The sequence below is a fragment of the Kibdelosporangium persicum genome (assembly GCF_013280595.1).
Taxonomy (GTDB): domain Bacteria; phylum Actinomycetota; class Actinomycetes; order Mycobacteriales; family Pseudonocardiaceae; genus Kibdelosporangium; species Kibdelosporangium persicum.
Genome location: NZ_JAAATY010000020.1, coordinates 1 through 57671 on the forward strand (window position 1 = coordinate 1; position 57671 = coordinate 57671).

The window sequence follows — 57671 nt, forward strand, 5'->3', positions numbered from 1 at the left end:
TACCGTCCGGGGCGATCCCCAAACCCGTGTGGCTGTGGCATTCCCGCACCGGGCTGGACCCAGCGATGGTCGACCTGCTCTGGCAGGCGTTCCTGCGCCGGTTCGACATCGAGCACACCTTCCGGATGCTCAAACAGACCCTCGGCTGGACCACCCCGAAACTCCGCACACCCGAGCAGGGCGACCGATGGACCTGGCTGCTGATCGCCGCCTACACCCAACTACGGCTGGCCCGCGGCCTCGCGGCCGACCTGCGCCGCCCCTGGGAGAAACCCGTCACAGCCCAACGACTGTCCCCGGCCCGGGTTCGGAGAGGGTTTCGAAACCTGCGCCCGCACCTGGCCTGTCCGGCCGGTGTCCCGAAACCCTCACGACCCGGTCCCGGCCGCCCCGCCGGGATACCCAACCACCAGCCCGCGCCACGCCACGACGTCCACACCATCACCAGCACAGACAAACAGAAACCCAACCACAGCAAGAAAACCAAATCCACCAACCCACGACCCCGCCGAACAGGTTAAAACTCAAGCTAGTCGAAGCAGAAGCGTGGCGCCCGGCACGAACGTGGACGTGCTGACAGCGGCGAAGGGAACCCGACGCCCTGGGCGAACCGCAGGGGAGCCGCGTCCTCCCGCTCGCCGGTCGGCTGGAGCCGCGGCGCGGTGAAGTACTTGTCGATCAATGAAAGGGGTGCGTATGTCAACCCGGCGATCTGTCGCCCGGGCGAGCGATCATGGCCACGGCGCGTTCTGCGGGTCTGCAAGCACACCGGGGCCCGTTCGGGCGGCCCGGCGAGCGCCATCTCTCCCCCGAGGCGGTCGGCTGAGCCGCCCAGGCTCGCCGGACACTGAAAAGCACCCGCCACCGGGAGAGCGGGTGCTTCAGCGACCCAGGTCAGCGGGACTGGGTGAAGGTCCAGGCGTCGTTGACGATCGTGGCGATGTCGGCCCGCTCGGGCTTCCAGCCCAGCTCGGTGCGGGCCTTCTCGCTGGAGGCCACGAGCACCGCCGGGTCGCCCGCGCGGCGGGGCGCCACCTTGGCCGGGATCGGGTGGCCGGTGGCCTGCCGGCAGGCCTCGATCACCTGCAGGACCGAGAAACCGGTGCCGTTGCCCAGGTTGTAGATCGCGTGCTTGCCCTCGGTCGCGCTCTCGATCGCCAGCAGGTGCGCGTCGGCCAGGTCCGTGACGTGGATGTAGTCGCGGATGCAGGTGCCGTCCTCGGTCGGCCAGTCGTCGCCGTAGACCTGGATCTGCTCACGCTGCCCGGTCGCCACCTGCAGCACGAGCGGGATCAGGTGGGTCTCGGTGGTGTGGCGCTCGCCGTACCGGCCGTGGGCGCCCGCCACGTTGAAGTACCGCAGGCTGACCGCGGCCAGGCCGTGGGCCTCGGCGTACGAGGTGATCATGTGGTCGACGGCCAGCTTGGTGGCGCCGTAGGTGTTCGTCGGGCGGGTCGGGGCCGACTCGGGGATCGGGACCTCGTCCGGCTCGCCGTAGACCGCGGCGGTCGAGGAGAAGACCAGGCGCGGAGTGCCGTGCTCACGCATGGCGTCCAGCAGGCGCAGCGAGGTCACCAGGTTGCCGTGCCAGTACTTGGCCGGGTCCTGCATCGACTCGCCGACCAGGGACTTGGCCGCGAAGTGCAGCACGCCGTCGAAGCCCTCGCCCAGCACCGTGCCCGCCACGTCGGCGAAGTCGGCCTGGATCAGCCGGCAGCCCTCGGGCACCGCGTCGGCGTGCCCCGTCGACAGGTCGTCCACCACGACGACCTCATGGCCTGCCTCGACCAGGCGTGCGGAGCAGTTGCTTCCGACGTACCCAGCACCGCCCGTGACGAGCAGCTTCACTCGTTGTCCCCTTCCGAATCGATACTTCAGAGATCCTGGCCGGCGCCCGCCGAGGGCACGCCGGTGAACATCCGTGGCGCGGTGAACGACCGCTTGGCGAAGGCCTCGGTGACCGCGGCCTCGACCGCGGCCCGGGCGTCGCCGCGCACCAGCGCGATCGCCGACCCGCCGAAGCCGCCGCCGATCATCCTGGCACCCAGCGCTCCGGCGGCTTCAGCCGCCTCCGCCGCCACGTCGAGCTCGTCACACGAGACGCGGTAGTCGTCGCGCAGGCTGGCGTGCGAAGCGCTGAGCAACGGGCCGATCTCGGCGTACTTGTCCTGCCGGAGCAGGTCGACGGTCCGCAGCACCCGGTCGTTCTCGGTCACCACGTGCTTCACCAGCGGGCGCAGGTCCTCGGGCAGCTTGCCGAGCGCCTCGTCGAGGGTGTCCGGCGAGATGTCCCGCAGGGCCGGGATGCCCAGGATCTCGGCGGCCTGTTCGCAGCCTCGGCGGCGTGCGCCGTAGCCGGACTCGGTGTGCGAGTGGTTCGCACGGGTGTCGATCACGAGCACTTCCAGCCCGTGCCGTGAGGCGTCGAACGGGACCTGCTCGGCCTCACCGGACCGCACGTCGAGGAACAGCACATGCGCCTCGGTGCAGGTCAGCGACGCCGTCTGGTCCAGCAGACCCGTTGGGGCACCGACGAAGTCGTTCTCCACCTGCTGGATCCACTTGGCGATGTCACTGGTCGACTGCGGTGAGGACGCCAAACCCAGCAGTGCCAACGCCGTCGCGCACTCCAGCGAGTGCGAGGAGGACAGGCCGGCGCCCGCGGGCACGTCGCCCGCGATCACCAGATCGGCACCGGCGCTGATGCCCTGCTGGCGCAGCACCCAGGCCACGCCGTACGGGTACGCGGACCAGCCGGAGACCGTGCCGGGCGCCAGTTCCGAGATCCGGGCCGGTTCGGCGGACTCGGCGCGGCCTCGGTCGTGCAGCGTGGAGACCGTGATGGTGTCGTCGGTGCGGGGGGACGCCGCGACAGCGGTGCGGTACGGGATGGCGAACGGCAGCACAAAACCGTCGTTGTAGTCGGTGTGCTCACCGATGAGGTTCACGCGGCCAGGCGCGGACCACACACCGGCCGGGGACCGGCCGTGCAGTCGTTCGAACGCCTCGGCCGCCCGCGCGGCCTGGTTCACTCCGACCGCGCCAGGACCGCGTGCAGCACCGTCGGCGCCAGCTGGGCGGAGTTGCCCGCGCCGCTGACCTCGATGGTGTTGCCGTCACCCTTGGACGGGCCGACCTTCACGGTCTGCCCGGGCAGCACGCCGACCGCCTTCAGCTCGGACATCAGGTCCGGGTCCATCTGCACGTGCTCGGCGATCCGGCGGATCTCCACCTTGCCGCCGCCGCGGCGGGCCACCTCGTCCACCCGGACCAGGTCGGCCTCGACGGGCGGGGCGGGCTCGCCGTCGCCCAGCTTGTCCAGGCCGGGGATCGGGTTGCCGTACGGCGAAGTCGTCGGGTTGCCCAGCAGCCGGACCAGCTTGCGCTCGACGGCCTCGCTCATCACGTGCTCCCAGCGGCATGCCTCGCTGTGCACGTGCTCCCACTCGAGGCCGATCACGTCGACGAGCAGGCGCTCGGCCAGCCGGTGCTTGCGCATGACGGCGATGGCCAGCTCCCGGCCGTGGTCGGTCAACTCCAGGTGACGGTCGTCGGCGACCACGAGCAGTCCGTCGCGTTCCATCCGGCCGACCGTCTGGCTCACTGTCGGCCCGCTCTGCCCCAGCCGTTCCGCGATCCGCGCGCGGAGCGGCACCACACCTTCTTCTTCGAGTTCGTAGATGGTGCGCAGGTACATCTCTGTGGTGTCGATGAGCTCGTTCACGCCGCTACCCCTTCGTCGGCGTCCATGGTAGTCGCACCCCCCGACCGGCCCAGGTGCCCGTCACATGGCCGTGACCCGGTGCCGCGGGCCAGGATGGAGGGGTGCGCGCACTCGTCTCCACTTCGGAACTCGTTGATCTGCTGAACGATTCCCGGCCGCCGGTGCTGCTGGACGTCCGCTGGGCGCTGGGCGGCCCGCCCGGACGGGAGTCCTACATGGCCGGACACCTGCCGGGTGCGGTGTTCCTCGACCTGGACGCCGATCTGGCGGCGCCGCCGGGAGCGGGCGGCAGGCACCCGTTGCCCAGGCCGGAGGACCTGCGGGAAGTGCTTCGCGCGGCAGGCGTGCGCGGTGATTCCACGGTGGTGGTCTACGACGGTGGCAACGGCTCCGTCGCGGCCCGCGCCTGGTGGCTGCTGCGCTGGGCAGGTCACTCGAACGTGGCCGTCCTGGACGGCGGTTACGCGGCGTGGCAAGAAGAAGGCCGTCCGGTGACCACGGAAGTGCCGCGGCCGCAACGCGGGGACATCGACGTCAGGCCGGGCGGGATGCCCACGGTCGACGCGGACGGCGCCGCCGCGCTGGCCAAGGACGGCGTGCTGCTCGACGCTCGCGCTCCTGAGCGGTATCGCGGGGAGACCGAGCCGATCGACCCGCGCCCGGGGCACATCCCGGGAGCCGTGAACGCGCCGTTCACCGGGCACCTGGATCAGCACGGCCGCTGGCTGCCGCCCGCCGAACTGGCGGAGCGCTTCCGCTCGTTGGGAGTGCACCAGGGTGCCCAGGTCGGGGCCTACTGCGGTTCGGGCGTGACGGCGTCGTCCGTGGTGCTCGCGTTGGAGGTGGCGGGAGTGACCGATCATGAGAACCCGGCCCTGCTCTACCCGGGTTCGTGGTCGGAGTGGAGCTCGGATCCGGCGAGGCCCGCCGCGACCGGGTGATCCCGGCCGATCACTCAGCCGCCGGGAAGCTTGCCGAACACGTGCCTGGCGAGCTTCTCGACGGTGCCGCAGACCGGTTCGCTCGGCCCGGACAGCACCAGGCTGACCCACAGCACCCGGTACTTGACCGACTGGTCGTCGGTCAGCGCGACCCGCAGGTCGCACGTGGTGTCGACGGTGCTGAGCCGGTACGCGCTGTTGCCCTCGAAGGTGGTGGGTTCGGTGTTCTGGGCGTCGAGGGACTCGTTCAGCACGATCAACGCCACGCCCGCGGGCGTGCCGGAGCGGTCGAGGGTGTAGCCGCAGAAGCCTTTGTCCTCGGGTTCGGCGTGGGCGGTCGTGCCGGTCAGCCTGCCGATGTCCGCCGGTGTCACGAAACTGGCGCACGCCGGCGGGGTGGTGATCACCTTGCGGTTGGCGATCGTCAGCGGCGGGCCTGACGTGGTGGTCGTGGGGTAGGAGGTGCTGCTGGGGTACGACGGTTCCGTGGTCGGAAACGGACGTTCCCCGGTTGTTGTGACCGGCGTTGTGCCTGTCGTGGCGTCCAGCACCGCGACAGGCCTGCCGGACGTCGGCCGGGTGCAGGCGGCCGCCAGCATGACGAGTGCTGCACCGCACACGAACCGTCGGATCACCCGGATCAGACTAGTGTTGTCCCATGGGTACGCCAGCCGCCGTCGTGTGGGACCCCGCTCTGCTTGGCTACGACCTGGGTGGGGACCATCCGTTCAACCCCCTCCGGCTCGAACTGACCATCGCCCTGGCCACACAACTCGGTGTCCTGGACGGCGTCGAGCTCCTGCGCCCGGAACACGCGCCGGACTCGGAGATCGAACGTGTCCATGACGCGGAATACATCGCCGCGGTCAAACAGGCCCCGATGGTGGGCTGGGACGTCGGCCATGGCCTGGGCACGGCGGACAACCCGGTGTTCTCCGACATGCACGAGGCCACCTCGCTGGTGGTCGGCGCGTCGTTGCTGGCGGCCCAGAAGATCGCGTCCGGCGCGACGAACCGAGCCATCAACATCGCGGGCGGGTTGCACCACGCGATGCGCGACCGCGCGGCCGGGTTCTGCGTGTACAACGACTGTGCTGTCGCCATTTCGTGGCTGCTGGACAACGGTGCCGAGCGCGTCGCCTACGTCGATGTCGACGTCCATCACGGTGACGGCACCCAGGCGGCGTTCTACGACGACCCTCGCGTGCTGACGATTTCCTTGCACCAGAGCCCGATGACGCTCTTCCCCGGCACCGGGCGGGTGACGGAGCTCGGCGGCCCCAACGCGCAGGGCACCTCGGTCAACATCCCGTTGCCGCCGTTCACGCGCGACCCCGCGTGGCAGCGCGCGTTCCACGCCGTCGTTCCGTCGCTGCTCAAGGAGTTCCGCCCGGACGTGCTGGTCACTCAGTGCGGTGTGGACACTCACGAGGAGGACCCGCTCGCCGAGCTGTACCTCAGCGTGGACGGCCACCGCGAGACCTACCGCATGCTGCGGTCGTTGGCCGATCAGTACGCGGGCGGCAAGTGGCTGTCGATGGGCGGCGGTGGTTACCAGTTGCTGCGGGTGGTGCCCCGGTCCTGGACGCATCTGATGGCCACGGTGCTCGACCGTGACATCGACCCGTCGACCGCACTGCCATACCAGTGGGTGAACGACGTGCTGCGCCGCGCCCCGAACGCCACGCTGCCGCGCACGATGGGAGACGGCATGGACCCGGGCCACGAACCGTGGGACGGGTCCAACACCGAACCGGTCGACGCGGTCATCCGCGATGTCCGGCACGCGGTTTTCCCGTTGCACGGCCTGGACCCGGACGACCCCCGTGACTGAGGAACCCGGCTTCGACCCCTACGACTACCCGCGCCGCTGGGAAGCGGACGTGGTGCTGTCGGACGGCGGAACTGTCCACCTGAGACCCATCACGCCGGACGACGCCGACCGGATCGTCGCGTTCCACGGCCGGTTGTCCGAACGCACGAGGTACTTCCGCTACTTCGGTGCGTACCCGCGGATCCCACCGCGTGACCTGAAACGGTTCATCACGCTCGACCACCACGACCGGGTCGGGTTCGCCGCGATGCTCGGCGACGACATCATCGCGGTCGGCCGCTACGAACGGCTGCACGACCACGGCCGGCCCAGCGACCAGGCCGAGGTCGCGTTCGTGGTCGAGGACGGCCACCAGGGCCGTGGCATCGGCTCGATCCTGCTCGAACACCTCGCCGCGGCGGCGCAGGAAAGCGGGCTGAAGCAGTTCACCGCCGAGGTGCTCGGCGAGAACAGCCAGATGGTCCGGGTCTTCAGGGACGCCGGCTACCAGATCAGCCGTGCGCTCGAAGAAGGCGTGATCCACCTCGAGTTCGCCATCGACCCCACCGAGGAGTCCGTGGCGGTCGCGCGGTCCCGCGAGCAGGCGGCCGAGGCCCGCAGTGTCCACAATGTCCTGCACCCCAAGTCGGTCGCGGTGATCGGCGCGTCCACCGACCCGACGAAGGTCGGCTACGCGGTGCTGACGAACCTGCTCACGGCGGACTTCGCCGGACCGGTGTTCCCGGTGAACGCCGAACACCCGGCGGTGCGGGGCGTCCGGGCGTACCGCCGGGTCCTGGACATCCCCGACCCGGTCGACCTCGCCGTGGTGGCGGTGCCCGCGACGAGCATCAACGAGGTCATGGACGACTGCCTGGCCAAGGGCGTGAAGGCACTGGTCGTGGTCACGTCCGGGTTCAGTGAGATCGGCGACGAGGGCCGCGGCGCCGAGCAGAGACTCGCCGAGGAGGCCCGGGCGCACGGGATGCGCGTGGTGGGCCCGAACGCGCTCGGTGTGGTGAACATGGACCGGTCCGTCCGGCTGAACGCGAGCCTGGCGCCGAAACTGCCCGGCCTCGGCCGGACGGGGTTCTTCTGCCAGTCGGGTGCGCTGGGCACGGCGATCCTGGCCGACGCGGCGGCACGGGGCCTGGGGCTGTCGACGTTCGTCTCGGCGGGCAACCGTGCCGACGTCTCCGGTAACGACATGTTGCAGTACTGGATGACCGATCCGGCCACCGACTTCGTGCTGCTGTACCTGGAGTCGTTCGGTAACCCGAGGAAGTTCGCGCGGCTGGCGCGCCGGCTCGGCCGGACGAAGCCGATCGTCGCGGTGAAGTCCGGGCGCAACGCGGTGTCGCCCGCCCTCGCGGCCACGTCGGTCCAGGTCGACGAGCCGAGTGTGCAGGCGGTGTTCGAGCAGGCCGGCGTGATCAGGGTCGAGTCGCTGGCGCAGCTGTTCGACACGGCGCTGCTGCTCGCCCACCAGCCGTTGCCGGAGGGCAGCCGGGTCGCCGTGGTCGGCAACTCCACCGCGATCGGCGTGCTCGCCGCGGACACGGCGCTGGCGCAGGGCCTGGAGCTGGCCGGAACGCCGGTCGACGTCGGGCCGCAGGCGACCCCGGAGCAGTTCGCCGGTGCGGTCCGGGAAGCCCTGTTGCGCGAGGACGTGGACGCGTTGGTCGTGGTGTTCGTGCCGCCGTTGGCCGTGCCGGGCACCGCCTACGCCCGTGAGCTCAGGGAGGCCGTCGCCGGACTGGCCGAGGGACAGGGAAAGCCGATCGTCTCGACGTTCCTGGCGGCCGAGGGCGTGCCCGCCGAACTGGCCGTGCCAGGGCCGGACGGCTCGCCGGGGCGCGGCTCGATCCCGTCCTACCCGAGCCCGGAGCGGGCGGTGCTGGCGCTGGCCAGGGTGACGAGGTACGCCCGGTGGCGGTCGGCGCCCCGCGGCACGCTCGTCCGCCCGGACGGCATCAGGCCGGAGCCGGCGCGCGAACTGGTCCAGTCGGTGATGGACGACGGCACCGAGTGGCTGACCGACACCCAGGTGGTGCGGTTGCTGAGCTTCTACGGCATCGAAGTGACGCCGTTCCGGATCGTCCGCAGCGCGGACGAAGCGGCGGACGCGGCCGGGATGCTGGGTTTCCCGGTCGCGGCGAAGGCGTCGAACTCGTTGCTGAAGCACCGCTCCGACCTCGTCGGGGTCCGGCTGGACATCAGCGGCCCGGAAACGATGCGCGCGGCGTACACCGATCTGCGTCAGGTGTCCGGAGTGGACACGGTGTACGTGCAGCGGATGGTCGCCAAGGGCACGTCGTGCGTGATCGGCCTGCAGGACGACCCGTCGTTCGGCACGCTGGTCTCGTTCGGATTGTCCGGTGTGGTCAACGATCTGCTGGGCGACCGGGCGTACCGGTCGATCCCGATGACCGACGTGGACGCGGCCGGTCTGGTGCGTGCCCCCAAGGCCGCGCCACTGCTCGCCGGGTACGGCGGCAGCCCGATGGCGGACCTCGGCGCGCTGGAGGACCTCGTCCTGCGGGTCGCCGCGCTGGCTGAGGACGTGCCCGAAGTGCGCAGGCTGGAACTGGAACCCGTGGTGGCGTCGGAATCCGGGGCGAGCGTCGTGTACGCGAGAGTCGCGGTCGGACGGCCGCCGTCCCGGCACGACACCGGCCCGCGGCGGCTGCGAACCATGAACTAGGTCGTGTTTCGAATGTCCCGGTCGATGAGAGTCGGGATCGGGGCGGTTCCTGGCGTCGCCGCGGGATCGCCGCGAATACTGGTTGTCTTTGGGCGGTCCCGCGGTGGCGTCAGGGGCCGCATCCGGCCCGGCTATCGCGATCGGGCATTTGAAACACGGCCTAGACCACCCTGGGGTGGACGGCGATCGCAGGGTGTTCACCATGTGGGTGGGGGCTCGCTCCCGCCGCCAGACTGAACGAGCCCCCGTCTGTGGAGGGAACCGGCCGTGCGCCGATTCCCAGCCCGGCGCCCAGGCCGGTCCTCGTGACGTGTGGTGCGGCAAATGCCCTGAATCCCGTGACCAGTGCCAAAACGGCGCTGATCACGAGCACGGCCCGCACGCGTGGCTCGCCGAAGGCAGGAACTCCCGCGATGACGACCATCGCTGGGGCGACACGCTCGCTGGTGCGCATCTGGCTCCTCCTCGTCGAGGACCGTGGCGGCAGGGTGAATGAAAGTTAAGGCACCAAACCAGGTCTGGTCAAGGATGTGATTTGGGTTCATATATGTGAACCCGACGGCTCTCAGCTTCCTTTGAGCTCACGTACAGGGCGCTCGCGGTTACGCCCGGCATACCTGTAGTCATGACTGGCACCCAAGCCTCGGCCAGGCCACCAGAGCTCCACCGGACGGTGCGAACCGTGACGGTCGACGTGGTCGTCCCGGTCCACAACGAGGAACGAGCGCTGCGCGGCTGTGTCGACGTCCTGAAGGCCTATCTGGGCGAACGGTTCCCGTTCGAGTGGACCATCACCATCGTCGACAACGCCAGCACCGACGGGACTCTGTCGATCGCGGGCGATCTCGCGGAAACCGACGACCGGGTCCGCGTGCTGCACCTGGACGAGAAAGGCCGCGGGCGGGCGTTACGCACCGCGTGGCGATGGAGTGACGCCGATGTGGTCGCCTACATGGACGTCGACCTGTCCACAGGGCTGGATGCCTTGCTGCCGTTGGTCGCCCCGTTGGTCAACGGTCACTCCGACATCTCGATCGGCTCCCGCCTGGCGCCGGGCGCGCGGACCGTGCGCGGGCCCAAACGGGAGCTGATCTCCCGCTGCTACAACGCACTCATCCGGCTCAGCCACGGCGCGAGGTTCTCCGACGCCCAATGTGGATTCAAGGCCGCGCGCACCGATGTCATCCGGCCGTTGCTCGACCACGTCAAGGACGACAACTGGTTCTTCGACACCGAGCTGCTGCTTCTGGCCGAGCACAACGGGTTGCGCGTGCACGAGGTCCCGGTCGACTGGGTGGAGGACGTCGACACCCGGGTCAAGATCGGTTCGACGGCGTGGGAGGACATCCGCGGCCTGGTTCGCGTCGCCCGCGCCAAGGCGGGCGGAACCGCCCGCGTGGCCGGCCTGCCGCGGCGGCCGGAACCCAGCCCGGCCCATCCGGACGCCGTGGTGTCCAGAAGGGACACCGGCCTGGTCTGGCAGCTGTTGTCGTTCGGCACGATCGGCGCGGTGTCCACAGCGGTCACGCTCCTGCTGTACGCGATGTTCCGGTCGGTGATGGATCCGTTGGCCGCCAACCTGCTGGCGCTGATCGTCACCACGATGGTCAACACCGAGGCCAACCGGAGGTTCACGTTCCTCGGTGGCCGCGGCTCGTCCGGCCGGGTGCACTTCCAAGGCCTGATCATCTTCGGGCTGTACTACGCCTTCACGTCGACCGCCTTGCTGGCCTTGCATTCCGTGGTGGCCGAGCCCAGCCGCACGCTGGAGCTCACCGTGCTGCTCGGCGCGTCATTGCTGGGCACGGCCGGCCGTTTCCTGCTGTTGCGTGGATGGGTTTTCAAACAGGGAAAGGGAAAGATATGACCGCCGCGACCGTGGGGCACGCGGAGAACATCGAGGTGCCCGGTCCGGAGCGAAAGACCCGGCGCCGGCACCGTTACGCCCTCGCGGCCATCCTGGTGGCCGGTGGAGCCCTCTACGCGTCGGTGTTGTTCACGGGCAACTGGGGCAACACGTACTACACCGCCGCGATCAAGTCGATGTCGTCGAGCTTCACCAACTTCCTGTTCGGCTCGTTCGACCCGGCCGGTGTGGTGACCGTGGACAAACCGCCGTTGGCGTTGTGGCCGCAGGTGGTGTCCGTCTGGATTTTCGGGTACCACAATTGGTCCGTGCTGCTGCCGCAGGTGATCGAAGGCATCGCGGCGATCTTCCTGCTGCACCGGACAGTCCGGATGTGGGCGGGGGAGAACGCGGCCCTGATCGCCGCGTTGGTCCTCGCGGTCACGCCGATCACGGTGGTCACCAACCGGACCAACAACACCGACACCATGCTCGTGCTGACGCTCGTGGCCGCGGCCTACGCCTTCACCCGCGCGATGAAGACCGTGGAACCCCGAAGCCGGACGAAGTGGTTGTGGTTCGCGGCCTTCCTGATCGGGTGCGGGTTCCTGGCCAAGATGCTGGCCGCGTGGATCGTGGTCCCGGCCTTCGTCGCCGCGTATCTGGCGGGCAGCAAGGCGAACTGGCGGCGCAAGCTGTTCGACGTCGCCGGCGCGGCTGTGGTGCTGCTGGCCAGTTCACTGTGGTGGGTGGCCGTCGTGGACTTGTGGCCGGGCGAGAAGCCGTACATCGGCGGCAGTTCGGACGGCACAGCACTGGACCTGGTGCTCGGCTACAACGGACTCGGCCGTGTCTTCGGCGGGGGAGGGCCCGGCGGTGGGGTGCGCACTATGGGCACCCCACCGCCCGGGGGCGGCGATGGCGGCGACGGCGGAATGGTGGCCGGTGGTCCCGGTGGTGCGGCGGCGTTCGGCGGGGAGTCCGGTCCCGGCCGGATGTTCGGTGAAGCGGTGGGCGGGCAGATCAGCTGGCTGCTGCCGTTGGCCCTGATCGCGCTTGTCGTCGCCGCCGTTCTGGGCTTCCGGCGGTTCCGCCGGTTCGCCCCGGCCGACACGGCCGGGCGTGCGGGCTGGGTGCTGTGGGGCGGCTGGCTGGTCGTCAACGCACTGGTCTTCAGCCTCCAGGAAGGCATCTTCCACCCGTACTACACGACCGTGATGGCGCCCGCGATCGGTGCCCTGATAGGCGCGGGCGCGGTGTGGGCGGTGCGGATGTACCGGGAGCCAAAGAGAATCGGCTGGCTCGTGCTGCCCGCGAGCATCGCTGTCACAGCCGCGTGGGCATGGGTGCTCACCTCGCGGGACACCGCGTGGCACGGCTGGCTGCGGTGGGCAGTCCTCGGTGTCGCCGTGGCCGCGATCCTGGTTCTTGTGCTGCGTAAGGCACAACGAGTGGCCATTGTGCTCGGTCTGGTCGCGGTGTTGCTCGCACCGGGTGTGTGGTCCGGCGTCGGCGCGTTCGCGTCCGCGGGCAACGCCGGGATTCCGATGGCAGGGCCGGCGGCGTCGCAGGGCGGTGACGGATTCGTGCTCCGGCTGCCGCCTGGCGTGACGACACCGCCCGCGAACATGGTGCCGCCGCAGGGGCCGATGGGCGGCCGGCCGAACGGCACACTCAACGCGGACCAGCGCAAGATCCTGGACTACGCCAAGGCACACTCGGCAGGTGCCGAGATCACCATGGCGGTCGAGGGCGGCGCGCAGGCCGCGTCGCCGTACATCATCGCGACCGGCGAGACGGTGGTCGGCATCGGCGGCTTCAGCGGCCGTGACCCGGCACCGACCATGGACCAACTGTCCACATGGGTGCGTGAGGGCAAGCTGAGGTTCATTCTCTCCGGCGGCCGGGGCGGTCCAGGCGGCGGGCCCCGGATGATGGGCGAGTCGGCCGAGCGTACGGAGTGGATCCAGCAGCATTGCGAGTCCGTGCTCACCGCGGGCAACCAGCAGCTCTACGAGTGCACTGCTTAACAACTCGGCGGATGACTCACAGAGTGTTCCCAGGTTGTTCCCAGGTTCGTCGTTGACGCTGGTCAGGTGGACTCCCAGCAGGCGACCGTACTCGTGGTCGACGACGAACCGAACATCCTGGAGCTGCTGTCGGCCGCGCTTCGGCTCAGCGGGTTCGTCGTGCACGCGGCGGACTGCGGAGCCGAGGCGATGGCCGCGGCCCGGCGGGTACGGCCGGACATCGTCGTGCTGGACGTGATGCTGCCGGACACCGACGGCTTCGCTCTCGCCCGCAGCCTGCGCACGGCACAGGAGCGTCTGCCGGTGCTCTTCCTGACCGCACGCGACGCGGTGGAGGACCGGATCGCCGGGCTGACCGCGGGCGGCGACGACTACGTGACCAAGCCGTTCAGCCTGGAGGAAGTGGTCCTGCGGCTGCGGGCGATCCTGCGCCGCACCAACGGAGGCACCGAGATGCCACGCGACGACGGCACGTTCCGCTACGCCGACCTCGTGCTGGACGAGGACGCCCACGAGGTCTACCGCGGCGGGAAGCTCGTGCAGCTCTCGCCAACCGAGTTCAACCTGCTGCGCTACCTGATGGTCAACGCGGAACGGGTGGTCAGCAAGCCGCAGATCCTCGACCGGGTGTGGAACTACGACTTCGGCGGCGACGGCCGGATCGTCGAGTCCTACATCAGCTACCTGCGCCGTAAGATCGACTCGGTGACGCCGCCGTTGATCCACACGATCCGGGGCGTCGGCTATTCGCTGCGGCTGCCGCGGGACGAGCGGGGCGGCTGATGTTCGCCCGGCCATGGACACTGCGGATGCGGCTGGTCGTGGCGCTGTTGTCGCTGACGACGGTCGCCCTCGCCGTGATCGGTGTGTCCAGTGTGGTGCTGATCAGGGAGTCGATGATCGCCAGGATGGACGATCAGCTCAGGGAACTGGCCATGCGTCGGCCACCACCACCGGTGCTCAACACTCCCCGGCGCAACTCCGACGGCCTGCCGACCGAGTTCACCATCCTGCGGTTCAGCCCGCAGGGCGCGGTGGTGTCCGGCGACCCGGATGCGGGCCCGGACCTGCCCACGCTCGACGCGCGGGCCGTCGCGGCGATCAACAACCGGCCGTTCATCGCCGAGGACAAGCACGGCGGCTCGCCGTGGCGTGTCCTGGTCAGCCAGCGGCAGACCCAGGACGGGCAGGTCACGATCCTGGTCGCGCAGTCGCTGGAGACGACCGAGGCGACCGTGACCCGGCTGATCTGGATCGAGGTGGCGGTCGGCGTGGCGCTGCTGGTCGCCATCGGAGGCATCGGGTTCCTGCTGGTACGCCTGGGTCTGCGGCCGCTCACCAGGATCGAGGGCACGGCGGGGCACATCGCGGGCGGTGACCTGGACCGGCGACTGGAGTCCGACTCCCGCACCGAGGTCGGCAGGCTCGGGGGCGCGCTGAACACCATGGTCGGGCGGCTTTCCGCGGCGCTGCGCCAGCGTGAGCAGTCCGAGACCCGTCTGCGGCGGTTCGTCGCGGACGCCTCACACGAGCTACGGACTCCGCTGACCTCGATCCGTGGATTCGCCGAACTGCACCGCCGTGGGGGAGCGCCGGAACGGGCCGATGTGGACCGTCTGATGAGCCGCATCGAGGGCGAGGCGATCCGGATGGGCCTGCTGGTCGAGGACCTGTTGCTGCTGGCCAGACTGGACCAGGAACGAGCGCTGGACCTGACCGAGCTGGACATCCGGACGCTGGTCGAGGACGCCGTGCACGACGCCCGCGCGCGTGACCCGGAACGACAGCTGGAGGTGGAATGTGCCCGCAAGCCGATCCGCGTCACGGCTGACGAACACCGGATGCGCCAGGTGATCACGAACCTGATCAGCAACGCGATGACGCACACCCCGCAGGAAAGCCCGATCCGCGTCCGGGTGGGCCTGCCCGCGAACCGCAAGCAACCACCCGTCGCCGTGGCGGGCACGCCGGAGTCCCGGGCCCGCGTGGTGCTGGAGGTGATCGACGAAGGCCCTGGCATCCCCCTGGAGGCCGCGCCGTACATCTTCGACAGGTTCTACCGCGTGGACGAGGCGCGGTCCCGCAAACGCGGCGGAACCGGCCTCGGCCTGGCCATCACAGCGGCGATCCTCGAAGCACACGGCGGCAGAGTCGAACTGCGCACCGCTCCAGGACAGGGCGCGCGGTTCACCATCCTGATGCCGCTGCCCTGAGTTGTCTTCAGGCGGTGAACCGGGCGGCGGCGATGGGTCGTTGGGCGACCGGGTACGCGCCGCTGGACGACGTGTTCACGCTCCACCGGTACCGGGTGAACACGCCGGTGCTGCTGGACACGTAGAACATCATGTGCCCGAATCCGACGCCCTCACGGTCGTTCACGCCGTCGATGAGCCGGATGTCGGGGTAGGCGTGGTAGTTGCCGACGCCCAGGACACCGTGCGGATCGGACGTGCAGTCGACGACCTCGACGGCGTACTGGGTCTCGCCGGGGAAGTTCAGCGAGGAACTGGGTGCCACGTAGGTGCCCTTAATCCGGCGCACCATCACGATGTGCCCGGTTTGTGTCGGCTGTCCGTTGTTGTAGTCGATCGCGATGAAGTCCCCGGCACGCAGGTCCGCCAGCTTCGTGATGCGCTGCCAGTGCGGTATCACCGGGCCCGCGAACGTTTGCCGGTACTGCCGGGCGTTCGGGCTGCGTGAGCCGAAGTGGGTCTCGAAGTAGTCGTCCGTCGCGATGGCGGGATAGGTCCGCCGTAGCAACCCGGTCAGGAACGACGCGCACTGCGACTGGTTGAACCATGTCGCGGGCTGGCCGGGCGTGCCCCACGTCAGGATGTTCGGGGTGCCGTCATCCTTGTAGTTGTTGTTCGCCCGAGGACAGGACGGCAGGTTCAGGTACTGCGCGAACGTTTCCGCCTCGATGACGTGCGGAACGGTCGGCAGGTAGGGATCCGCGGGCAGCTCGGCCGCTGAAGCCGGGACGCTGCTCGACGCGGCGAACACCGCGCCCGCGCCGAGCAGGGCCCGTCTGGACAAGGACGTCATAGCCCCCATCGAACCAAAATCAGTGCTTGCCGAGCACCCCGTCGCGGCGCCGGGTGATGCCCAGCGGGTTGGCGTCCTGCAGCTCCGGCGGGAGCAGCTCGTCCGGCCAGGTCTGGTACGTCACCGGCGCGAGCCAGCGGTAGATGCCTGGCACCCCGATGGACGTGTGGATCGCGTTCGTGGTCGCCGGCCACGGACCACCGTGCTGCATGGCCCAGGCCAGCGCGATGCCGGTCGGCCAGCCGTTGTAGATCAGCCGTCCGGCGATCTTGCGCAGCTCGGCCGCGACCGCGGTGGCCTCCTTGTGCTCCGACGGCGACGCGTGCACGGTGCCCGTCAGCGTGCCGGGCAGCTTGGCCAGCACCGGAAGCAGATCGTTCACGTCCGTGTACGTCACCACGATGCCCGAAGGACCGAAGTTCTCCTCGGTCAGCTTCTCCAGGTTCGCCGTGAACGTCTCCAGCGGCACGGAGAACAGCGCGGGCTTGCCTGCCCACGCCTCGTCGGGCGCGCTGCCGGTGGCCACCAGGGAAACCAGGTCGTTGGTGGACAACGCCTCCACGTGCGAGCGGTACGAGTCGCACATGCGCTCGTTGAGCATCGCGCCACCGTTGGACTCGGTGACGGCCTTGCCCAGTTCGTCCACAATCGACGATGGGGCGAACACCAGGCCCGGGTTGGTGCAGAACTGGCCGACGCCCATGGTGACCGACTGGGCGAAGCCCGCGGCGATCTCGGCCGGGCGCTCCGCGGCCGCCCGCGGCAGGATCACGGTCGGGTTGACGCTGCCCAGTTCGCCGTAGAACGGGATCGGGTCCGGCCGCGAGTTCGCCAGGTCGTACAGTGCCCGGCCGCCGCCGATCGAGCCGGTGAACCCGGCCGCCTTGACCAGCGGGTGCCGCACCAGCCGGACACCGGACTGGGTGCCGTGGATGACCGAGAACAGGCCCTCCGGCGCGCCGCCCTCGGTCAGTGCCTCGGTGACGATCCGGCCGGTCTCGCGGGTGGTGTTCGGGTGTGCCGAGTGGCCCTTGACCACGACAGCGCAGCCCGCGGCCAGCGCCGAGGCGGTGTCGGAGCCCACTGTGGACAGTGCGAACGGGAAGTTGCTCGCCGAGAACACCGCGATCACGCCGATCGGCCGCAGCACCCGGCGCACGTCCGGCCGCGGCGGGATGATGTCCATGTTCGGCGAGTCGATCATCGCGTCGACGTAGCTGCCCTCGCGCAGCACGTCGGCGAACATCCGTAGCTGGTTGGTGGTGCGCTTCAGCTCCGTGGTCAGCCGGGGCACGCCGAGCGCGGTCTCCGTGTCGGCCACGGTGATCAGCGTCTCGGACGACTCGTCGAGCCGGTCGGCCACCAGGCCGAGCACCCTGGCCCGGTCCTCGGCGCTCCAGCCCGACCAGGTCTCGTACGCCGAGTGCGCGGCCTCGCAGAGCCGGTCCACCTCGGTGTCCGAAGTGGCCTCGAGCGGGTCGCCGTACGGCTCGCCCGTCCTCGGGTTGTAGCCCTGCACAGTCGTCACCGTCCTGCCTCCTTCACTGCGGTGTTGAAATCAGGGCCGCACCAGGCGCCGCCCAGGTAACGCGCGGCGTACGAACCGGGGTCGAGCTCACCGTGCCGCGCGAGCACCTCGGCGGCGAATTCCTCGGAGTCGTCCTTCGACTCGTAGCCGAGCTTGCGGGCCTCGTCCAGGGAGAACCAGCGGCGCGTGTTGTCCGAGACGCCCCAGACGATCCGGAAACCAGGCTTCGGCGTGGCCAGGCACGCCTCGAACAGCCGGGCGCCGTCGTCGGGGGACAGCCACGTGGACAGCATCCGCACGTCCTTGGGCTTGGCGAAGCACGAACCGATCCGGACACAGATGACGTCCATGCCGTAGCGGTCGGCGTACATGCTGCCCAACGCTTCCATGGCGGCCTTGCTGACGCCGTAGTTGGTGTCCGGCCGCGGGAACGCGTAGTCCGCCGCTTCGCCGTCGGCCTCCTTGATGTAGCCGACCGCGTGGTTGGAACTGGCCAGCACGACGCGCTTGACGCCCTGCCTGCGCGCCGCCTCCAGCACGACGTAGGTGCCGTTGATGTTGACGTCGAGGATCTTGGACCACACCTGTTCCAGGCTGTGCCCGCCGAGGTGGATCACCGCGTCGACGCCCTCGCAGGCCCGCTCCATCGCGTCCATGTCGGTGATGGACGCCTGGATGGTCTCCACCCGCTCGCCGTCGGCCGCGGCGGGCAGCTCCGCGATGTCCAGCAGCCGCAGTATCCGATCGTCGGCGGCCAGCCGCGGGCGCATCAGCGTCCCGACCCCACCTGCCGCCCCGGTGATCAGGATGCGTTGGGTCACGTTGTTCTCGTCCCTTTCGTCTGGCGCATGCGGCGGCGGGGTCAGCGGCCGAACTGGCGGAGCAGCTCGGTGATCGTCTTCGCGCCTTCCAGCAACGCGGTCACCACTTGGTTCTCGTGATCGGTGTCCAGCCTGCCCAACGGCACCGAGCAGCTGATCGCGTCGATCACCGGGTTGCGGTAGGGCAGCGCGACGGCGAAACAGCCGAGACCCGGCGTGTTCTCCTCGCGTTCGTGCGCGTAGCCGGCCACCCGGAACTTGGCCAGCTGCTCGTGCAGTGCGGCCCGGTCGACCACGGTGTTCGGCGTCAACGAGGTCAGTTTCTCCGGCAGGATGGAGTCGACTTCCGCCGCCGGGCGTTCGGCCAGCAGCGCCTTGCCGAGCGAGGTGGAGTGCGCGGGCAGCCTGCGGCCCACGCGGGAGACCACGCGCAGGTGGTGCTCCGACTCCCGGCTGGCCAGGTAGACCACGTCGGCGCCGTCCAGCCGAGCCAGGTGGACCGTTTCGTTGACCTCGCGGCGCACGTGCTCCATCACCCGGATGGCCACCTGCACGACCGGGTCGTGGTCCAAATAGGACGTACCGACGAGCAGTGCCCGCACGCCGATGCCGTAGGTGCCGCTGGCGGGTTCCATCTCCACCCAGCCGCGCGCCACCAGTGTCTGCAACAGCATGTACAGGCTGGACTTCGGATAGCTCAGCTCGTGATGCAGCTCGGTCAGCGTCAGCCTGCGCTCCGAGGACGCGAGCGCCTCGAGCAGCTCCACCGTCCGGTCGGCCGACTTCACGGCGGCCGGGCGGGTGGGCTGACCGGCTGGTTCACGGGCTTGTTCGACCGCCACGCGGGTCCTCCTTCGGCAACAACCCCGTCACACGTCCTTGACAGTAGTCGCGCTCGATTCTTACAGTCCCGGACGCGGGTTCACAAGTACGACCGGACTTCGCATATGTGAAAAGTGCCCCTCGGTAGGTCGGAGTGGTCCAATGCCGGACAACGCAGTCTCGCGCCCGTCTCTCAGATCGTCTGTCAGGTCACGCGGCCGGAAGACCGCCGTCGTAGCCCCTGCGCTCGTCGCGGTGTGCGCCGCGGTGGCCGCCGGATGTGGCACGTCGACGTCTCCCTCCGCCCCGCAGGGCGATCCGAACGCTCCGCTCGAGGTCTGGACCCGCAGCCAGGATTCGGCTGCAAAGGTTTACACGAGGATATTCGAGGAGTTCACCAAGAAGACCGGCCAGAAGGTCGAGTACAAGGCCGTCTTCAACGACTTCGACAAGCAGATCCAGCAGCGGGCCGCCAACAAGGACCTGCCGGATCTGGTCATCACCGACACCGGCTCGCTCGGCGTGTTCACCCAGCAGGGCCTGGTCGGCGAGGTCGACCGTGCCTCCCTCGCGGGCGCCGCCGACGTGAGCGAGCGGGCCTGGGGCAACGCCAGAACCTCGGACGGCAAGTTCCACGCGGTGCCGTGGTCCACTCAGGCCACCGTGACGCTGATCCGCAAGGACTGGCGGGAGAAGCTGGGCAAGCCCGTGCCGGCCACCCACGAGCAGCTGCTGGACCTGGCCAAGGCCTTCACCTCGCAGGACCCGGACGGCAACGGCCAGGCCGACACGTACGGCATCCTCGCCCCGGCGACCACCGACCGCGGCTACACCTTGTGGTGGGCGTCGAACTTCCTCTGGCAGGGCGGCGGCGACGTGCTGAAGGACAGCGGCAACGGCAAGTTCCAGGTCGCCATCGACTCGCCGGAGAGCCAGCGGTCGGTCGAGTGGATCCGCGGCCTGTTCTGCGACAGCAAGGTGATGAACCCGAACGCGCTGACGCTCACGACCAACGACGCGCACCCGCTGTTCGAGACCGGCAAGGTCGGCATCTACACCACCGGCCCGTACATGTTCAGCCGGTTCGACAAGAACCTCGGCAAGGACAAGTACGAGGTCATCCCCGCGCCCAGGGGCCCGGGCGGCGACACCGTGCTCGGCGAGGGCGAGGACATGTACATCATGGCCGGTTCGCCCAACCCCGCGGGCCAGAAGAAACTGGTCGAGTTCATGCTGACGCCGGAAGTCCAGCAGATGGGCATGAAGGTGCAGGCGGGCGAGACCCCGGTGGTCCGGTTGCCGGTGAACAAGAACGTCGACGTCAAGACCGTGCTGAACGACCCGCGCTGGGACACCACCAAGCAGGTCTACGAGTCGGCCGGCCGTCCGTTCCCGGCGGTGCCGAACTTCCAGCCGTTCCGGCAGAAGACCTCGGAGTCGCTGAACAAGATTTTCACGTGCACCACCGACACCAGGGCCGAGCTGGGCAAGCTGGCCGGTGAGCTGACCAAGGAACTGTCGACGCAAGGCATCAAGCAGTGACGATCGGCATCACAGGCCGCGAAGCCACCGCTGTCCCGGGCGCGACCAGGTCCGCCCGGGACGGCGGTATCACCGCGCCCAGGCGGCGCCGCCACTGGGGCCGGTCCCTGATCCCGTGGGCGTTCCTGGCTCCCGCGCTGCTGTTGTTCCTCTACTTCAAGTTCATCCCGATGGCCGAGGGCATCCGGCTGAGCCTTTACAAGGTGCAGCCGTTCCTCGGCGACATCTTCGTCGGGATGGACAACTACGCGGCCGTGCTGGACGACACCGCGTTCCAGGAAGCCGCGTACCACACGGTGGTCCTGGCGTTCGGCCAGACGTTCGGCTCGATGGTCGTCGGCTTCTTCCTCGCGCTGCTGCTGGAGGGCCAGGCCAAGTCGCTGTGGTTCGTGCGCTCCGCCGTGTTCCTGCCGGTGGTCGCGGCGACCGCGGTCGTCGGTGAGATCTGGCGGGTGCTGTACTTCCCGGACCCCAACGGTTTCCTCAACGAGGTGCTCTCGTGGGTAGGTGCCGGGCCGTCGACGTTCCTCGACCACCCGGACACCGCGCTGACCTCGGTGATGATGGTCGGGATCTGGAAGCACGCGCCCTACGACATGGTGCTGATCCTCGCCGGTCTGGCCGGGATCGACCGTGAGCAGTACGAGGCCTCCGCCCTCGACGGCACCACCGTGTTCCAGCGGCTGTGGTACGTCACGCTGCCCGCGTTGCGCCCGGTGATCACGATTCTGCTGACGCTGGCGGCGATCCGCGGTCTGCGGGTGTTCACCGAGGTGTACGTGCTGACCGGCGGTGGCCCGGCCGGTGCGACGTCGGTGTGGATGACCACGGTGTTCTCCCGTGGTTTCGAGAAGAACGACATAGGTGTGGCCTCGGCGGCGTCCGTCATGCTGTTCCTGGTGACGTTCCTGCTCACAGTGATCGTGCAGGTCTGGCGGCGAGCAAGGGAGGCCCGGTGACGACGTCCACGGGGACCGCTCCGGTCAGGACCCGGCGCAAGCCAGGGGTCTCCTCACGGCTGGACACCGCGCTCGGCTGGTCGACCGCGCGCAACGCCTACGCCAGCCGGGCGATCCGGATCGTGCTGTGCACCCTGGCCGTCCTGATCTTCACCGGACCGTTGATCACGGTGTTCTCCGGTGCGTTCGACGTCAACCGGGACCCGACGCAGCTGTCCGTCCTGCCCGGCAACCCGACTCTGCAGAACTACGAGGAAGCGGCCGCCAAGAACATCTGGACCTACTTCGCCAACTCGTTGTTCATCGCAGGCGGCGCGTTGCTGCTGCAGCTGCTGGTCAGTGTGTTCGCGGCGTATGCCATGGCACGCAAGAAGTTCCGCGGCCAGGCGATCATCCTGCTGCTGATCCTGACGACGATGATGCTGCCGGAGGAGGTCATCGCGATCCCGCTGTCGCTGGTGATCGGTGACCTGCCGGTGCTCCAGCTCAACCTGAGGGGGACCCTGCTCGGGGTCATCCTGCCCCTCGGTGCCTGGGGGTTCTCCATCTTCGTGATGACGGAGTTCATGAAGGAGATCCCGGTCGAGCTGGAGGAGGCGGCCAGAGTGGACGGCGCGGGGGAGCTGCGGGTCTTCGCGCGGATCATCCTGCCGCTCTGCCGTCCGGCGCTGGCCGTGATCGCGGTGTTCGGTTTCACCATGATCTGGGACCAGTACCTGCTGCCCAGGATCGTGGCCAACGACCCCGCCGACTACACGCTGACCGTCGCGCTGGCGGATCTGCGGTCGGACATCGAGGTGGGGCCGGGCATCGTGCTGGCAGGCGCGCTGCTGGCGCTGGTACCCAGCCTGATCGTGTACCTGTCGCTGCAGAAGTCGTTCCTGCGTGGGATAACCACAGGTGCGGTCAAGGGTTGATCGCCGGTCGAGATTGAGGTCAGTATGCAACTGGATGGAGTGCTGTTCTTCCCGGTGACCCCCTTCGATGCCGCCGGGGAAGTCGCCGTGGACGTGCTGGCCGAGCACGTCAAGCACGGCGTCGCCGCCGGTCCTGGCGGGGTGTTCGTGGCGTGCGGGACCGGTGAGTTCAACGCACTGGACGTGGCCGAGTTCGACCAGGTCGTCCGGATCGCGGTGGAGGCCACCGCGGGCCGTGTGCCTGTGTTCGCGGGCGCGGGCGGACCACTGCCGATCGCGAAAAGGTATGCGGCGGCGGCGAAGTCGGCGGGCGCCGACGGCGTGCTGTTGCTGCCGCCGTACTTGGTTTCCTCGCCGCCGGCCGGTCTGGTCCGGTACGTCGAGGAGGTGAGCCAGGTAGGCAACCTTCCCACGATCGTCTACCAACGTAACAATGCTGTGTTCACCCCGGAGTCGGCCGTACAGGTTGCCTGCCTGCCCAACGTCGTCGGCCTCAAGGACGGGCTGGGTGACATCGACCAGATGCAGCGCGTCGTGCTGGCCGTCCGGTCGCAGGTGGACAAACCGTTCCAGTTCTTCAACGGGCTGCCCACCGCGGAACTGACCGTGCCCGCGTACCGCGGCATCGGCGTGGAGCTGTACTCCTCGGCGGTGTTCTGCTTCGCGCCGGACATCTCGCTGGGCTTCTACCACGCCGTGACCTCCGGCGACACCGCGAGGACCAACCGCCTGCTGACGGACTTCTACCTGCCGCTGGTCGAACTGCGCGACAAGGTGCCCGGCTACGCGGTGTCCCTGGTGAAGGCCGCGGTGGTGAAGAGCGGGCTGGACGTCGGCGGCGTCCGCCCGCCGCTGGTCGACCCCTCGCCCGAGCACCTGGCGGAACTGGACCGGATCATCGCCGCCGGCCGGGCCGCCCTGGAGGACTGAACACGTGAAGATAACCGAGATAGTCCTTACCCCCGTTGCCTTTCGTGATCCGCCCCTGCTGAACTCCGCCGGTGTGCACGAGCCGTGGGCGCTGCGCACGATCGTCGAGGTGCACACCGACGAGGGGATCTCCGGCCTCGGCGAGACGTACGGCGACATCGCGCACATCGAGCGCCTGCGACAGGTCGTCCCGTCGCTGATCGGGCTGGACGCGTTCGCGCTCGGCCCGATGCACCAGCGGGTCGCCGCGGCGCTGCACGGCGTGACCGGCTTCGACACGCACGGACTGACCGGCAAGTTCTCCGCGCCGGGCACGGTCGACCGGGTGTACTCGCCGTTCGAGGTCGCCTGCCTGGACATCCAGGGAAAGGCGGTCGGCCGTCCCGTCGTCGACCTGCTCGGCGGTGCCGTGCGGACCGAGATTCCCTACAGCGCTTACCTTTTCTACAAGTGGGCCGGCCATCCGTCCGCGAAGCTCGGCGACGAGGAGCCGGACCAGTGGGGTGCCGCGCTCGACCCCGCGGGCGTGGTCGCGCAGGCCAAGCAGCTGATCGACCAGTACGGCTTCAAGTCGATCAAGCTCAAGGGCGGTGTCTTCGCGCCGGATCAGGAGGTCGAGGCGATCAAGGCGCTGCGGGAGGCGTTCCCCGGCACCCCGCTGCGGCTCGACCCGAACGCCGCGTGGCACCCGGAGACCGGCATCAAGGTCGCCCGGGAACTGGACGGCATCGTCGAGTACCTGGAGGACCCGTCGCCGGAGATCGAAGGCATGGCCGAGGTCGCCAGGTCCGCCCCGATGCCGTTGGCCACCAACATGTGCGTGGTCTCGTTCGAGCACCTGGCGCCCGCGGTCGAGCAGGACGCCGTCCAGGTCATCCTGTCCGACCACCACTACTGGGGTGGGCTGACCCGGTCGGCCAAGCTCGCGGCGATCTGCGAGACGTTCGGCATCGGCCTGTCCATGCACTCCAACTCGCACCTGGGCATCAGCCTGGCGGCGATGACGCACCTGGCCGCGGCCACGCCGAACCTGACGTACGCGTGCGACACGCACTACCCGTGGAACGCCGCGGACGACGTCGTGGTCCCGGGAGTCCTGTCCTTCAAGGACGGTTCGCTGACCGTGCCGTCCGGTCCCGGTCTGGGCGTCGAGCTGGACCGGGACGTGCTCGCGCGGCTGGCCGAGAACTACCGCACGTGTGGCATCGTCAAGCGCGACGACACCGGGTACATGCAGAAGTTCAACCCCGAGTACGAGAAGAGGCGTCCTCGTTGGTAACTACCGTCGCACACGTTTACCCGTGGGACGTTGTCGGTGACCCTGGTGCTGCCGCGCGGTACGCGGAGCTCGGTGTGGACGCGGTCGCGCTGGCGGCCTCGTACCACACGGTGCGGGCCGCGACGCCGCTTCACCCGGAACACCGGCTGATCGACGCCCGGCACGCGGCGTTCTACCTGCCGGTCCGCGAGGAAGCGTGGCAGGGCAAGCGATTGCGGCCCGCCGAGCCGTCGTGGGTCGCGCCGGACTCGTACCGGTCGGCGCGTGACGCGCTGAAGGCCGCGGGCCTGCCGGTGTACGCGTGGACCGTGCTGACGCACTCCAGCCGCCTCGGCGACCTGCACCCGGACCTGACCGTGGTCAACGCTTTCGGCGACCGGTACCCGTATGCGCTGTGCCCGTCCAACCCGGATGTGGTCGAGTACTGCCTGACGCTGGTCGAGGAGATCATCGAGCTGGCCTCGCCGGACGGGATCATCCTCGAGGCGTGCGGCGCGCTCGGGTTCGTGCACGGCGGCCACCACGAGAAGACCGACGGCGCCGACTGGGGCCCGGTCCGGCAGAAGCTCATGTCCGTGTGCTTCTGCGCGGGGTGTTCGGCCAGGTATCCGGACGCCGACGCGCTGCGGTCGCAGGTCAGGGCGGCTGTCGACGCCGGTGAGCCGGACGAGATGCCGCTGGATGCGTCCATCGCTTCGGTGCGCGCGAACGTGGCCGGTGACCTGCGGAAACTTCTGGTGAACCGGATCAGGGACCTGGCGCCGTCGGCCCGGGTGATCGTGCACGCGAACGCCGACCCGTGGGCGACCGGGCCGTTCGCCACGGTCGCGCCCGAGCTGGGCGTCGAGGTGGACGCGCTGGTCGCGATGGCCTGGCCAGGGCCTTCGGCCAGTACCCCGAACATTCGGGCGCTGCGCGCGATGGCCCCGGACACGCGGATCGCCGGTTACGTGCTGGCGCTGCCGCCGAAGCCGGTCGACGGCGCGGCGATGCTCGCCGAGATGCGGGCTCTGGCCGGGGAAGGCGTCGAGGAATTCCACCTCTACCACGCCGGACTCGCGTCCGGGGACCGGCTGACCGCGATCCGTGAGGCCGTCGACGCTTTGCGTGCAACCTGACCCGTGGGTGGTTCCGTCCTTGGTGCATGAGACACCTAGCGACAGTCGGAGCCAGTGTTCTGCTTGCGCTGAGTGCCGCCTGCGGTGCTCAGACGCAGACTGGCTCCGCTCCACCACCGTCGGCTTCGGATCTGCCGAGCGAAACCATTCCGCCGTCTGACCCGCAGCTGCCCGGTGAGCAGCCTGCCGGGGCCAAGCTGGTGACCAAGCTCGACGCGGCCAAACTCCCCGAGGGCTACCCCAGAAAGGTGTGGACCGAGGGGGACGGCACACGTGTCGGCGTCACCGCGCAGGAAGGCGGTTGCAGCAGAGCCAGCGTCGAGATCGGTGAGCAGAGCACGGACAAGGTCGTGCTGACCCTCGTCGAGACGATGCCCGCGACCGAGCAGATGTGCACGATGGACATCCGCTACCCGGTGTTCACCGTGAACCTCAACGCGCCGCTGGCCGAGCGCCCGGTCATCCTGGACTACCAGCAACGCAAGGTCTGACTCTCTCCGAACAAGGTGCCCGGTCGATGTGCCCCGTCGGCCGGGCATCGGCTTGGTCGCGCTGGTCGTTTACGCCTCGCAACACGCCCGACGCCGCCCCAGCCACGGCGGCAAGTGAGCACTGCGCGGTGTCGGCTGCGTGGGGCGGGGTGGAAATGACCGGCTTGGCGACCAAGCCCGTCCGAGCGGAGCGAGGACAATTGAACACTGCCCTTTTGGGCTTGGTTCTACTGCATTCGGGTTAGTGCCCTAACTGTTCTGCCTGTTCGGCGATACCCCGGTTGAAGGGGCGTATCAGCCGAGGGAGAGCGGCACCATGGCCATGTTGGTGATCGAAGGCACTTTCCGGATCGTCGGGGCGCGGCCGGACGGCGACTCAGTCCGGTTCTACCCGAACAACCTCGACGACTGGGACAAGGTCGAAGGCGGGCGCAAGGTGCGCCGCAACAAGAGCGGAGGTGCCCAGTTACGGCTGGACGGCATCGACGCGCTGGAAACCCATTTCCGGACCGAGGACGGCGAAACCCACCAGCCGCCGCGGTTCGCCGACGCGGCGTCCGCCGAACTGCTGGACTTCCTGGGGTTCACCGACGTCGTCCGCCGGGAGAAGGACGGCACGGTCACGGCCAGCGAACCGCTGCAGGCACCCGGGTACATCCTCACCCGGACCGCGGACGTCTACGGCCGCTGTGTCGCGTTCGCGGGCAAAGGGGAGGCTCCGGGCAAGAGCGGTACTCGCGTTCACGTCGACGTGCCGATGGTGCAGCGGACCGTGAACTACCACCAGCTCGCGCGCGGGCTGGCGTATCCGACCTTCTACCTCAAGCTGTTCCCGGACCTGCGGGCGACGATGGCCGAGGCGGCGAGGGCCGCCCGGGACGGCCAGCTGGGCCTGTGGCCCAAGGACGTCACGCAGAGCGGCGGCAAGATCGTGCGGGAGCGGTCGCTGGCCGAGGACCTGGTGATCATGCCGAAGTTGTTCCGGCGCCTGGCGGACTACCTGGCGTTGAACGACGGCGACCTGTCGCTCGGCGGGTTCCTGGACTTCCTCGACCAGAAGGACGACCGGCTGTTCGTCCTGTCCACCGGGCACTGGACGAGCTTCGACACGATCGTCGAAGTGATCGACGACGACACCGTGCGGCTGACGGTGCCGCCGGAGGACATCATCTTCGAGGAGAAGTAACGGCTTTCGCGATCGCGACCTGCATCGGCTGCAGGGCGTGCGCACCGTCCTGGATGTCCCACAACGAGTTCTGCAGCGCGCGGGCGACTGTCCACCCGGCCGCGCGCTGCCGGTCGAGCCCGAGAACCTCCGTCATCAGGTCGAAGCGCCGCAGCACGGCCTTGGTGACGTCACCGGTGGCCACGATCTCGTCCCACCGGTTGTCCAGCGCGGGCATCAGGTCGAACCCGGGGTCGCCGACGAGCGGCTTCGGGTCGATCGCCAGCCACGGCTCACGATCGGCCGCCAACACGTTGTCGTAGTGCAGATCCCAGTGCAGCAGCCGGTCACCGGGCTCGTCGAGCAGCTCGGAAACCGCCGCGGCCCAGTCCTTCAGCAGCCTCTGTTCGTCCGGATCGGACAGTTCGAGGATGGCTTGCGGCGTGTCCGCGACCATTCCGGTGGCGATGTCCTCGAGGTGCCGGATGTTCCGCGGTCCGGGCACCTTGGTGAGCCGTGCGAGCAGTCCGGCGAGGATCTCGGTGGCGGCGAAGTCGTCCGGCATCGTCGACAGTGGACGGTTCTCGTCCAGGCGCTCCAGCAGCATCGCGCCGGTGTCCTGGTCGTGGTCGAGCAGGCGGACGATGCCGTCGCCGTCCCAGATCCTCAGCCCGACCGGCTCGCTCTCGTGCTCCCAGTCCACCGGCTGGAGCTTCAGCGCCGCCCGCACACCGTCCGCGGTCGTCACGGGCAGAACGAGGGAAGCCATGCCGTGCATGGGCTTCCCGTCGAGGGTGAGCCGCCAGTGGTCGAGCGTCCGCTCGGCCAGGCCGGGAAGCCCGGCGAGCCATTCCCCGGGAAAGTTGTCCCGAAGGGACTCGGCCAACGCCTCCGGCACGACGATCACCCGCGTGTCCACCTTTCCAGCACCCCGAAAGCCACTTTCCGGCACCATGTTCGCGCACCGGGTGCTGTCCCGCGAGGGAATTTCATGGTGCCGGAAAGGTGGACACGCCGTGCCGGGCGGGCCTACTTGCGGAAGCTGATCTGCAGCGTCGGCGCCGAGGTCTCGGCGAAGAAGTCGTTGCCCTTGTCGTCCACCACGATGAACGCGGGGAAGTCCTCGACCTCGATCTTCCACACGGCTTCCATGCCGAGCTCCGGGTACTCCAGCACGTCGACCTTGCGGATGCAGTCCTGGGCCAGCCGGGCGGCCGGGCCGCCGATCGAGCCGAGGTAGAAGCCGCCGTGCGACTGGCACGCGTCAGTCACCTGACGCGACCGGTTTCCCTTGGCCAGCATGACAAGCGAGCCACCCGCGGCCTGGAACTGCGCCACATAGGAGTCCATCCGGCCCGCGGTGGTCGGGCCGAACGAACCGGACGCGTACCCCTCGGGCGTCTTGGCCGGGCCGGCGTAGTACACCGGGTGGTCCTTCATGTACTGCGGCATCGGCTCGCCCGCGTCGAGGCGCTCCTTGATCTTCGCGTGCGCGATGTCCCGGGCGACCACGAGCGGGCCGGTCAGTGAAAGCCTTGTCTTGACAGGGAGTTTGGACAGCGTCTCGCGGATCTCGGCCATCGGCCGGGTGAGGTCGATCCGCACGACTTCCTCGGACAGGTCCTCGTCGTGCACCTCCGGCAGGTACTGCGCCGGGTCGCGCTCCAGCTGCTCGATGAACACGCCGTCCGGGGTGATCTTGGCCTTGGCCTGGCGGTCGGCCGAGCAGGACACCGCGATGCCGACCGGGCAGGACGCGCCGTGCCGGGGCAGCCGGATCACGCGCACGTCATGGCAGAAGTACTTGCCGCCGAACTGCGCGCCGATGCCGAACTGCCGGGTCATCTCCAGCACCTGCTGCTCCAGGTCGACGTCCCGGAACCCGTGCCCCAGCGTGGATCCCTCCCGCGGCAGGTTGTCCAGGTACCGCGCGGAGGCGAGCTTGGCGACCTTCAGGTTGTGCTCCGCGGACAGGCCGCCGACCACGATCGCCAGGTGGTACGGCGGGCACGCGGCGGTGCCGAGGCTGCGCAGCTTCTCGTCGAGGAACTTGGCCAGCCGGTTGGGATTCAGGACGGCCTTGGTCTCCTGGTACAGGAACGTCTTGTTGGCGCTGCCGCCGCCCTTGGCCATGAACAGGAAGTCGTAGCGCGGGTCCGTGCCCGGCGCGGTGTACAGCTCGACCTGCGCGGGCAGGTTCGTGCCGGTGTTGCGCTCGTCCCAGAACGTCACCGGGGACATCTGTGAGTACCGCAGGTTGAGCTGCTGGTACGCCTCGAAAACCCCCAGCGACAACGCCTGCTCGTCCGTGCCGCCGGTGAGCACGCCTTCCGTGCGCTTGCCGATCACGATCGCCGTACCGGTGTCCTGGCACATCGGCAGCACGCCGCCCGCGGAGATGCACGCGTTGCGCAGCAGGTCCATCGCGACGAAGCGGTCGTTGCCCGAGGCCTCGGGGTCGTCGACGATCGCGCGCAGCTGAGCCAGGTGCGACGGGCGGAGCAGGTGCTGGATGTCCTTGATGGCCTCCTTGGCCAGCAGGGTCAGCACGTCCGGGTCGACCTCGAGGAACTGGCGGCCCGCTGCTTCGATCAGACGCACACCCTCCGGGGTCACCAGCCGGTACTCGGTGGTGGTGTCGGGGGCGAGCGGGAGCACGTCGGTGTACTGGAACGAGGTGGTGGTCACGCGGGCTCCTTTGCGCGCGGGTCGGGAACTGGTCGTGACGTTACCGAACCGCGCGGGAGCACTGGATGTGATGTCTGCCGTGTACCAGCCTCATGCGTGCATGGACCGCCCGTCACGGGATGACGAATCGCACCCCTGTGATCCGTCATCCGTGACGTGCGGAGCCGACCCCAGATCCCCACAGCACCCGACCAAGCCCAAGGAGCCCCAGACCGCGCGTCAGCGCGAGGTGGTGGAGCACCTTTCCCCGGACATATCGGAAGGCCGCGCCAGCCCCCGACCGCCGCGACCTCCCGGGGTAAGCAGTCACATGTCGTCACTTGACGCATGCACTGCGTAGTCTTCGGTTTGCCCGCCTAAGTATCGTGACGTTCCTCACGCCGCAACAGTGCCGTTCGGGTGACCTGCATCACTTCGTCCTAGCTCGCGTACGCCCGGAGCTTCTCGGCGCGCTCGCCCTGACGGAGCTTCGACATGACCTCACGCTCGATCTGGCGCACGCGTTCACGGGAGAGCCCGAAGCGCTTGCCGATCTGGTCGAGGGTCCTGGGCTGGCCGTCGTCGATGCCGTAGCGAAGACGGATCACGTGCTGCTCGCGCTCGTCGAGCGTGGCCAGCACCCGGCGCAGGTCGTCCTGCAACAGGCCGGAGATGACCGCGCCCTCGGCGTCGGTCGCCTCGGAGTCCTCGATGAAGTCGCCCAGCGGCGCGTCTTCCTCGGCTCCGACCGGCATGTCCAGGCTGACCGGGTCACGGGCGTGGTCGAGCAGGTCGATGACCTTGCCGACACTCAGGCCGGACTCCTTGGCCAGTTCCTCGTGGGTGGCCTCACGGCCGAGCTGCTGGTGCAGGTCGCGCTTGATCCGCGCCAGCTTGTTCACCTGTTCCACCAGGTGGACGGGCAGCCGGATGGTGCGCCCCTGGTCGGCCATGCCCCTGGTGATGGCCTGCCGGATCCACCACGTGGCGTACGTGGAGAACTTGAACCCCTTGGTGTAGTCGAACTTCTCGACCGCGCGGATCAGACCCAGGTTCCCCTCCTGGATCAGGTCGAGCAGCGGCATGCCGCGCCCGGTGTAGCGCTTGGCCAGCGAGACGACCAGTCGCAGGTTGGCTTCGAGCAGGTGGTTCTTGGCCACGTGCCCGTCGCGGATCAGCGACTTGAGGTCCATCCTGCGCTGCGCCGGAAGCTGCGGGTTGGTCTCCAGCATGTGCTGGGCGAACACGCCTGCTTCGATCCGCTTGGCCAGTTCGACCTCTTCGGCGGCGGTCAGCAGCGCGGTCTTGCCGATCCCGTTGAGGTACACGCGGACCAGGTCGGCCGCGGGACCCTGTGCGTCGAGATCGAGTTCGGCGGCTTCGGGAACCTCGCGGTCAAGAGTCTGCGGGACGGTCATCTGACTCTCCCTCCCCCTGTCTCGGGCTGGCGGTGGTTCGTGTCGCGGACAGGCGAACCGTTGGTCCGTCTGGGACCGTGCCGCCCGTTGGTTGGACACTAGAGAAAACGTGAGCCGATCGAGATTCGTTCCCGCTTTCTCAAACTGGATGACGTGAGAACCGGCCAACCGGTTGCGCGGCGGATGCTGAGATATTCCTGAGAAGGGGCCACTGTCCACAGTGGCTGAGAAAATCCTTAGATTTCCACCAGGACGGTGAACGGACCGTCGTTCACGCTCGTTACTTCCATCATGGCCCCGAATTCGCCCGTTTCCACGTGGGCTCCCCGATGGCGCAGCTCGTCGACGACCGCTCCGACAAGGGGTTCGGCCTGCTCGGGGCGGGCGGCGTTGATCCACGACGGGCGCCGACCCTTACGGGTTTCCCCGTAGAGGGTGAACTGGCTGACCACAAGCAGTGGCGCGCCGGAGGTGGCGCACGACTCCTCGTCACGAAGAATGCGAAGCTCGTACAGTTTCCGGGCCATGACGGCCGCCTTTTCGCGCGTGTCGTCCGTATGCACGCCGAGTAATACCAACAGGCCCGCGTCGATCGCCCCGACGACCCGACTGTCCACAGTCACCGAGGCGCTGCGCACACGGGCGACGACGGCTCTCACGCCGGCACCAGCATCCCGTGCCGGACAAGCTCGTCGACCAGCGGCAGCGCGGCCACGACGAGTGCGTCCGTCGGTACGCCGTGTGCCGCGGCGAGCAGTTCCAACAAGTCCCCCAACGGCAACAGACCGCGACAGCCTGCCAACAACGCGCGCACGAGCTCGTCGATCTCGTGCTGCCACCCGGGTCCGTCGGTCCGGTGCAGGCGCCGCACGACCGCTTCCCAGCCTTCGTCACCCGGTGCCGAAACCTCTTCGAGGACAACCGAATCGGCCACCTTCAAGTGCGCTCGAAGCAGCGCGTCGGGTGACGAATGCGCACGCAGCCAGTCGATCCGGTCCAACCAGCCCGCCGCCTCCTGGCCGAGCGGGTCGTCGAACGCGTGCCGCAGGTCCTCGCAGATGATCCGCGGCTCGCCGTCGGTGCGGCGCAGGGTGACGAACCCGAAGCCGACTCCGGCGACCTTGTACTCGGCGAACCAGTCCAGCCACGCCGAAGCACGCGCCGACCCCTCCGCCGACCGCGGATCGATACCGGCGTCACGCAACCAGGTGCCGACGTAGAGGTCCGGGTCGGCGACATCGCGTTGCACGAACCACGCGTCCACCCCGCCCGGCAGCCACGAGGTGACGCGTTCCTGCCAGTCCTGGCCGGGCAGATGCAGCCACGACGCCAGCAGCTGACCCACGCCGCCGCGCGTCAGGTATTCCGGCAGTGCGGCGACGACGAGCGCGCTCGCGTCGTCACCGGCCAGCCCGGAGTCCCGGTAGGTGTAGTCGACCCGGGACGGCCCGACGACGAACGGCGGATTGCACACCACTTGGTCGAAGCGGCGGCCGGCGACCGGCTCGAACCACTTGCCCTGCTTGGTTTCCACGGTCAGCCCGTTGATCCGGAATGTCCCGTTCGCGAGTTTCAGCGCGCGCTCGGACAGGTCGGTCGCGGTGATGCCGCGCGCGTGCCTGCTGGCGTGCAACGCCTGGACGCCACAACCCGTACCAAGATCGAGAACCGTGCCGACCGGACGGCGGACGGTCGCGCGAGCCAGGCTCAATGAGGCGTGACCGACACCGAGGACGTGGTCCACCGGCACCTCGGCGCCCAACTGGTCGGAATCCAGGTCCGCGAACACCCACCACGAGCCCTGGTCGTCGCCGTACGGGCGGACGTCCAGCCCGGCGCGCACCCGGTCGCCGTCCACGCGGACAAGCCCGGTCGAGATCGACTCCGGCCACGGCAGCACGCCCCGGACCTCGCGCTCGGGCAGTTCGTCACCGAGCAGGAAAAGCCTGATCAGCGTGCCCAGTTCGGCGCCGTCCCTGGTCGCGCGACGGGCGGGCTCCGGCTCGCCGCGGCCGAGCGCGGCGTGCGCGGACTCCCCGATCAGCCGCAGGACTCCGTCAGCGTCGTAGCCGGCGCGCTCGAAGGCGTTCCGCAAAGCGGAACAGAACTCTGGCGAAAGATCATCGGCCACGACGGAATACTTCCACGGCGCGGGCAACCTGTCGCCTCGGGTCTAAGGTGGGAGAATGACTATGGAGGTGGTGTCGTGAACAACCCCAAGGAAGACGACACCCCGGTTCTCATCACCGAGGCTGCCCCGTCGTTCGATGACCAGCACGCGGCCCGCAAACGCAAGTACCTGATCATGATGAGCCTGCGGCTGCCCTGCCTGTTCCTGGCGCTCATCTTCATCCAGACGTGGTGGCTGGCCCTGCTGTTCCTGGTGCTGTCGATCCCGCTGCCCTGGGCGGCCGTGCTGATTGCCAACGACCGCCCGCCGCGCCGGAGCGAGCGCGTCAGCCGTTACCGGCGGCGTCAGGGTGAGCCGAGCGCCCAGCTGGCCGAGCGCTCGAACCACCACGTCATCGAGGGATAAGCCACCGGCTGACGGTCACTGCGGGATGGCGCCGATCCCGGTGACCACCTTGGTCGCCGCGCTGACGCCGCACCGCAGGGCCGCCTCCGGTGTCTCACCGGCCAGCCACGCGGCCAGGAAACCGGCGTTGAAGGCGTCCCCGGCGCCGGTGGAGTCCATACAGGACACCGGTTCGGCCGGGACGCTGATCGTTCCGGCACGGTCGGTCCAGCCGGCACCCTTCGCTCCGGCGGTGGCCGCGACCGCGCCGACGTAGTCGAGCAGGTCGTGCCCGGCCGACAGGTGCGCGAGCTCGTCCTCGTTGGGCAGCAACAGGTCCACGCCCTTGATCCAGTCGAGGAACGCGCCGGGGTCGGGGATGAGCGCGGCGGATTGCGGATCGACCGACGTGGTCAGCCCGTTGTCCCGGGCGGCTTTCAGCATCGCCAGGCCGGCGTCCCGGGACGCCGGGTCGAGCAGGACGTATCCCGACAGGTGCAGGTGCCGAGCCGCCCTGAGCAGCTCCGGCCGCAGGTCGTCGGGCTGCAGCCAGGCACCGGCACCGTGGTCCGGCAGCATCGTGCGCTGGCCGGTCTGGTCGACCATGATCACCACGCAGCACGTCGACGCGCTCGGGTCGACCGTGAGTTCGCACCGCACACCGGCGGACGCGAGGTTGGCCAGCACCTGACGGCCGGCCATGTCGTCACCGATCCGGCCCACCAGCACGACGTCCGCGCCCTGGTTGGCCAGCCACGTCGCGGTGTTCGCGCCCGCGCCGCCCATCGTGACCCGGACCTGGGCGGAGGTGTCGCCGCCGTAGACGACCTCGCTGGCCGGTAACACCATCACGTCGAGGCCGGCGTCCCCGACCACCAGGATCGTCACCGGGCGGCCAAGTCCGCGGCGACCTGGGCGGCCAGGGTGACGTTGGACACCACCAGCGCCTCGTTGACGTCCAGGCTGGTGCCGCCACTCGCCGTGTGGAAGTGCTCGAGCAGCACCGGCGTGACGTCCCTGCCCTGCACGCCCTGCTCGTCGAGCCGCTTGAGGCCTTCGGCCAGCAGCCGGTCGTGCAGCTCACGGTCCATCTCGTACTCCGGCGGGACCGGGTTGGCCAGCAGCACACCGGACTGGCCCGGTGCCTGCCGGTGCGCGGCCACGACGGCCGCGGCCTGCTGTGGGTTCTCCACCCGCCACGCCACCTTGAACGCGGATTCGCGCAGGTAGAACGCGGGGAAGTGGTCGGTCTGGTAGCCGATGACCGGCACCGAGCGGGTCTCCAGCAGCTCCAGCGTCGCCTCGATGTCCAGGACGGACTTCACCCCGGACGACACGACCAGGATCGGGATCTCGGCGAGGGCGTCGAGGTCGGCCGACACGTCCCACGAGGTGTGCCTGCCGGGAAGCGGCAGGTGCACGCCCCCCAGCCCGCCCGTGCCGAACACACCGATGCCTGCCTCGTGCGCGATCGCGGCCGTGCTCGCGACCGTGGTGGCGCCGTCCTGCTTGAGCGCCATCGCCGGGCCGAGATCACGCCGGGACAGCTTCACCAGCCCGGAGCCGGGCGCGCACACCCGGTCCAGCTGGTCCTCGGACAGGCCGACCTGAATCGTGCCGTCCAGGACCGCGATCGTCGCCGGCACCGCGCCCGCCTCCCGCACCACGGCTTCGAGCCGCTCGGCCACCTTGCGGTTGCGGCCGGGCGGCAGACCGTGCGAGAGGATGGTGCTTTCCAGGGCCACGACGGCCTGGCCAGCCGCGAGGGCGGCGCGTACTTCATCAGCGATGGCGATACCGGTCACGGTCGCATTCTTTACGGCAGGACGCCCAAAGGTCCACTTGCGTCAGCCCGGAAGGGCAACACCCGGCGCCAGGCGGTGCCGATTCGGTCAAGGCTCAGTCGAAGATGGCGCGGGGCCGGGCGACTTCGCGCAGCCAGCCCTCGATCTGCTGCTCCCAGTTCGTCGCGCCGAGCCGGGCGTAGTCCACGGGGAACGCGCCGATGAACGGCCGTCCCTGCGGGCCGAGGCCGCTGCCCTTGCCGACCCGGACCTTCTTCTGCACGTCCAGCACCACCTGCATCCCGGCGGACGACGCCAGGAACGTGACCGCGACCTCGAAGAACGCCTGCCCGAAGGCGGGGCTCGGGGCGAAGCGGACCTCCTGGTAGAACGGCAGCTGCTGGTCCAGCCCGGTGACCTTGTTCTTCTCCAGGCCACCGGCCCGGAACTGGAAGCCCAGGCGGCTGAACGCGTCCAGGATCCGGTGCTGGGCGGGCAGCGGCTCGATCGCGACCGCGTCGATGTCCTGCGGGTCGACCACGGACCCGCCCAGGTCGAGCTGGGTCTGCAGACCGATGGCCATGCCGGACAGGTGCTTGCCGAGCACGGTCGTGATCGGCGTTTCCCACGGCAGGTGCACCTCGAACGGCACGGTCAGCTGCTGGCCCGCGCGCACGACCGCGTTGCTCGCCAGGTTGGTGTTCTGGAACGGCATGTCCACCAGCGAGACCGCGCCGCGCTCGTCGCTGTGCTCGACGCGGGCGAGCAGGGTCACGCCCAGGCCCTGGACTTCCTGGTCGACCTGGCCGCCGATCAGCACGATCTGCCCGCGCAACGGGCCGCCCGGCCGGACGCTGCGGTCGAGCAGCTGCGCGTCGACCTTGGCACCGCCCTGCCCGAAACTCGCCAGCACCTTGGAGAACATGCGCGCATCTAACCAGGGTTCGGCCGGGTTTGATGCAGAATTGGTGCCGTGAGTACCTCCACCCAGACGCTGCCTGACGTCGACACCAGGGACTCGACCGGTGACGACACGCCGAAGATGTTCCACTACGTGCAGAAGAACAAGATCGCCGAGAGTGCCGTGATGGGCACCGTGGTGGTCGCGCTCTGCGGCGAAGTGTTCCCGGTGACCCGGTCGCCGAAGCCGGGCTCGCCGGTCTGCCCGGAGTGCAAGCGCATCTTCGACGGCCTCAAGCCGGGCGGCGGCGACAAGTAGGACCCGCGTGCGAAGGGCACCTTCACGCCGGGGCGTGAAGGTGCCCTTCCCTGCGGTTCTCTAGGCCGTGTATCGATGTCCCCGTTCGATGAGAGGCGGGATCGGGGTGGTTCCTGGCGTCGCTGCGGGAACGCCGCGAATACTGGTTGTCTTTGGGCGTTTCCGCAGTGGCGCCAGGGGCCGCATCCGGCCCGGCTATCGCGAACGGGGCTTTGATACACGGCCTAGTCCACGCCCGCCGGGACCCGGCGCTCGATCCTGGTCTCCCGCCTGGCGGCGCGCTTGTCGCGGGAGCGTTCCTTGACCCGCTCGACCATCGTGTACAGCGTCGGGACCAGCACCAGCGTCAGCAGCGTCGAGCTGATCAGGCCGCCGATCACGACCAGCGCGAGCGGCTTGCCGATGAACGCGCCCTCGCCGGTCACGCCGAACGCCATCGGCGCCAACGCGAAGATCGTCGCCGCCGCGGTCATCAGGATCGGCCGCAGCCTGCGCCTGCCGCCTTCGACCACCGCGTCCTGGATGCTCATGCCCTGCGCGCGGTACTGGTTGATCAGGTCGATCAGCACGATCGCGTTCGTCACCACGATGCCCACCAGCATCAGCAACCCGATCATCGCGGGCAGCCCGAGCGCGGTGCCGGTGACCAGCAGCAGGCCGAACGCGCCGGTCGCCGCGAACGGGATGGACACCAGCAGGATCAGCGGCTGCACGAAGCTGCGGAAGGTGGCCACCATGATCGAGAACACGATCACGATCGCGGCGAGCAACGCCAGGCCCAGGTCACCGAACGCCTCCTGCTGGTCCGCGCTCACCCCGCCGATCGTGTAGGTCGCGCCGCCTGCCAGTCGCAGGCTCTTCAACGCGGCGTCCAGTTCGGTGTTGACCGTGCCGAGGTCCTTGCCGACCGGCTTGGCGGTGACGGACGCGCTGCGTTCCGCGTCGCTGCGCTTGATCACCACCGGTCCCTCGACCGTCTCGACCTTCGCGATCCGCTCCAGCGGCACCACACCGGCCGGCGTGACCACCGGCAGCGCCCTGATCGCGGCGACGTCCTTCGGCGGTGCGCCGGACCGCAGCACGAGCTGCTGCCGCTCGCCCGCGATGGACACCTCCGCGACCGGGAACCCGGCGATCGCCTGGCTGGTCAGCTGTCCGACGGTCTCGGTGCTGAGCCCGGCGGCCGCGGCGGCGCGTTCGTCCACGTCGATCTGCACCCGTGGCGCGCTGACCGCGAGATCGCTGGTGACCTCGGAGAGGCCGGACACGCCCGCGACCTTCGCACGCACCTGCTCGGTCGCGGCCCGCAACGCCTCCGCGGTGGGTGCCTTGACGTCGACGGTCACCGTGTTGCTGCCGAAGCCGCTCGCCTCGGCACCGACTTTGATCTCGCCGACGCCCGGCTGCGCGGTGATCTGCTTGAGCAGCCGGTCCTCCAGCGCCTTGATGTCCGTGCCTTTGCGCACGGTCACCTGGAACTGGCTCTCGGCGGAGACCTGGCCGGTGAATCCGGGCTCCGAGCCGATCGTGACCTGGTAGGCCTCGACCTCGCCGGCCGACGCGAGCGCGCTCTCGACCTTCTTGGCCGCCTCGTCGCGCGTGGCGATACTGCTGCCCGGCGGCAGTTTCTGGCTGATGTTCATGCTCGTCGAGCCGGAGTCGTCGAGGAAGTTCGTGTCCAGCCTGGACAGCAGGCCGAACGTGCCGCCGAGGATCACCAACGCGATCAGCAACGTGGTCAGCCTGCGCCGGGTGGCGAACCGGATCACCGGCACGTACGAGCGCTGCAGGATACTGCGGCGCTCCTTGGCCTCGGCCTGCTCGCGGATGGCTTCGGCGTCCTCGCCTGCCTTGGGCGGCTTGAGGAACCAGTACGCCAGCACCGGCACGATCGTCAGCGACACGAGCAGGGAAGCCAGCAACGCCACCGTGATCGTGATCGCGAACGGGGAGAACAACTGCCCGGTGATACCGCCGACGAACGCGATCGGCAGGAACACCGCGACCGTGGTGAGAGTGGACGCGGTCACCGCGCCGGCGACCTCACGCACACCGTCCAGCACCGCGCGCTGCTTGCCTTCGCCGTATGCCAAATGCCGTTTTATGTTCTCCAGTACCACGATCGAGTCGTCGACCACCCGGCCGACCGCGATCGTCAGCGCCCCCAGCGTCAACAGGTTCAGCGACAGGTCGCCGGTCCACAACGCCAGCAGCGCCACCAGGACCGACAACGGGATGGACACCGCGGTGACCAAAGTGGACCGGACGGAAAGCAGGAACAGCAGGATCACCACGACCGCGAACACCAGGCCGAGCAGGCCCTCGGTGGTCAGGCCGTTGACCGCCTCCTCGATGTACGGGCCCTGGTCGAAGATCACCGTCAGGTCCGCGCCGACCGCCTGGCCGAGGCTGCCGAGCTTGTCCCGCACGGCATGGGAGATCTCGACGGCGTTGCCGTCGGCCGTCATCATGATCGCGATGCCCAGGCTCGGCTTGCCGTTGGTCCGCGTCACCGAAGTCGCCGACGCCAGTTGCGGTTCGACCGTCGCGACATCCGCCAGCCGAACCGGCTGGCGTGCGCCGGACAAGTACATGTTCCGCAACGCGTCCACGGATTCAAGCTGTCCACCGACCTGGACGGTCAGCGTCCGGTCGCCCTCGGTGAGCGCGCCCGCCGGAACCGGCTTGCCCACCGACTGCAACGCGCCGATCAGCGCGGCCGGCTGCACACCGGCGCCCGCGAGCTTGGCGTAGTCCAGGGTGATGGTGACGGTTTCGTTGGCCGCGCCGGTGACGCGCACGTCCCGTACGCCGCTGATCTTCTTCAGCTCCGGCACGGTCTCGGCGGCCAGCCGGTCCGCGAGTTGGCGCTGATCACCCGTCGTGCCCGCGGCGAGCAGCACGGCCGGGAAGTCCTCGGTGCTGCCCGCGGTCACGGTCGGACGGACGTTCTGCGGCAACTGCGTGCCGAGCCGGTTGATGGACTGCTGCATGCGGTCCACCGCGCGGTCCATGTCCGTGCCGAACTTGAACTGCGCCACGATCGACGCGACGCCTTCGGCGGACTCGGAAGTGACCTCCTCCAGCCCTTCGACGCCCTGCAGGCTGCCTTCGATCGGCTCGGTGACCTGCGCCGCGACGATGTCCGGCGCCGCACCGGGATACGGCGCGACGATCACCGCCGTCGGCGGCTGGAAAGACGGAAAGAGCTGTTGTTTCAACGACGGCACGGCGAACGCGCCGAACCCGATGACCGCGAGCGTGATCAGCCCGATCAGGCTCCGGTTGGCGAGACTCAATCGCGCCAGCAACCACACGGTGGATCGTCCCCCTCAGGAAAAATGAGGGAGCCTGCGGCCGGCAAGGGTTGCCCTCCCGTGCCGGCGCAGGCTCCTGCAACACATCGCCCGGTGCCCCTGGGGCGATGGCCCTGAGCCTGGCATAGGGACTCGCTCATCAGCATGCACCCATGGCCTGACTTGCGAGTCGTCCCTAGGGATGAGTTTTTGTTGACCGCGGGGATGACTCCGGACGGCCGAACTCGTACGAACTCCCCTTGGCCGAACCGTCCGAACGGATGTGCTCGGCCACCCGCTCCATCTCCAGCCGCCGCCACCGGCGCCGCTGACGCCTGGTCATCTTGGCGGGCCACAACTCCTGGATGGCGGCGTTGAAGTGCGCGCCGAGCACGATCGCGAAGCCGATGAAGAAAGTGAACAGTAGCAAGGCGATGGGCGTGGCGAGCGCGCCGTACGTGTAGCCGGTCGTGGTGATCCACGAGATGTACAACCGCAGCAGGCTGCTGGCGAGCATGAACACGGCGACGGCGAGCACGGCACCGGGCACACCGCGGTGCCACGGCAGTTTGCGCGGTAACGCGAGCTTGTACAACGTCGTTACCGCGAGCAGCGCGAGGATGCCGAGAGTGGGGTAGTACAACAGGTCGACGTAGAACTCGACCTGTCCGCGCCACGACGACGGGAAGAAGTTCGGCAGGATGTCCGGGCCCAGCGCCAGCAGCGGCAGCCCGACGATCAGGCCGACCAGGCTGACCATGTACAGCAGCAGCGCGAAGATGCGCTGCCACACCGGGTTGCGCACGGTGTACTGGTCGTGCGCGGACGTGATCGCGTCGACGAACGACGCCATCGCCGACGAACCGGCCCACAGCGAGATCAGGAAGCCGATCGAGACGACCTCACCGCGGCCGGTGCGCAGGATGTCCTCGACCGTCGGCGTGACGATGTCCCTGACCACGTTGTCGCTGAAGATCGTGTACGAGAAGCTTACGATCCTGTCCTGGGCCTGGTCCAGGATGTTCGGGCCGAACCAGCCGGAGACGTACCCGAGCGAGCCGAGCAGGCCGAGCAGCAGCGGCGGCAGCGACAGCGTCTGCCAGAACGCCGCCTCCGCGGCCTCCGAGAAGATGCTGCCGTCCCATGCCCGCGACAAGGTGCGCTTGAGCAGCCCGCCAGGGCCCCGGCGCGGTGCCGCGCCGTTGCCCGCCTGCGGATGCTGGTCGCTCATGACAGTCCCAAGCATGGTCCATGGATCGTGATTTGGCCGACTCGACCCGCCTGTCGACCGGTGACCGCGCGGCACGCGCGGCGGCCGGAAGGTAGGCTGCGGAGGCCCTCAACGAGTCCGGCGGGACACGCCCTGAGGGCATTCGTGCGAGAAAGGAGCCGAGAGTTTCGTGGTAGCGCCCGACTACGCACCCCCGGCTCAGCCCACTCCGCCCGCCCAGCGCCCGCTGCGTGCATGGCAGCGGCGCGCGATCACGAAGTACCTGGCGGCCAGGCCGAAGGACTTCCTCGCGGTGGCGACGCCGGGTGCCGGTAAAACGGTGTTCGGCCTGCGGCTGGCCCTGGAACTGCTGGCGGACCGGACGGTCGAGGCGATCACGATCGTCGCGCCGACCGAGCACCTCAAGCACCAGTGGGCGGCCTCGGCGACGAACTTCGGCATCCCGATCGACTCGAACTTCACCAACACCCAGGGCCAGACCTCGCGTGACTACCGGGGTGTGGCGGTGACCTACGCCCAGGTCGCGGCGCACCCGACGCTGCACCGCGTGCGCACGGAGAACCGCAAGACCCTGGTGATCCTGGACGAGATCCACCACGGCGGCGACGCGAAGTCGTGGGGTGACGCGATCCGCGAGGCCTTCACCCCGGCGGTCCGCCGCCTGGCGCTGACGGGAACGCCGTTCCGTAGCGACGATTCGCCGATCCCGTTCGTCAACTACGAGCCTGACGGCTCCGGTCACATGCGCAGCGTCGCCGACCACACCTACGGCTACTCCGACGCTCTGCGCGACGGCGTGGTCCGTCCGGTCATCTTCATGGCGTACTCCGGTGAGGCCTCCTGGCGCACGAGCGCGGGGGACGAGTTCACCGCGCGCCTCGGCGAACCGATGACGCAGGAGCAAACCGCACGCGCGTGGCGCACCGCGCTGGATCCCAGTGGCGAATGGATGCCAGCTGTGTTGAACGCGGCGGACGTACGGCTGCGGCAGTTGCGCGCGGGTGGCGTGCCCGACGCCGGTGGTCTCGTGATCGCGTCCGACCAGACCACGGCCCGTGAGTACGCCAAGATCCTGCACCGCACGACCGGCGACGAACCGACCGTGGTGTTGTCGGACGACCCGAAGGCCTCGGCGAACATCAAGAAGTTCGCGGAGTCCGACGACCGCTGGCTCGTGGCGGTCCGGATGGTGTCCGAAGGCGTCGACGTGCCGCGCCTGGCTGTCGGCGTCTACGCGACCAGCGCCTCCACGCCGCTCTACTTCGCCCAGGCGATCGGCCGTTTCGTGCGAGCCCGGCGGCAGGGCGAGACCGCGAGCGTGTTCCTGCCCAGCGTGCCCGTGCTGCTGGAACTCGCGAGCCAGATGGAGGCCCAGCGCGACCACGTCCTCGGCAAGCCGCACCGCGAGAAGGACGGCTGGGACGACGAGCTGGTGGCGGCGGCCAACCGGACCGAGGACGAACCCGGCGAGGAAGAGAAGGCCTTCACCTCCCTGGGCGCCTCGGCCGAACTGGACCAGGTGATCTACGAAGGCTCGTCCTTCGGCACGGCGGCGGGCGTCGGCTCCGAGGAGGAACAGGACTACCTCGGCCTGCCCGGCCTGCTGGACCCCGAGCAGGTCCGGACTTTGTTGCAGCAGCGCCAGGAGAAGCAACTGGCCTCCCGCTCCCGCAAACACGCCGAACAAGCCGCCCAGCCGGTCGCGCCCGTCGAAACCCGCCCCCAGACGGTGCAGGAACGCCTGCACGGCCTGCGCAGGGAACTCAACACGCTGGTCGCGATGTTCCACCACCGCACCGGCAAACCGCACGGCGTCATCCACGGCGACCTACGCCGCCAGTGCGGCGGCCCGCCGACCGCCATGGCCTCGGTCGAACAGCTCGAGGAACGAATCGCGACCCTCCGCTCCTGGTGAGTTTGTTGCGGCTCAGTCCGGCTCCGCTTCCCGCATGACTGCCAGCGCCGTGGTAAAAGCAGGCTCACCTGGACTTTTGCCGTTCGCCCGCCGTACGGCGAGATCCGGGCATCCGCGCTAGTTTGTTGGCGGGCAACCCGGATTGACGGTATTTGGTGTGTCACACCCGTCCGACGCAACAAATTCGACACTGGAGTGGGACACGCGGTGTCCAGTTGGTCCGTTTCCCGAGGTCCGGCCACTCACCGCTGGTGATTGCGTCGTCACTGTTCAGGGCGTTGAGGCCCTTCGGTTACGTCGTCGTTGCCACTTCGTATCCCGGAAAAGTGTCTGAATCGAATCAGTGTGCTTCCAGTCACCTGGGTGGCGGGCATATGTTGTGGCGCACAACATTTTCGAGTCCCACTGGAAGGACGACGAATGCGTAGCAAGACCCTTGCCCTCGCCGCCGTGGGTGCGGGTGTCGCCCTCGTGCTCTCTGCTTGCGGGGCCAACGAGGCACCGGCGCCCGGAGGCGGCGGTGGCACCACGTCGGGGGCCGCTCAGTCCGGCGGCGGTATCAAGGTCGGCGTGATCCTGCCGGAAACCGCCTCCTCCGCCCGGTGGGAGGGCTTCGACAAGCCGATGCTCCAGGAGGCCATGAAGGCCCAGGGTCTGGAAGCCGACGTGCAGAACGCCCAGGGTGACACGGCCACGTTCACCCGCCTCGCCGACGGCATGATCACCCAGGGCGTCAAGGTCCTGGTGATCGCGTCGATCAACAGCGACCTCGGCAAGACCGTCGCGACGAAGGCCGCCAACGCGGGCATCCCCGTCATCGACTACGACCGCCTCAACCTGGGTGGCAGCTCCAAGTACTACGTCTCGTTCGACAACACCAAGGTCGGCGAGCTGCAGGGCCAGGCCATGGCCGACGCCCTCAAGGGCAAGCAGGGCGCACAGGTCATCGAGATCGAGGGCGCGCCGACGGACAACAACGCCACGCTGTTCCACGCCGGTCAGCAGAAGGTCCTCAAGCCGCTGTACGACAGCGGCGCGCTCAAGCTGGTCAAGTCCCAGCCGATCGACAACTGGGACAACCAGAAGGGCGGCCAGACCTTCGAGCAGATCCTGACGCAGAACGGCGGCAAGGTCGACGGTGTCGTCGCGGCCAACGACGGTCTCGCGGGCGCGGTCATCACCGTGCTGAAGAAGAACGGCCTGAGCGTTCCGGTCACCGGTCAGGACGCCACCCCGGCGGGCCTGCAGGCCGTGCTGCGCGGCGACCAGTACATGACCGTCTTCAAGCCGATCAAGGAAGAGGCCGAGGCCACCGCCAAGCTGGCCGCCGCGCTGGCCAAGGGTGACACCGCCGCCGCGGACGCGATCGCCACCCAGACCGAGAAGGACCCGGTCGGCGGCCGCGACGTCAAGTCCGTTCTGCTGACGCCGCAGACGATCACCAAGGCGAACGTCAAGGACGTCATCACCGCTGGCTACGTCAAGGCCTCCGAGGTCTGCACCGGCGATGTCCAGCCGCTGTGCGCGGCCGCAGGCATCTCCTAGTTCGCCCGAATCTCCGGGGTGGGTGCCTGCCCCCGACTGGCACCCGCCCCGGTTCCATCACGGAGTAACACACCATGAGTAGTGATCCGATCCTCGAGATCAAGGGTCTCAACAAGAGCTTCGGCCCGGTCCACGTCCTGCACGACGTGGACTTCACTGTGCGAGCGGGAGAGGTCACCGCGCTGGTCGGTGACAACGGTGCCGGTAAGTCCACTTTGGTCAAATGCATCGCCGGGATCTACGGTCACGACTCGGGAACCGTCACATTCCAGGGCAACGAGGTGCACATCCGCGGACCGAAGGACGCCGCGCAGCTGGGTATCGAGGTCGTGTACCAGGATCTCGCGCTGGCCGACAACCTCGACATCGTGCAGAACATGTTCCTCGGTCGTGAGCGCGGTTCGCGGTGGATGCTCGACGAGGCCGCGATGGAGAAGGCCGCGCGCGAGACCCTCGCGTCCCTGTCGGTCCGGACGGTCAAGTCGGTCCGTACCCCTGTCGCGTCGCTGTCCGGTGGTCAGCGGCAGACCGTGGCGATCGCCAAAGCCGTGCTGTGGAACAGCAAGGTCGTGCTGCTCGACGAGCCGACCGCCGCGCTGGGCGTCGCACAGACCCGCCAGGTGCTCGACCTGGTCCGCAGGCTGGCCGAGCAGGGCCTCGGCGTGGTGCTGATCAGCCACAACATGGCGGACGTGTTCGAGGTCGCCGACCGGATCGCGACGCTGTACCTCGGCCGGATGGTGGCCCAGGTGCCCACGAAGGAAGTGACGAACACCCAGGTGGTCGAGCTGATCACCGCCGGACGGTCCGGTGAGCTGGGCCTCGCCCGTCCCGACACCGTGACCATCTGACGAGACCACCTGAGATACGAACTGGACCCCACGCAATGACTGAGAAGCCTTCCGCCACCGGCACGCACAGCGCGCCGGAGGAAGCCAAACGCGCGGGTGCGATCTCCGACTTCGGGATCGACACCACCTCGAAGACGACCAGCGAGGCGATCAGCGACTACTTCGCCAAGGTGCGCGGCGGCGAGCTCGGCTCGTTGCCCGCCTTGGCAGGCCTGGTCGTGCTGGTGATCTACTTCGCCACGCAGTCCGAGTTCTTCCTGTCGCTCAACAACATCGCGAACCTGTTCCAGCAGGGCGCGAGCACCGTGATCATCGCCATGGGCCTGGTGTTCGTGCTGCTGCTCGGCGAGATCGACCTGGCGGCCGGCACGGCGTCCGGCGTCTGTGCCGCGATCATGGCATTGCACGTGGTGCGCGACGGAAACCTGTTGGGCGGCATGGGCAGCACGGTGTTCTACGTGTTCTGCGCGCTGCTGGTGGTCGCCCTCGGCCTCGGCCTGTTGATGCGCATCTGGGCTGGTGCGGCCTTCGCGCTGGTCGCGCTGCTGATCACGCTGATCGGTGTGCCCGCCAACGCGTGGCTGGAGATGCTGCTGGCGATCTCCGTCGGCGCCTCGATCGGCTGTGTCACCGGCTTCCTGGTCGCCAAGATCGGGATGCCGTCGTTCGTGGTGACGCTGGCGCTGTTCATCACGTGGCAGGGCGTGATCCTCAAGCTGATCGGCCAGGGCGGCACGCTGCCGATCAGCTCGGAGTCGCCGACGCTGAACGCGGTCGCCAACAGCAACCTGAGCATCATGGGCAGCTGGATCTTCTGCGTGATCGTCGTCGCCGGGTACGCGGGCGTCACACTCGGCCGGCACTTCAAGCGGCTCAACAGCGGGCTGGTCACCCAGCCGACGCCGATCGCCCTGGCCAAGGTCGCCGCGATCGCGGTGCTCGCGATCGTCGGAACGTACATCTTCACGATCAACCGCTCGCAGAGCGCGATCGTGATCGAGGGCGTGCCGTACGTCGTTCCGATTGTCCTGGCCATCATGGTGATCGGCCTGTACGTGCTCAACCGCACCCGGTACGGCAGGCACATCTACGCCGTCGGCGGCAACCCGGAGGCGGCCCGGCGCGCCGGTATCAACGTGACCAAGATCCGCGCCAGCGTGTTCGTGGTGAGCTCCGCGCTCGCCGCGATCGGCGCGATCGTGTACTCGTCGAAGGTCGGTTCGGTCGACCCGCAGGCCGGTGCGCTGAACACGCTGCTGTTCGCGGTCGGCGCCGCGGTCATCGGTGGTACCTCGCTGTTCGGCGGCCGTGGCCGGATCACCGACGCGGTGATCGGCGGCACCGTGATCGCGATCGTGCAGAACGGCCTGGGCCTGCTGAACTACGGCGCCGCGGAGATCAACATCATCACCGGCATCGTGCTCCTGGTGGCGGCGACGGTCGACGCGCTGTCCCGCCGTCGTGCGGCGGCTGCCAAGTCCTGATCGCCGTGACTACTTCGCCGATCGCGGGGGCTCGGCCCGACGAGGTACGCAGGCACAACAGGACAGCCCTGTTGCGACGCCTGCACATCGACGGGCCGTGCACCCGTGCGGCGCTGACCACGGAGCTCGGACTCAACCGCAGCACCATCAAGGCGCTGGTGGACGGCCTGGCCGAAGCCGGCGTCGTGGAGGAACGGGTACCGTTGCAGCGCAGCGGCGCCGGCCGCCCCTCGCTGCTCGTCCTGCCCCAACCGCACGCGGCGGTCGTGCTCGCGATCGACATCCGCGTCGAAGGCGTCGCCATCGCCCTCGTCGGGCTGGGTGGCCAGATCCTCGGCCGCAACAGCTGGAACCTCTACGGCCGCGCCAGTCAACCGGACGAGGTCGTCGCCCACATCGTCGACTCGACGCGTTGGCTCGTGGGCGAACTCTCCGTGGAGACCGCGGCCGTCGGTGTGTCCGTCCCGGGCGTGGTGCGACGCTCGGACGGGCTCGTCCACGAGGCACCCAACCTGCACTGGACAGACGTTCCGTTGGGGGAGTGGCTGTCCACGGGGTTAGGCATGCCGGTGCGGCTGGGGAACGACGCCGAACTCGGCGCGCTGGCCGAGCACGTTCGCGGCGCCGCCCGTGGCGCGTCGGACGCGGTCTACGTGTCGGCTGACTTCGGCGTCGGCGGCGGCGTGATCTCCGAAGGCTCGCCGATGCGCGGAACCAGCGGCTATTTCGGCGAAATCGGGCACATGGTGGTCAAGCCCGGCGGCCGGCCCTGCTACTGCGGGAGCCACGGCTGCTGGGAGACCGAGATCGGCGAGGCCGCCATGTGCCGGGCCCTGGATCTGCCGGAGGGCTCACCCCGCGGCGCGATCGTGGCGGCGTTGAAGGAGCTGTCCGCGCACTCCGCCCTGGCGCGGGAGCAGCTGGCCGAGCTGGTGGACTGGCTGGCGCTCGGCCTGGTGAACGTGGTCAACATGCTCGGTCCCGAGCTGGTCGTGCTCGGCGACCTGTTCACGTCGTTGCCCGCGGCGCTGATCGCCGACGTGGGCCGTGAGGTCCGGACCCGCAGTCTGGTGAGCCGCGCGGTGGGCGGCACCCGGATCGTGCCTTCGGTCCTCGGCGGGGACGCGAAGCTCATCGGCGCCGCCGAACTGGCCTTCGAGCCCGTCCTGGGCACCATGTGACCGCCGTGTCCACCATTCCGGCACCCTGAGTCGCACGTTCCGGCACGCCGGTTTCGCTGCCGGGCCCATCCATCCCTGACACGCAGAAGGGGCGGGACTCTCACGCTCGGTGAGTCCCGCCCCTTGACTACGTCGTGGCTGGTGGTCTCAGCCCTTCTGCAGCTCTGCCTCCAACTCCTTCAGGCGCGCCTCGTGCTCACGCGCGTGGTGACCGCAGAACAGCAGTTCTCCTCCTGAGGGCAGGATCGCCCGAACCTGTGCGGCTGCCCCGCAGCGGTCGCAGCGATCGGCGGCTGTCAGTTCGGGGCGGGTGAGCGTGGTGTTCATGGTAAATCTCCCTCCGTCCCGGCACCGTGGTCGGTGCCCTCGTCAGGCTGCGACCACTTGGTCTCCCTGGCGTTGGTTGCCGGCGGGATACCCGATGTTCGCTACCTCTACTCTTGCAGACGTTTTGGCGATCGTCAGTGTTCCCGCGCCCGAGAGAGACAGCCGTAACAATTGGTTCGCCCGGTTGCCGTAGTGGCTGTCCCGCTATTCAGGATCTTGTGGTGTCCCGGTCGAGTCACGTGGTAAAAGCCCTTGCTCCGGCGGCGGCCGTGATCAGCGGTTTTCGCGCCCGCGCAGGTGGTCGGGCTTTTCGCCCAGCTCAGCCCCGCATCCGTGATGTCGGCGAGGATCTTGCGGGCATGCAGGCCGGGCCGTGCACCATGCCGGAAGCGCACGTTTGTGCTGGTGAGCACGATCAGCGAAATGGCCGGTGTGATGAACGTCGCTTTCTGTTAAGCGGCGGCCAGGGCACTCGACGGGCCGCATGCACGGCGTGCTCGGTGTGTCGCGGCGGGCGGATGACGATCACCCGTTTTGCCCTACTTCGTCAGGTCTTCGGCGGGCTCGGCGTCCCAGGGACGCGAGCCCGCCGAGATGCGACCTAGTTCACGCCGAGCAGGTCGACGACGAAGACCAGGGTCTCGTTCGGCTTGATCGCGGCACCCGCGCCACGGGCGCCGTAGCCCAGATGCGGCGGGATGGTCAGCTTGCGACGGCCACCGACCTTCATGCCCGCCACGCCACGGTCCCAGCCCTGGATGACCCGGCCGCCGCCGAGCGGGAACTGGAACGTCTCGCCACGGTCCCACGACGCGTCGAACTGCTTGCCGGTCGAGTGCGAGACGCCGACGTAGTGCACGGTGACCGTGTGTCCCGCCTGGGCCTCCGGGCCGTCGCCGACCGTGATGTCCTCGATCTGCAGGTCGGCTGGTGGTTCGCCGGTGATCGGCCCGATTTCTGGCTTGCTGGCCACGTCGATGTCCTCCACAACTGGCTGTCGGATACCCGGACAACGTACTCAACCGGCCAGGTCAGTGCTGAACAGGCTCGCGGAAGACGGCCAGCCCGGTCCGCCATGCGCGGTCGAGATCGGCGCCGTCCGGGAACCGGCGGTCCAGTTCGAGGATGACCATTCCGTGCGCGAACGCCCAGATCGCCCGCGCCAGATGCTCGTCGCCGCCGACCGCGCGCACGAGCGGCATCGCGGCACGATCCTCCACACCGGCGGGCAGCAGGTGGCGGGGGAGCGGCCCCGAGTTCATCAGCCGGTACAGATGCGGATGAGCGAGCGCGTAGGCGCGATAGGCGGCGGCCAGTTCGCTCAGCGAGCCGGTTTTCTCCAGTTCCGCGGCCAGTTCGCCGAACGCGATGGCGATGACCTGGGCCTCGACGGCGAGTTTGTCGGGGAAGTGCTTGTACAGCGAGGGCGCGCGGATGTCGAGCCGGGCGGCCAGTGCGCGCATCGTCAGCGCCTCCGGGCCGCCTTCCTCGATCAGCGCCCGTGCCTCGGCGACGATCTGATCGGTCCGCTCAGACACGCCTGCTTCCGTCCTTCTCGCGCATGCCGTAGCCGAACGCCCGGTCCACCGCGATGTGCAGCAGCCAGGCCAGGCCCGCGGTGAACAGCGGGACCCAGTCCAGGTCGGAAAAGCTGTAGCCGACGAGAAGGGCCAGCGGGATCCACGGCCAGTGCATCGCGTTGTAGAACGGCACGGCCTTCGGTGACAGCTTGCCGTTCCCGCCTTCGCTCGCGCCGATGAGCATCGTCAGGTCCGGAGCGATCAGCAGCGCGAGCGCGGTCGCCCACGACCAGCCGCCGTGCTTGACGACTTCGAAGGCGAGGAACGCCAGGAGGAACGCCGCGAGCACGGCCCACCCGGCGCGCTGAGCGGTGAATCGACCTGGTGCGAGAACGTGCGACATGCTGACTCCCCAGTGGCTAACGTTGTTAGCTCCACGATATGGCTAACAACGTTAGCCGTCAAGCACAAAAGAAGCCCCCGGCTTGCGGCCAGGGGCTGTCTCTCGAACGACGTCAGCTCACTCCAGGTAGTCCCGCAGAACCTGGGACCGCGACGGGTGGCGCAGCTTCGACATGGTCTTCGACTCGATCTGCCGGATCCGCTCCCGGGTCACGCCGTAGACCTGGCCGATCTCGTCCAGCGTGCGGGGCTGACCGTCGGTCAGGCCGAAGCGCAGCCGCACGACGCCCGCCTCGCGCTCGGACAGCGTGGCGAGCACCGACTGCAGCTGGTCCTGCAGCAGCGTGAACGAGACCGCGTCGACCGCGACGACGGCCTCGGAGTCCTCGATGAAGTCACCGAGCTGGCTGTCGCCCTCGTCGCCGATGGTCTGGTCGAGCGAAATGGGCTCCCGGGCGTACTGCTGGATCTCCAGCACCTTCTCCGGGGTGATGTCCATTTCCTTGGCGAGCTCTTCGGGCGTCGGCTCGCGGCCGAGGTCCTGCAGCAGCTCGCGCTGGATCCGGCCGAGCTTGTTGATCACCTCGACCATGTGCACCGGGATACGGATGGTGCGGGCCTGGTCGGCCATGGCGCGGGTGATGGCCTGCCGGATCCACCAGGTGGCGTACGTGGAGAACTTGTAGCCCTTGGTGTAGTCGAACTTCTCGACCGCGCGGATCAGACCGAGGTTGCCCTCCTGGATCAGGTCCAGGAACGCCATGCCGCGGCCGGTGTAGCGCTTGGCCAGCGAGACGACCAGTCGCAGGTTGGCCTCGAGCAGGTGGTTCTTGGCGCGCTCGCCGTCCCGCACGATCCAGCGCAGGTCACGCCGCATCTGCGGGGTGAGCTTCTCGCTCTCCTCCTCGGCCTTGCGCACCCGCTCGGCCGCGTAGAGACCGGCCTCGATCCGCTTGGCGAGTTCGACCTCCTCCTCGGCGTTGAGCAGCGCGACCTTGCCGATCTGCTTGAGGTACGCGCGGACCGAGTCGGCCGAGGCGGTGAGCTCGGCGTCCTTGCGGGCCTGCCGGAGGGCCTCGGACTCCTCCTCGTCCCAGACGAAGTCGCCGCCGCCCTCCTTGGCGTCCTTGGGAAGCTTCTCGTCTTCCTCTTCGTCCGGCTCCTCGACCACCGGCTCGTCGACGACGAGGTCGGCGTCGTCGGCTTCGAGGTCCTCGAGGTCCTCGAGCTGGACGTCCTCGAGCTCGCCGGGCTCGTCGGGATCGCCGTCGGCGGACTTCTTGGCCGTGGCCGGGCTCGCCTTCGCCGCCGGCGCCTTGGTCGCGGTCTTCTTGGCAGCGCGGGGTTTGGCTGCGGCGGGCTTGCGACCCGCCGATGACTTGGCCTTGGTGCCCGCCGTCGCGGTCTCCTCGGCTTCGGTCTTCGTCTTCGCCGCGCTCGCGGTGCTCGGGGAGCGTCGGGTTGCGGTCTCTGCGGCTGCCACGTACGCCCTTTCGAAACGGTCGACAACGGCAACACGGCGGGGGTCGAGTTGCCGGGAGTTCGGGGAGGGCCTCCGGGCTTCGCCGAAGGCACCGTTCCATTGTAACGACGCCCGGCGAGTGCGGTGACACAACAAGGGCATCCAGCCGGTTCCTACGGCCGCGAATAACCCGGGAATCAGTGCTGGACGCCGATATCCGCCGCCACCGCGGCGCCGACAATGCCGGCGTCGTTGCGCAGTTCCGCGGCCACGACCTTGGTACGCACGTCCAGCAACGGCAGCCACTTGTCGGCCTTCTTGCTCACGCCGCCGCCCGCGATGATCAGGTCGGGCCAGATCAGGTCCTCCAGCCTGCGCAGATAGCGGGTGACGCGCTTGGCCCACTCCTCCCACGACAGGTCGTGCTCCTCCTTGACCGACGCCGCCGCCCTGGTCTCCGCGTCGTGCCCGTCGACCTCGAGGTGGCCGAACTCGGTGTTCGGCACGAGCTGGCCGTCAAGGAAAACCGCGCTGCCGATGCCGGTGCCGAAAGTCAGCAACACCACCACGCCGGAGCGGTCGATATCCGATCCATAACGGATTTCCGCCATACCCGCGGCGTCGGCGTCGTTGAGAACCACGATCTCGTTCGGCTGCCTGCCGAGCCGTTCGGCGAACAACGCGTGCGCGTCGGTGCCGATCCATTTCTTGCTGATGTTCGCCGCCGAGAGCGCCTTGCCGTGCTTCACCACGGTCGGCAGCGTCACGCCGACCGGGCCACGCCAGTCGAACTCCTCGACGGTCTTGGCGACCACGTCGGCGATGGCGTCCGGTGTCGAAGGCTGTGGGGTGTTCGTCCTGACCCGCTCGCCGAGGAGCTTTCCGGCCTCAAGGTCGACCACGCATCCCTTGATCCCGGAACCGCCGATGTCTACCCCGAAGCCGCGGGTGCCAGCCATCCCCGTGGTCCTTCCTTCTCGATTCAGTTCCCAGGTGATGGGGGGACGATAACCGATGTGGTCGGATGTACCCATGGTCCATCTGCGGGACACCTTGCGCCAGGTCGCCGTCCGGGTGGCGACCGAGGCCGCCGAACTGGTCGAGACGACACGGCGTTCGGCGGTACGGGACGTCGAGACCAAGTCGAGCGCGACCGATCCGGTCACCGCGGGCGACCGCGCGGCCGAACGGCTGATCCGGGAGCGGCTCGCCGAGCTGCGGCCCGGGGAGCCGGTGTTCGGCGAGGAGGAAGGCGGTGCGCGCACCGCCGACGGGGTTCGCTGGGTGGTCGATCCCATCGACGGCACCGTGAACTACCTCTACGGCTTCCCGTGGTACTCCGTGTCCGTCGCGGCCCAGTCGGACGGGATCACGGTGGCGGGAGCCGTGGTGGAGCCGGCCAGCGGCCGTGTGTGGTCCGCCGCGCGAGGCGCGGGCGCGACCCTGGACGACAACCCGCTGCGGGCCAGTTCCGCCGAGCGGCTGGAGCTGACGCTGGTCGCCACCGGGTTCGCCTACCGCCCGGAGCGGCGCGCCTGGCAGACCGAGATCGTCCGGCGAATCCTGCCGCGGGTGCGTGACATCCGGCGCACCGGTTCGGCCGCGCTGGACCTGTGCATGGTCGCCGCCGGATGGGTCGACGGCTACTTCGAAGCGGGTCTCAACCCGTGGGACTGGGCCGCCGGATCACTCATCGCCGAGGAGGCGGGCGCGGTCGTGGAACTGCCCGGCACGGGCGACCTCGGCGACGCCGTCTTCGCCGCCGCGCCCGGCGTCGCCGCCCCACTCAGGCAACTCCTCCGCGAAGCGGGCATTTCCCCAGGTAATACCTCGTGAGTGGTTATCAGGGTTAGAACACCGATAAACACTCACGAGGGGCTAGCAGGGGGCTCGGCGGACGGCTTCGATCAGCGCGGGGTCGATCTGCGGGCCGGCGCCGCCCTCCGCCGACTGCAGGCCACCGGTCTGCGGCGGGTGCTGCGCGCCCCACTCGGACAGCGTCCGCAGGATCTGCCGGGTCTCCGGCCTGACCGGCAGTTCGTCGAACTTCTGCCCGACGACCAGCTCGACCGAGGCGTCCTGGCGGTTGTCCTTGATCAGCTCCATGCACGGGTCGAGCAGGCTCAGCGTGCGTGCGGCCGACGCACCCTGCTGCCCGTACCGGATCTGACCGCGGCAGGTCATGTCCCGCGACGGGTAGATCGGGTCGTCGTCCGGCTGCCCGACCTGGAAACCGAGCTGTCTCAAGCTCTCCGAGACCAGGGCGGCCTCGCCACGCTGCGTGCTCGCGTTCAGCACCCGCACGCTGACCTGGTCCGGCGGCGCCGCCGAAATCTGGTCAAGGCCCGTCTGATCCACGTGCTGACCGGGTTCGGGCGCCGGTGGCGGCGCGGACTCGCCGGACGCCGCCGTCGCGGGCGCGCCCGGATCACAGCGCACACCCTGGGCCGCCGGCTCCTCGTCGATCACGTTGAGCCAGACGACGGCCGCCACCAAACCGAGTAACACCAGCATGATCAGCGCAGGAAGCGGCCGCCGCCTGCGATATCTGGGGGGCCGCTCACCCCCGTTGAAGCTCCCCGCCGTCACGTGTGCCCGCCCTCCAATGCCGGCCAGATTCCCCTGCTGTATCTGTCGACTGGCTGTTGACTTTTGTTGCTGCTGATCAGCCTAGGCGTTTCCGCCGGACCACGGGCATCGGGGCGAGTACGAGCCGTAGTGATCGCCCGATGCGACGTGTTGGTCGCGGACAGTGAGACATCGCAGGTATCCGACCATGAGTGAGCGCCTGCGGCAAGTCCGTTCGATGGTGATGCCGGCTCCTCGCCGAGCTGCGGTGCATCGGGCTGAACCGGACCGGGCGTGTCCACCTGGATCGGGGGTCCGGTCGCCGGGGAACACACCCGGATGGGTGATGCGTTGACTGAATGGGCGTGAGATGGGCTACCCTCTGCGCGCTCCGGTCGCCGGAGACTCCGGGCCGAATCGATTCGGTTGGCCAAGAATCCCTACGCGACCAGGCGAGACGTCCGTCACTCCAATGGCGGGCACAAAAGCGGGCCCTGGAGCGTTGTCCAGCGGCACGAGTGCATGGTGATGATTTGACCGCAGGGGTGAAACACGATGGCGACCGACTACGACGCTCCTCGCCGGAGCGAGGCCGACGACCTCGCCGAGGACTCCCTCGAGGAGTTGAAGGCGCGCCGCAACGAGACGCAGTCCGGTGTTGTCGACGTCGACGAGTCGGATACCGCTGAGAACTTCGAGCTCCCCGGTGCCGACCTGTCCGGCCTGTCCGGCGAGGACCTGACTGTCAAGGTGATCCCGAAGCAGGCGGACGAGTTCACGTGCTCGCACTGCTTCCTGGTCCACCACCGCAGCAGGCTGGCCGAGGAGCGCGACGGCCTCTACGTCTGCCGCGACTGCGCCTGATGTGAGCGCCGGCAGCAGAAGAGATATCCGATGCGGGTACCTGGCCGCGCGGTCAGGTACCCGGCTGTGGCCGTACTGAGGTGTCCTGGACTGCGGTCCGGGTGGCGTCCTGCCTCAGCAGGGCCGCGAGTTTCCCGGGGGAACGGGTGCTGAAGATCCAGTACGGGGTGGGGTCGTCCGGGTCGGTGAGATGAACCCGCAGCGCCGTCGGGATCCAGCCGCGATGCAGCACGAACGCGGCCGGGTCCAGGTCACGGCCCAGCGCCCGGCGCTTGTCGTCCGCGGTGAGCACCTCGACCTCGCCGACGTACTCCAGCGGAAGGTGCGCGTCACCGACCCACAGCCGGCCGTCGGCGACCCTGACCTTGGCCCGACCGGCCCAGAACAGCAGGAACGCCATCAGCGGCAGCAGCACGACGTACGGCAGCCACGACCGGATTCCCTCGTGACCCAGATGGATGGTGGCGGCCATCAGGGCCGCGCCGATCATCGGCAACGGCCAGCTCCACCAGGAGACGGAGAGCCGTTCGGAATGGGCGTGGGAGGTGTCCGGCACGACACCAGGGTAGTCTCGCCGCTCGTGCCCAGCGTGCAGGTCCTGATTTCCCGGCTCGACCCGGGTGTCCCCATCCCGTCCTACGCCCGGCCGGGCGACGCCGGCGCCGATCTGGTGACCACGTCGGACGTGGACATCGCGCCCGGCGAACGGGCGATCGTCGCGACCGGGGTGGCGATCGCGCTGCCCGAGGGCTACGCGGCCTTCGTGCACCCGCGGTCCGGTCTGGCCGCCCGGGTGGGGCTGAGCGTGGTGAACACGCCGGGCACGATCGACGCGGGCTACCGGGGTGAGATCAAGGTCTGCCTGATCAACCACGATCCGCGCGAGCCGATCAGGCTGCGCCGCGGCGACCGGATCGCTCAGCTGGTCGTGCAGCGCGTCGAACATGCGGTATTCCAAGAGGTGGAGGATCTGGGCGACTCGGCGCGCGGCGCGGGCGGGTACGGGTCGACCGGTGGGCATGCGGTTCTCGCGAGCACTCGCGGGAAGACGGAGGAGTAGTGGCACTTTTCGGACGACGCCGGGCCAAACGCGACGAAGAACCCGTCGAGCGGTACGACGACGAGTTCGAAGGCGAGTTCGAGGACGGTCCCGACGACGCGGGCGAGGATTACGAGCCCATACAAGGCGATCTGGCGTCGATGTCCGGTCCGTTCGACGAGGAGCCACCGGACGACGGTCTGCCGCGGCTGGACCTCGGCTCGGTGCTGCTGCCCGTGCCCGACGGCTCCCAGTTGCAGGTCGAGATGGAGCAGCCGGGTGTGGTGAAGGCGGTCCACATCATGACGCCCAGCGGCCAGATGACCGTCACCGCGTACGCCGCGCCGAAGTCGGGCGGCCTGTGGGAACAGGTCTGCGGCGACCTTGCCAACGAACTGAAGGCCAACGGCGCCCAGGTGCGCAGTGCGACGGGCGAGTGGGGCCAGGAACTGATGGCCACGCTGAACCAGATGGCCCTGCGGTTCATCGGCGTGAACGGGCCGAGGTGGATGCTGCGTGGCGTCGTGGCCGGACCGCCGGACCAGTCCGCGCAGGCGGCACACGGCCTCCGGTCACTCATCCGGGGTGCGGTCGTCGTCCGTGGCACGCAGCCCATGCCGGTCGGCCTGCCGTTGCCGATCGAGCTCCCTCCGGAGATCGCGCAACACATCGAGGCACAGGGAGGCTAGCGCCGCAGGCCCCGTGGCA

At 68.9% G+C, this 57671-nt stretch carries 52 protein-coding genes and 2 pseudogenes; 27 read left to right on the plus strand and 27 right to left on the minus strand.

Annotated elements, in window-relative coordinates; translation table 11 throughout:
- Nucleotides 1-521: pseudogene (locus tag GC106_RS29815) on the plus strand (NF041680 family putative transposase); the annotation flags it as partial.
- Nucleotides 522-539: 18 nt separating this feature from the next.
- Here GC106_RS29815 and GC106_RS48155 read toward each other — a convergent pair.
- From GC106_RS48155 to GC106_RS29835, 4 genes and pseudogenes are all read right to left on the minus strand, one after another.
- Nucleotides 540-706 (minus strand): annotated as a pseudogene (locus tag GC106_RS48155) (DUF4395 family protein); the annotation flags it as partial.
- A 188-nt stretch (nucleotides 707-894) separates the two neighbouring features.
- On the minus strand, nucleotides 895-1848 hold the full coding sequence (gene galE / locus GC106_RS29825; protein ID WP_173137529.1) for a UDP-glucose 4-epimerase GalE: 954 nt from the start codon (nucleotides 1846-1848) through the stop codon (nucleotides 895-897).
- A gap of 26 nt (nucleotides 1849-1874) precedes the next feature.
- Nucleotides 1875-3032: a galactokinase gene (galK, locus tag GC106_RS29830; protein WP_173137531.1), complete on the minus strand. Its 1158-nt coding sequence runs from the start codon at nucleotides 3030-3032 to the stop codon at nucleotides 1875-1877.
- A complete protein-coding gene (locus tag GC106_RS29835) occupies nucleotides 3029-3724 on the minus strand; it encodes an iron-dependent transcriptional repressor DtxR (protein ID WP_173137533.1) in 696 nt (231 codons plus the stop codon). The genes galK and GC106_RS29835 overlap by 4 nt, the downstream gene beginning before the upstream one ends.
- Before the next feature lie 101 nt (nucleotides 3725-3825).
- Here GC106_RS29835 and GC106_RS29840 point away from each other — a divergent pair, with 101 nt between their 5' ends.
- Nucleotides 3826-4665: a sulfurtransferase gene (locus GC106_RS29840; protein WP_173137535.1), complete on the plus strand. Its 840-nt coding sequence runs from the start codon at nucleotides 3826-3828 to the stop codon at nucleotides 4663-4665.
- Nucleotides 4666-4679: 14 nt separating this feature from the next.
- Here GC106_RS29840 and GC106_RS29845 read toward each other — a convergent pair whose 3' ends face one another.
- Nucleotides 4680-5300, minus strand: coding sequence for a hypothetical protein (locus GC106_RS29845; RefSeq protein WP_173137537.1), 621 nt, complete (start codon nucleotides 5298-5300; stop codon nucleotides 4680-4682).
- Nucleotides 5301-5323: 23 nt separating this feature from the next.
- Here GC106_RS29845 and GC106_RS29850 point away from each other — a divergent pair, with 23 nt between their 5' ends.
- The 6 genes from GC106_RS29850 (at nucleotide 5324) to GC106_RS29875 (ending at nucleotide 15271) form a co-directional block, all read left to right on the plus strand.
- Nucleotides 5324-6499, plus strand: a complete 1176-nt coding sequence (locus tag GC106_RS29850) for an acetoin utilization protein AcuC (RefSeq protein WP_173137539.1) — start codon at nucleotides 5324-5326, stop codon at nucleotides 6497-6499.
- Nucleotides 6441-9182: a bifunctional acetate--CoA ligase family protein/GNAT family N-acetyltransferase gene (locus GC106_RS29855; protein WP_173137541.1), complete on the plus strand. Its 2742-nt coding sequence runs from the start codon at nucleotides 6441-6443 to the stop codon at nucleotides 9180-9182. The genes GC106_RS29850 and GC106_RS29855 overlap by 59 nt, the downstream gene beginning before the upstream one ends.
- Nucleotides 9183-9807: 625 nt before the next feature.
- A complete protein-coding gene (locus GC106_RS29860) occupies nucleotides 9808-11049 on the plus strand; it encodes a bifunctional glycosyltransferase family 2/GtrA family protein (protein ID WP_173137544.1) in 1242 nt (413 codons plus the stop codon).
- Entirely contained in the window at nucleotides 11046-13058 is a 2013-nt protein-coding gene (locus GC106_RS29865) for a glycosyltransferase family 39 protein (RefSeq protein ID WP_173137546.1), read from the plus strand. The genes GC106_RS29860 and GC106_RS29865 overlap by 4 nt, the downstream gene beginning before the upstream one ends.
- Before the next feature lie 66 nt (nucleotides 13059-13124).
- Entirely contained in the window at nucleotides 13125-13841 is a 717-nt protein-coding gene (locus GC106_RS29870) for a response regulator transcription factor (protein ID WP_173137548.1), read from the plus strand.
- A 26-nt stretch (nucleotides 13842-13867) separates the two neighbouring features.
- Nucleotides 13868-15271 (plus strand): sensor histidine kinase, encoded by a 1404-nt coding sequence (locus GC106_RS29875; RefSeq protein WP_246366964.1) that lies wholly within the window; start codon nucleotides 13868-13870, stop codon nucleotides 15269-15271.
- Nucleotides 15272-15278: 7 nt separating this feature from the next.
- Here the strand turns inward: GC106_RS29875 and GC106_RS29880 are convergent, their stop codons facing one another.
- The 4 genes from GC106_RS29880 to GC106_RS29895 are packed head-to-tail and all read right to left on the minus strand — an operon-like array spanning nucleotide 15279 to nucleotide 19294.
- Nucleotides 15279-16103 (minus strand): hypothetical protein, encoded by an 825-nt coding sequence (locus GC106_RS29880; RefSeq protein ID WP_173137552.1) that lies wholly within the window; start codon nucleotides 16101-16103, stop codon nucleotides 15279-15281.
- A 19-nt stretch (nucleotides 16104-16122) separates the two neighbouring features.
- A complete protein-coding gene (locus GC106_RS29885) occupies nucleotides 16123-17631 on the minus strand; it encodes an aldehyde dehydrogenase (NADP(+)) (protein ID WP_173137554.1) in 1509 nt (502 codons plus the stop codon).
- Complete coding sequence (locus GC106_RS29890; protein ID WP_173137556.1) at nucleotides 17628-18452, minus strand: NAD-dependent epimerase/dehydratase family protein; 825 nt, start codon at nucleotides 18450-18452, stop codon at nucleotides 17628-17630. The genes GC106_RS29885 and GC106_RS29890 overlap by 4 nt, the downstream gene beginning before the upstream one ends.
- 41 nt (nucleotides 18453-18493) lie before the next feature.
- Nucleotides 18494-19294 (minus strand): IclR family transcriptional regulator, encoded by an 801-nt coding sequence (locus tag GC106_RS29895; RefSeq protein WP_173137558.1) that lies wholly within the window; start codon nucleotides 19292-19294, stop codon nucleotides 18494-18496.
- A 235-nt stretch (nucleotides 19295-19529) separates the two neighbouring features.
- Between GC106_RS29895 and GC106_RS29900 the strand changes: the two genes are divergently transcribed.
- The 8 genes from GC106_RS29900 to GC106_RS29935 all read left to right on the plus strand — a co-directional run bounded on the left by GC106_RS29900 (nucleotide 19530) and on the right by GC106_RS29935 (nucleotide 27696).
- A complete protein-coding gene (locus tag GC106_RS29900; protein ID WP_217281155.1) occupies nucleotides 19530-20816 on the plus strand; it encodes an ABC transporter substrate-binding protein in 1287 nt (428 codons plus the stop codon).
- Nucleotides 20813-21775 (plus strand): carbohydrate ABC transporter permease, encoded by a 963-nt coding sequence (locus tag GC106_RS29905; RefSeq protein WP_217281156.1) that lies wholly within the window; start codon nucleotides 20813-20815, stop codon nucleotides 21773-21775. The genes GC106_RS29900 and GC106_RS29905 overlap by 4 nt, the downstream gene beginning before the upstream one ends.
- Nucleotides 21772-22692 (plus strand): carbohydrate ABC transporter permease, encoded by a 921-nt coding sequence (locus GC106_RS29910; protein ID WP_173137562.1) that lies wholly within the window; start codon nucleotides 21772-21774, stop codon nucleotides 22690-22692. Before GC106_RS29905 ends, GC106_RS29910 begins: the two co-directional genes overlap by 4 nt.
- 24 nt (nucleotides 22693-22716) lie before the next feature.
- The gene (locus GC106_RS29915) at nucleotides 22717-23622 is read left to right on the plus strand and encodes a 5-dehydro-4-deoxyglucarate dehydratase (protein WP_173137564.1); all 906 of its coding nucleotides are present in this window, start codon (nucleotides 22717-22719) and stop codon (nucleotides 23620-23622) included.
- Nucleotides 23623-23626: 4 nt separating this feature from the next.
- Nucleotides 23627-24901 (plus strand): glucarate dehydratase family protein, encoded by a 1275-nt coding sequence (locus tag GC106_RS29920; RefSeq protein WP_173137566.1) that lies wholly within the window; start codon nucleotides 23627-23629, stop codon nucleotides 24899-24901.
- Nucleotides 24895-26019 carry an alpha-amylase family protein gene (locus tag GC106_RS29925; protein WP_173137569.1) on the plus strand — a complete coding sequence of 375 codons (1125 nt, stop codon included), beginning with the start codon at nucleotides 24895-24897 and terminating at the stop codon, nucleotides 26017-26019. The genes GC106_RS29920 and GC106_RS29925 overlap by 7 nt, the downstream gene beginning before the upstream one ends.
- 26 nt (nucleotides 26020-26045) lie before the next feature.
- The gene (locus GC106_RS29930) at nucleotides 26046-26510 is read left to right on the plus strand and encodes a hypothetical protein (protein WP_173137571.1); all 465 of its coding nucleotides are present in this window, start codon (nucleotides 26046-26048) and stop codon (nucleotides 26508-26510) included.
- A gap of 316 nt (nucleotides 26511-26826) precedes the next feature.
- Nucleotides 26827-27696: a nuclease gene (locus tag GC106_RS29935; protein WP_173137573.1), complete on the plus strand. Its 870-nt coding sequence runs from the start codon at nucleotides 26827-26829 to the stop codon at nucleotides 27694-27696.
- On the opposite strand, the gene GC106_RS29940 is transcribed toward GC106_RS29935, so the two are convergent.
- The 5 genes from GC106_RS29940 to GC106_RS29960 all read right to left on the minus strand — a co-directional run bounded on the left by GC106_RS29940 (nucleotide 27677) and on the right by GC106_RS29960 (nucleotide 33855).
- The gene (locus GC106_RS29940; RefSeq protein WP_312872954.1) at nucleotides 27677-28594 is read right to left on the minus strand and encodes an aminoglycoside phosphotransferase family protein; all 918 of its coding nucleotides are present in this window, start codon (nucleotides 28592-28594) and stop codon (nucleotides 27677-27679) included. The two genes, GC106_RS29935 and GC106_RS29940, sit on opposite strands and share 20 nt — an antisense overlap.
- Before the next feature lie 110 nt (nucleotides 28595-28704).
- Nucleotides 28705-30363, minus strand: coding sequence for a fumarate hydratase (locus GC106_RS29945; RefSeq protein WP_173137576.1), 1659 nt, complete (start codon nucleotides 30361-30363; stop codon nucleotides 28705-28707).
- Nucleotides 30364-30782: 419 nt separating this feature from the next.
- On the minus strand, nucleotides 30783-31760 hold the full coding sequence (locus GC106_RS29950; protein WP_173137578.1) for a sigma-70 family RNA polymerase sigma factor: 978 nt from the start codon (nucleotides 31758-31760) through the stop codon (nucleotides 30783-30785).
- Between the two features lie 236 nt (nucleotides 31761-31996).
- Nucleotides 31997-32419: a D-aminoacyl-tRNA deacylase gene (gene dtd, locus GC106_RS29955; RefSeq protein ID WP_173137580.1), complete on the minus strand. Its 423-nt coding sequence runs from the start codon at nucleotides 32417-32419 to the stop codon at nucleotides 31997-31999.
- Nucleotides 32416-33855, minus strand: a complete 1440-nt coding sequence (locus GC106_RS29960) for a DUF7782 domain-containing protein (protein WP_246366976.1) — start codon at nucleotides 33853-33855, stop codon at nucleotides 32416-32418. Before GC106_RS29960 ends, dtd begins: the two co-directional genes overlap by 4 nt.
- A gap of 111 nt (nucleotides 33856-33966) precedes the next feature.
- Here GC106_RS29960 and GC106_RS29965 point away from each other — a divergent pair, with 111 nt between their 5' ends.
- Nucleotides 33967-34296 (plus strand): DUF3099 domain-containing protein, encoded by a 330-nt coding sequence (locus GC106_RS29965; RefSeq protein ID WP_173137584.1) that lies wholly within the window; start codon nucleotides 33967-33969, stop codon nucleotides 34294-34296.
- 15 nt (nucleotides 34297-34311) lie between these two features.
- On the opposite strand, the gene GC106_RS29970 is transcribed toward GC106_RS29965, so the two are convergent.
- From GC106_RS29970 to GC106_RS29980, 3 genes are all read right to left on the minus strand, one after another.
- On the minus strand, nucleotides 34312-35163 hold the full coding sequence (locus tag GC106_RS29970) for a carbohydrate kinase family protein (RefSeq protein WP_173137586.1): 852 nt from the start codon (nucleotides 35161-35163) through the stop codon (nucleotides 34312-34314).
- Nucleotides 35160-36080, minus strand: coding sequence for a pseudouridine-5'-phosphate glycosidase (locus GC106_RS29975; RefSeq protein ID WP_173137588.1), 921 nt, complete (start codon nucleotides 36078-36080; stop codon nucleotides 35160-35162). The genes GC106_RS29970 and GC106_RS29975 overlap by 4 nt, the downstream gene beginning before the upstream one ends.
- 94 nt (nucleotides 36081-36174) lie before the next feature.
- Nucleotides 36175-36984, minus strand: coding sequence for a sporulation protein (locus GC106_RS29980; protein ID WP_173137590.1), 810 nt, complete (start codon nucleotides 36982-36984; stop codon nucleotides 36175-36177).
- A 117-nt stretch (nucleotides 36985-37101) separates the two neighbouring features.
- On the opposite strand from GC106_RS29980, the gene GC106_RS29985 reads away from it, so the two are divergent.
- Nucleotides 37102-37278: a DUF3039 domain-containing protein gene (locus GC106_RS29985; protein WP_173137808.1), complete on the plus strand. Its 177-nt coding sequence runs from the start codon at nucleotides 37102-37104 to the stop codon at nucleotides 37276-37278.
- 224 nt (nucleotides 37279-37502) lie between these two features.
- Here the strand turns inward: GC106_RS29985 and GC106_RS29990 are convergent, their stop codons facing one another.
- Entirely contained in the window at nucleotides 37503-40595 is a 3093-nt protein-coding gene (locus tag GC106_RS29990; protein WP_173137592.1) for an efflux RND transporter permease subunit, read from the minus strand.
- 175 nt (nucleotides 40596-40770) lie between these two features.
- The gene (locus GC106_RS29995) at nucleotides 40771-41805 is read right to left on the minus strand and encodes a YihY/virulence factor BrkB family protein (RefSeq protein ID WP_173137594.1); all 1035 of its coding nucleotides are present in this window, start codon (nucleotides 41803-41805) and stop codon (nucleotides 40771-40773) included.
- A 169-nt stretch (nucleotides 41806-41974) separates the two neighbouring features.
- On the opposite strand from GC106_RS29995, the gene GC106_RS30000 reads away from it, so the two are divergent.
- The 5 genes from GC106_RS30000 to GC106_RS30020 all read left to right on the plus strand — a co-directional run bounded on the left by GC106_RS30000 (nucleotide 41975) and on the right by GC106_RS30020 (nucleotide 48781).
- On the plus strand, nucleotides 41975-43720 hold the full coding sequence (locus GC106_RS30000) for a DEAD/DEAH box helicase (RefSeq protein ID WP_173137596.1): 1746 nt from the start codon (nucleotides 41975-41977) through the stop codon (nucleotides 43718-43720).
- A gap of 420 nt (nucleotides 43721-44140) precedes the next feature.
- A complete protein-coding gene (locus tag GC106_RS30005) occupies nucleotides 44141-45265 on the plus strand; it encodes a sugar ABC transporter substrate-binding protein (RefSeq protein ID WP_173137598.1) in 1125 nt (374 codons plus the stop codon).
- Between the two features lie 74 nt (nucleotides 45266-45339).
- On the plus strand, nucleotides 45340-46116 hold the full coding sequence (locus tag GC106_RS30010) for an ATP-binding cassette domain-containing protein (RefSeq protein WP_084432553.1): 777 nt from the start codon (nucleotides 45340-45342) through the stop codon (nucleotides 46114-46116).
- A gap of 35 nt (nucleotides 46117-46151) precedes the next feature.
- Nucleotides 46152-47600, plus strand: a complete 1449-nt coding sequence (locus tag GC106_RS30015; RefSeq protein ID WP_173137600.1) for a sugar ABC transporter permease — start codon at nucleotides 46152-46154, stop codon at nucleotides 47598-47600.
- Nucleotides 47601-47605: 5 nt separating this feature from the next.
- Nucleotides 47606-48781, plus strand: coding sequence for an ROK family transcriptional regulator (locus GC106_RS30020; protein ID WP_173137602.1), 1176 nt, complete (start codon nucleotides 47606-47608; stop codon nucleotides 48779-48781).
- A 147-nt stretch (nucleotides 48782-48928) separates the two neighbouring features.
- On the opposite strand, the gene GC106_RS30025 is transcribed toward GC106_RS30020, so the two are convergent.
- From GC106_RS30025 to ppgK, 6 genes are all read right to left on the minus strand, one after another.
- Complete coding sequence (locus GC106_RS30025) at nucleotides 48929-49108, minus strand: DUF7455 domain-containing protein (protein WP_033391384.1); 180 nt, start codon at nucleotides 49106-49108, stop codon at nucleotides 48929-48931.
- A 601-nt stretch (nucleotides 49109-49709) separates the two neighbouring features.
- Nucleotides 49710-50081, minus strand: a complete 372-nt coding sequence (locus GC106_RS30030; RefSeq protein ID WP_312872958.1) for an FKBP-type peptidyl-prolyl cis-trans isomerase — start codon at nucleotides 50079-50081, stop codon at nucleotides 49710-49712.
- 58 nt (nucleotides 50082-50139) lie between these two features.
- Nucleotides 50140-50646: a TetR/AcrR family transcriptional regulator gene (locus tag GC106_RS30035; protein WP_173137604.1), complete on the minus strand. Its 507-nt coding sequence runs from the start codon at nucleotides 50644-50646 to the stop codon at nucleotides 50140-50142.
- Nucleotides 50639-51031, minus strand: a complete 393-nt coding sequence (locus tag GC106_RS30040; RefSeq protein WP_173137606.1) for a DUF4260 family protein — start codon at nucleotides 51029-51031, stop codon at nucleotides 50639-50641. The genes GC106_RS30035 and GC106_RS30040 overlap by 8 nt, the downstream gene beginning before the upstream one ends.
- Nucleotides 51032-51148: 117 nt before the next feature.
- Nucleotides 51149-52513, minus strand: a complete 1365-nt coding sequence (locus GC106_RS30045; protein ID WP_312872959.1) for an RNA polymerase sigma factor — start codon at nucleotides 52511-52513, stop codon at nucleotides 51149-51151.
- Nucleotides 52514-52689: 176 nt separating this feature from the next.
- Nucleotides 52690-53451: a polyphosphate--glucose phosphotransferase gene (ppgK, locus tag GC106_RS30050; protein WP_173137610.1), complete on the minus strand. Its 762-nt coding sequence runs from the start codon at nucleotides 53449-53451 to the stop codon at nucleotides 52690-52692.
- A gap of 73 nt (nucleotides 53452-53524) precedes the next feature.
- Here ppgK and GC106_RS30055 point away from each other — a divergent pair, with 73 nt between their 5' ends.
- On the plus strand, nucleotides 53525-54328 hold the full coding sequence (locus tag GC106_RS30055; RefSeq protein WP_173137612.1) for an inositol monophosphatase family protein: 804 nt from the start codon (nucleotides 53525-53527) through the stop codon (nucleotides 54326-54328).
- Between the two features lie 42 nt (nucleotides 54329-54370).
- Here GC106_RS30055 and cei read toward each other — a convergent pair whose 3' ends face one another.
- Complete coding sequence (gene cei / locus GC106_RS30060; protein ID WP_312872960.1) at nucleotides 54371-55081, minus strand: envelope integrity protein Cei; 711 nt, start codon at nucleotides 55079-55081, stop codon at nucleotides 54371-54373.
- A gap of 534 nt (nucleotides 55082-55615) precedes the next feature.
- Between cei and GC106_RS30065 the strand changes: the two genes are divergently transcribed.
- On the plus strand, nucleotides 55616-55924 hold the full coding sequence (locus GC106_RS30065; RefSeq protein WP_033391377.1) for a DUF4193 domain-containing protein: 309 nt from the start codon (nucleotides 55616-55618) through the stop codon (nucleotides 55922-55924).
- 52 nt (nucleotides 55925-55976) lie between these two features.
- On the opposite strand, the gene GC106_RS30070 is transcribed toward GC106_RS30065, so the two are convergent.
- Nucleotides 55977-56480, minus strand: a complete 504-nt coding sequence (locus GC106_RS30070; RefSeq protein ID WP_312872962.1) for a DUF3093 domain-containing protein — start codon at nucleotides 56478-56480, stop codon at nucleotides 55977-55979.
- Nucleotides 56481-56504: 24 nt separating this feature from the next.
- Between GC106_RS30070 and dut the strand changes: the two genes are divergently transcribed.
- Both dut and GC106_RS30080 read left to right on the plus strand, forming a co-directional pair.
- Nucleotides 56505-56984, plus strand: coding sequence for a dUTP diphosphatase (dut, locus tag GC106_RS30075; RefSeq protein WP_173137616.1), 480 nt, complete (start codon nucleotides 56505-56507; stop codon nucleotides 56982-56984).
- Nucleotides 56984-57652, plus strand: a complete 669-nt coding sequence (locus tag GC106_RS30080) for a DUF3710 domain-containing protein (protein WP_173137618.1) — start codon at nucleotides 56984-56986, stop codon at nucleotides 57650-57652. The genes dut and GC106_RS30080 overlap by 1 nt, the downstream gene beginning before the upstream one ends.
- Nucleotides 57653-57671: the final 19 nt, after the last annotated feature.

Excerpts from the sequence above, each read along its gene's own strand:
- GC106_RS30040 (WP_173137606.1), bottom strand. The coding sequence starts at position 51,031 with ATGTCGCACGTTCTCGCACCAGGTCGATTCACCGCTCAGCGCGCCGGG.
- GC106_RS29915 (WP_173137564.1), top strand. The coding sequence starts at position 22,717 with ATGCAACTGGATGGAGTGCTGTTCTTCCCGGTGACCCCCTTCGATGCC.
- GC106_RS30015 (WP_173137600.1), top strand. The coding sequence starts at position 46,152 with ATGACTGAGAAGCCTTCCGCCACCGGCACGCACAGCGCGCCGGAGGAA.
- GC106_RS29985 (WP_173137808.1), top strand. The coding sequence starts at position 37,102 with ATGTTCCACTACGTGCAGAAGAACAAGATCGCCGAGAGTGCCGTGATG.
- GC106_RS30025 (WP_033391384.1), bottom strand. The coding sequence starts at position 49,108 with ATGAACACCACGCTCACCCGCCCCGAACTGACAGCCGCCGATCGCTGC.
- GC106_RS29995 (WP_173137594.1), bottom strand. The coding sequence starts at position 41,805 with ATGAGCGACCAGCATCCGCAGGCGGGCAACGGCGCGGCACCGCGCCGG.
- GC106_RS29855 (WP_173137541.1), top strand. The coding sequence starts at position 6,441 with ATGTCCGGCACGCGGTTTTCCCGTTGCACGGCCTGGACCCGGACGACC.
- GC106_RS30065 (WP_033391377.1), top strand. The coding sequence starts at position 55,616 with ATGGCGACCGACTACGACGCTCCTCGCCGGAGCGAGGCCGACGACCTC.
- GC106_RS30055 (WP_173137612.1), top strand. The coding sequence starts at position 53,525 with ATGGTCCATCTGCGGGACACCTTGCGCCAGGTCGCCGTCCGGGTGGCG.
- GC106_RS29980 (WP_173137590.1), bottom strand. The coding sequence starts at position 36,984 with ATGTTCTCCAAGGTGCTGGCGAGTTTCGGGCAGGGCGGTGCCAAGGTC.
- GC106_RS29850 (WP_173137539.1), top strand. The coding sequence starts at position 5,324 with ATGGGTACGCCAGCCGCCGTCGTGTGGGACCCCGCTCTGCTTGGCTAC.
- GC106_RS30010 (WP_084432553.1), top strand. The coding sequence starts at position 45,340 with ATGAGTAGTGATCCGATCCTCGAGATCAAGGGTCTCAACAAGAGCTTC.
- GC106_RS30005 (WP_173137598.1), top strand. The coding sequence starts at position 44,141 with ATGCGTAGCAAGACCCTTGCCCTCGCCGCCGTGGGTGCGGGTGTCGCC.
- GC106_RS29880 (WP_173137552.1), bottom strand. The coding sequence starts at position 16,103 with ATGACGTCCTTGTCCAGACGGGCCCTGCTCGGCGCGGGCGCGGTGTTC.
- GC106_RS29860 (WP_173137544.1), top strand. The coding sequence starts at position 9,808 with ATGACTGGCACCCAAGCCTCGGCCAGGCCACCAGAGCTCCACCGGACG.
- GC106_RS29950 (WP_173137578.1), bottom strand. The coding sequence starts at position 31,760 with ATGACCGTCCCGCAGACTCTTGACCGCGAGGTTCCCGAAGCCGCCGAA.
- GC106_RS29865 (WP_173137546.1), top strand. The coding sequence starts at position 11,046 with ATGACCGCCGCGACCGTGGGGCACGCGGAGAACATCGAGGTGCCCGGT.
- GC106_RS29935 (WP_173137573.1), top strand. The coding sequence starts at position 26,827 with ATGGCCATGTTGGTGATCGAAGGCACTTTCCGGATCGTCGGGGCGCGG.
- GC106_RS29930 (WP_173137571.1), top strand. The coding sequence starts at position 26,046 with ATGAGACACCTAGCGACAGTCGGAGCCAGTGTTCTGCTTGCGCTGAGT.
- ppgK (WP_173137610.1), bottom strand. The coding sequence starts at position 53,451 with ATGGCTGGCACCCGCGGCTTCGGGGTAGACATCGGCGGTTCCGGGATC.
- GC106_RS29875 (WP_246366964.1), top strand. The coding sequence starts at position 13,868 with ATGCGGCTGGTCGTGGCGCTGTTGTCGCTGACGACGGTCGCCCTCGCC.